Origin of the sequence: Corynebacterium sp. p3-SID1056 (genome assembly GCF_025152525.1) — a bacterium.
Lineage (GTDB): Bacteria > Actinomycetota > Actinomycetes > Mycobacteriales > Mycobacteriaceae > Corynebacterium.
The window spans coordinates 1-54231 of the sequence record NZ_JALXXL010000011.1 but is presented as its reverse complement, the minus strand read 5'-3'; the positions used below and the strand labels follow the sequence as shown (position 1 = coordinate 54231).

General features: G+C 62.2%; 60 protein-coding genes and 6 tRNA genes (1 of these 66 only partly in view). 27 read left to right on the top strand and 39 right to left on the bottom strand.

The features are described from left to right. From ettA to M3G14_RS10020, 3 genes are all read right to left on the bottom strand, one after another. On the bottom strand, nt 1-645 hold the beginning of the coding sequence (gene ettA, locus M3G14_RS10030) for an energy-dependent translational throttle protein EttA (RefSeq protein WP_259926385.1). The gene continues 1026 nt to the left of window position 1, outside the view; 645 of the gene's 1671 nt are visible here — the first part of the coding sequence; its start codon is at nt 643-645; the stop codon falls past the left edge of the window. 137 nt (nt 646-782) lie between these two features. Next, on the bottom strand, nt 783-1418 hold the full coding sequence (locus M3G14_RS10025; RefSeq protein ID WP_259926384.1) for a single-stranded DNA-binding protein: 636 nt from the start codon (nt 1416-1418) through the stop codon (nt 783-785). Nucleotides 1419-1561: 143 nt separating this feature from the next. After that, entirely contained in the window at nt 1562-3556 is a 1995-nt protein-coding gene (locus M3G14_RS10020) for a bifunctional copper resistance protein CopD/cytochrome c oxidase assembly protein (protein ID WP_259926383.1), read from the bottom strand. Between the two features lie 91 nt (nt 3557-3647). Here M3G14_RS10020 and M3G14_RS10015 point away from each other — a divergent pair. Beyond that, nucleotides 3648-3721: transfer RNA gene (locus M3G14_RS10015), tRNA-Arg, on the top strand. A gap of 19 nt (nt 3722-3740) precedes the next feature. Here the strand turns inward: M3G14_RS10015 and M3G14_RS10010 are convergent. Then, nucleotides 3741-4289 (bottom strand): LURP-one-related/scramblase family protein, encoded by a 549-nt coding sequence (locus tag M3G14_RS10010; protein ID WP_259926382.1) that lies wholly within the window; start codon nt 4287-4289, stop codon nt 3741-3743. A 51-nt stretch (nt 4290-4340) separates the two neighbouring features. On the opposite strand from M3G14_RS10010, the gene M3G14_RS10005 reads away from it, so the two are divergent. The 5 genes from M3G14_RS10005 to M3G14_RS09985 all read left to right on the top strand — a co-directional run bounded on the left by M3G14_RS10005 (nt 4341) and on the right by M3G14_RS09985 (nt 6672). Continuing rightward, a complete protein-coding gene (locus M3G14_RS10005) occupies nt 4341-4769 on the top strand; it encodes a hypothetical protein (protein ID WP_259926381.1) in 429 nt (142 codons plus the stop codon). Next, complete coding sequence (locus M3G14_RS10000) at nt 4762-5088, top strand: transcriptional regulator (protein ID WP_259926380.1); 327 nt, start codon at nt 4762-4764, stop codon at nt 5086-5088. Before M3G14_RS10005 ends, M3G14_RS10000 begins: the two co-directional genes overlap by 8 nt. Before the next feature lie 19 nt (nt 5089-5107). After that, nucleotides 5108-5914, top strand: coding sequence for a mycolate reductase (gene cmrA / locus M3G14_RS09995; RefSeq protein WP_259926379.1), 807 nt, complete (start codon nt 5108-5110; stop codon nt 5912-5914). A 2-nt stretch (nt 5915-5916) separates the two neighbouring features. Further along, nucleotides 5917-6546 (top strand): oligoribonuclease, encoded by a 630-nt coding sequence (gene orn / locus M3G14_RS09990; protein ID WP_396122245.1) that lies wholly within the window; start codon nt 5917-5919, stop codon nt 6544-6546. A gap of 50 nt (nt 6547-6596) precedes the next feature. After that, nucleotides 6597-6672 (top strand) — tRNA-His (locus tag M3G14_RS09985). Between the two features lie 748 nt (nt 6673-7420). On the opposite strand, the gene M3G14_RS09980 is transcribed toward M3G14_RS09985, so the two are convergent. From M3G14_RS09980 to M3G14_RS09970, 3 genes are read right to left on the bottom strand one after another with little or no spacing between them, the layout of a single operon-like run. Next, on the bottom strand, nt 7421-8245 hold the full coding sequence (locus tag M3G14_RS09980; protein WP_259926378.1) for an ABC transporter permease: 825 nt from the start codon (nt 8243-8245) through the stop codon (nt 7421-7423). Further along, on the bottom strand, nt 8242-9168 hold the full coding sequence (locus M3G14_RS09975) for an ABC transporter ATP-binding protein (protein WP_253576280.1): 927 nt from the start codon (nt 9166-9168) through the stop codon (nt 8242-8244). Before M3G14_RS09975 ends, M3G14_RS09980 begins: the two co-directional genes overlap by 4 nt. Further along, the gene (locus M3G14_RS09970; protein WP_259926377.1) at nt 9165-9836 is read right to left on the bottom strand and encodes a TetR/AcrR family transcriptional regulator; all 672 of its coding nucleotides are present in this window, start codon (nt 9834-9836) and stop codon (nt 9165-9167) included. Before M3G14_RS09970 ends, M3G14_RS09975 begins: the two co-directional genes overlap by 4 nt. A gap of 111 nt (nt 9837-9947) precedes the next feature. Between M3G14_RS09970 and M3G14_RS09965 the strand changes: the two genes are divergently transcribed. Next, complete coding sequence (locus M3G14_RS09965) at nt 9948-10274, top strand: ATP-binding protein (RefSeq protein WP_396122243.1); 327 nt, start codon at nt 9948-9950, stop codon at nt 10272-10274. A 149-nt stretch (nt 10275-10423) separates the two neighbouring features. On the opposite strand, the gene M3G14_RS09960 is transcribed toward M3G14_RS09965, so the two are convergent. The 3 genes from M3G14_RS09960 to M3G14_RS09950 form a co-directional block, all read right to left on the bottom strand. Then, nucleotides 10424-10762 (bottom strand): P-II family nitrogen regulator, encoded by a 339-nt coding sequence (locus tag M3G14_RS09960; RefSeq protein WP_259926376.1) that lies wholly within the window; start codon nt 10760-10762, stop codon nt 10424-10426. Nucleotides 10763-10768: 6 nt separating this feature from the next. After that, on the bottom strand, nt 10769-12172 hold the full coding sequence (locus M3G14_RS09955; protein ID WP_259926375.1) for an ammonium transporter: 1404 nt from the start codon (nt 12170-12172) through the stop codon (nt 10769-10771). A 176-nt stretch (nt 12173-12348) separates the two neighbouring features. After that, nucleotides 12349-13548 carry an Ig-like domain-containing protein gene (locus M3G14_RS09950; RefSeq protein ID WP_259926374.1) on the bottom strand — a complete coding sequence of 400 codons (1200 nt, stop codon included), beginning with the start codon at nt 13546-13548 and terminating at the stop codon, nt 12349-12351. Between the two features lie 230 nt (nt 13549-13778). Between M3G14_RS09950 and M3G14_RS09945 the strand changes: the two genes are divergently transcribed. Beyond that, a tRNA-Lys gene (locus M3G14_RS09945) sits at nt 13779-13851 on the top strand. Between the two features lie 206 nt (nt 13852-14057). Beyond that, nucleotides 14058-14624, top strand: coding sequence for an isochorismatase family protein (locus M3G14_RS09940; RefSeq protein ID WP_259926373.1), 567 nt, complete (start codon nt 14058-14060; stop codon nt 14622-14624). Between the two features lie 72 nt (nt 14625-14696). Here the strand turns inward: M3G14_RS09940 and M3G14_RS09935 are convergent, their stop codons facing one another. Continuing rightward, entirely contained in the window at nt 14697-14972 is a 276-nt protein-coding gene (locus M3G14_RS09935; RefSeq protein ID WP_259926372.1) for a DUF3618 domain-containing protein, read from the bottom strand. 64 nt (nt 14973-15036) lie between these two features. Here M3G14_RS09935 and bcp point away from each other — a divergent pair, with 64 nt between their 5' ends. The 3 genes from bcp (at nt 15037) to M3G14_RS09920 (ending at nt 17222) form a co-directional block, all read left to right on the top strand. Then, nucleotides 15037-15522, top strand: coding sequence for a thioredoxin-dependent thiol peroxidase (gene bcp / locus M3G14_RS09930; protein WP_259926371.1), 486 nt, complete (start codon nt 15037-15039; stop codon nt 15520-15522). Nucleotides 15523-15623: 101 nt separating this feature from the next. Continuing rightward, nucleotides 15624-16268, top strand: a complete 645-nt coding sequence (locus M3G14_RS09925; protein WP_259926370.1) for an Ltp family lipoprotein — start codon at nt 15624-15626, stop codon at nt 16266-16268. 477 nt (nt 16269-16745) lie between these two features. Beyond that, entirely contained in the window at nt 16746-17222 is a 477-nt protein-coding gene (locus tag M3G14_RS09920) for a hypothetical protein (protein ID WP_259926369.1), read from the top strand. 348 nt (nt 17223-17570) lie between these two features. Here the strand turns inward: M3G14_RS09920 and M3G14_RS09915 are convergent. Continuing rightward, nucleotides 17571-17655, bottom strand: a tRNA-Leu gene (locus tag M3G14_RS09915). A gap of 66 nt (nt 17656-17721) precedes the next feature. Between M3G14_RS09915 and M3G14_RS09910 the strand changes: the two genes are divergently transcribed. Both M3G14_RS09910 and M3G14_RS09905 read left to right on the top strand, forming a co-directional pair. Beyond that, nucleotides 17722-18210 (top strand): hypothetical protein, encoded by a 489-nt coding sequence (locus tag M3G14_RS09910; RefSeq protein ID WP_259926368.1) that lies wholly within the window; start codon nt 17722-17724, stop codon nt 18208-18210. Beyond that, on the top strand, nt 18207-18584 hold the full coding sequence (locus M3G14_RS09905; RefSeq protein WP_259926367.1) for a DUF3817 domain-containing protein: 378 nt from the start codon (nt 18207-18209) through the stop codon (nt 18582-18584). The genes M3G14_RS09910 and M3G14_RS09905 overlap by 4 nt, the downstream gene beginning before the upstream one ends. A gap of 10 nt (nt 18585-18594) precedes the next feature. Here the strand turns inward: M3G14_RS09905 and M3G14_RS09900 are convergent, their stop codons facing one another. From M3G14_RS09900 to clpS, 9 genes are read right to left on the bottom strand one after another with little or no spacing between them, the layout of a single operon-like run. Beyond that, nucleotides 18595-18972: a hypothetical protein gene (locus M3G14_RS09900; protein ID WP_259926366.1), complete on the bottom strand. Its 378-nt coding sequence runs from the start codon at nt 18970-18972 to the stop codon at nt 18595-18597. Nucleotides 18973-18982: 10 nt separating this feature from the next. Beyond that, on the bottom strand, nt 18983-19612 hold the full coding sequence (locus tag M3G14_RS09895) for a non-canonical purine NTP pyrophosphatase (RefSeq protein WP_259926365.1): 630 nt from the start codon (nt 19610-19612) through the stop codon (nt 18983-18985). Beyond that, entirely contained in the window at nt 19606-20334 is a 729-nt protein-coding gene (rph, locus tag M3G14_RS09890) for a ribonuclease PH (protein ID WP_259926364.1), read from the bottom strand. Before rph ends, M3G14_RS09895 begins: the two co-directional genes overlap by 7 nt. Before the next feature lie 51 nt (nt 20335-20385). Beyond that, nucleotides 20386-21150 carry an MBL fold metallo-hydrolase gene (locus M3G14_RS09885; protein ID WP_259926363.1) on the bottom strand — a complete coding sequence of 255 codons (765 nt, stop codon included), beginning with the start codon at nt 21148-21150 and terminating at the stop codon, nt 20386-20388. 54 nt (nt 21151-21204) lie between these two features. Continuing rightward, entirely contained in the window at nt 21205-22023 is an 819-nt protein-coding gene (murI, locus tag M3G14_RS09880; protein ID WP_259926362.1) for a glutamate racemase, read from the bottom strand. A 3-nt stretch (nt 22024-22026) separates the two neighbouring features. After that, nucleotides 22027-22806 carry a rhomboid family intramembrane serine protease gene (locus M3G14_RS09875; RefSeq protein ID WP_259926361.1) on the bottom strand — a complete coding sequence of 260 codons (780 nt, stop codon included), beginning with the start codon at nt 22804-22806 and terminating at the stop codon, nt 22027-22029. Nucleotides 22807-22845: 39 nt separating this feature from the next. Then, nucleotides 22846-23820, bottom strand: coding sequence for a P1 family peptidase (locus tag M3G14_RS09870; RefSeq protein ID WP_259926360.1), 975 nt, complete (start codon nt 23818-23820; stop codon nt 22846-22848). A 4-nt stretch (nt 23821-23824) separates the two neighbouring features. Continuing rightward, on the bottom strand, nt 23825-24364 hold the full coding sequence (locus M3G14_RS09865; protein ID WP_259926359.1) for a DUF2017 domain-containing protein: 540 nt from the start codon (nt 24362-24364) through the stop codon (nt 23825-23827). A gap of 15 nt (nt 24365-24379) precedes the next feature. After that, nucleotides 24380-24712: an ATP-dependent Clp protease adapter ClpS gene (gene clpS, locus M3G14_RS09860; protein ID WP_083316890.1), complete on the bottom strand. Its 333-nt coding sequence runs from the start codon at nt 24710-24712 to the stop codon at nt 24380-24382. A gap of 106 nt (nt 24713-24818) precedes the next feature. On the opposite strand from clpS, the gene M3G14_RS09855 reads away from it, so the two are divergent. Genes M3G14_RS09855 through M3G14_RS09845 form a run of 3 tightly spaced genes read left to right on the top strand, consistent with a single transcriptional unit; the run spans nt 24819 to nt 28737 of the window. Then, complete coding sequence (locus tag M3G14_RS09855; protein ID WP_259926358.1) at nt 24819-25352, top strand: CAP domain-containing protein; 534 nt, start codon at nt 24819-24821, stop codon at nt 25350-25352. 21 nt (nt 25353-25373) lie between these two features. Next, nucleotides 25374-26711, top strand: a complete 1338-nt coding sequence (locus M3G14_RS09850; RefSeq protein ID WP_259926357.1) for a nicotinate phosphoribosyltransferase — start codon at nt 25374-25376, stop codon at nt 26709-26711. 34 nt (nt 26712-26745) lie between these two features. Continuing rightward, nucleotides 26746-28737 (top strand): ATP-dependent DNA helicase, encoded by a 1992-nt coding sequence (locus M3G14_RS09845; protein WP_259926356.1) that lies wholly within the window; start codon nt 26746-26748, stop codon nt 28735-28737. A 5-nt stretch (nt 28738-28742) separates the two neighbouring features. Here the strand turns inward: M3G14_RS09845 and M3G14_RS09840 are convergent, their stop codons facing one another. From M3G14_RS09840 to nrdF, 4 genes are all read right to left on the bottom strand, one after another. Next, the gene (locus tag M3G14_RS09840) at nt 28743-29462 is read right to left on the bottom strand and encodes a peptidyl-tRNA hydrolase (RefSeq protein ID WP_259926355.1); all 720 of its coding nucleotides are present in this window, start codon (nt 29460-29462) and stop codon (nt 28743-28745) included. Further along, entirely contained in the window at nt 29459-30718 is a 1260-nt protein-coding gene (serB, locus tag M3G14_RS09835; RefSeq protein WP_259926354.1) for a phosphoserine phosphatase SerB, read from the bottom strand. The genes M3G14_RS09840 and serB overlap by 4 nt, the downstream gene beginning before the upstream one ends. An 81-nt stretch (nt 30719-30799) precedes the next feature. After that, a complete protein-coding gene (gene ctaD / locus M3G14_RS09830; RefSeq protein WP_259926353.1) occupies nt 30800-32551 on the bottom strand; it encodes a cytochrome c oxidase subunit I in 1752 nt (583 codons plus the stop codon). Nucleotides 32552-32948: 397 nt separating this feature from the next. Continuing rightward, complete coding sequence (gene nrdF / locus M3G14_RS09825; RefSeq protein WP_259926352.1) at nt 32949-33938, bottom strand: class 1b ribonucleoside-diphosphate reductase subunit beta; 990 nt, start codon at nt 33936-33938, stop codon at nt 32949-32951. Between the two features lie 175 nt (nt 33939-34113). On the opposite strand from nrdF, the gene M3G14_RS09820 reads away from it, so the two are divergent. Continuing rightward, on the top strand, nt 34114-34779 hold the full coding sequence (locus M3G14_RS09820) for an FCD domain-containing protein (RefSeq protein ID WP_311201366.1): 666 nt from the start codon (nt 34114-34116) through the stop codon (nt 34777-34779). A gap of 106 nt (nt 34780-34885) precedes the next feature. Here the strand turns inward: M3G14_RS09820 and nrdE are convergent, their stop codons facing one another. From nrdE to M3G14_RS09795, 5 genes are all read right to left on the bottom strand, one after another. Continuing rightward, a complete protein-coding gene (nrdE, locus tag M3G14_RS09815) occupies nt 34886-37069 on the bottom strand; it encodes a class 1b ribonucleoside-diphosphate reductase subunit alpha (protein WP_259926350.1) in 2184 nt (727 codons plus the stop codon). 48 nt (nt 37070-37117) lie between these two features. Continuing rightward, entirely contained in the window at nt 37118-37645 is a 528-nt protein-coding gene (gene nrdI, locus M3G14_RS09810) for a class Ib ribonucleoside-diphosphate reductase assembly flavoprotein NrdI (protein WP_259926349.1), read from the bottom strand. A gap of 98 nt (nt 37646-37743) precedes the next feature. Next, the gene (gene nrdH, locus M3G14_RS09805) at nt 37744-37977 is read right to left on the bottom strand and encodes a glutaredoxin-like protein NrdH (RefSeq protein WP_259926348.1); all 234 of its coding nucleotides are present in this window, start codon (nt 37975-37977) and stop codon (nt 37744-37746) included. Nucleotides 37978-38339: 362 nt separating this feature from the next. Further along, the gene (gene ykgO, locus M3G14_RS09800) at nt 38340-38462 is read right to left on the bottom strand and encodes a type B 50S ribosomal protein L36 (RefSeq protein ID WP_005511141.1); all 123 of its coding nucleotides are present in this window, start codon (nt 38460-38462) and stop codon (nt 38340-38342) included. A gap of 119 nt (nt 38463-38581) precedes the next feature. Then, nucleotides 38582-39985: a sugar porter family MFS transporter gene (locus M3G14_RS09795; RefSeq protein ID WP_259926347.1), complete on the bottom strand. Its 1404-nt coding sequence runs from the start codon at nt 39983-39985 to the stop codon at nt 38582-38584. A gap of 26 nt (nt 39986-40011) precedes the next feature. Here M3G14_RS09795 and nadE point away from each other — a divergent pair, with 26 nt between their 5' ends. Next, nucleotides 40012-40857 carry an ammonia-dependent NAD(+) synthetase gene (gene nadE, locus M3G14_RS09790; protein WP_259926405.1) on the top strand — a complete coding sequence of 282 codons (846 nt, stop codon included), beginning with the start codon at nt 40012-40014 and terminating at the stop codon, nt 40855-40857. A gap of 4 nt (nt 40858-40861) precedes the next feature. On the opposite strand, the gene M3G14_RS09785 is transcribed toward nadE, so the two are convergent. Both M3G14_RS09785 and M3G14_RS09780 read right to left on the bottom strand, forming a co-directional pair. Continuing rightward, nucleotides 40862-41638, bottom strand: coding sequence for a fructosamine kinase family protein (locus M3G14_RS09785; RefSeq protein ID WP_259926346.1), 777 nt, complete (start codon nt 41636-41638; stop codon nt 40862-40864). Further along, nucleotides 41631-42110, bottom strand: coding sequence for a methylated-DNA--[protein]-cysteine S-methyltransferase (locus M3G14_RS09780; protein WP_259926345.1), 480 nt, complete (start codon nt 42108-42110; stop codon nt 41631-41633). The genes M3G14_RS09785 and M3G14_RS09780 overlap by 8 nt, the downstream gene beginning before the upstream one ends. Nucleotides 42111-42332: 222 nt before the next feature. Between M3G14_RS09780 and M3G14_RS09775 the strand changes: the two genes are divergently transcribed. Then, nucleotides 42333-42476 carry a hypothetical protein gene (locus tag M3G14_RS09775; RefSeq protein ID WP_259926344.1) on the top strand — a complete coding sequence of 48 codons (144 nt, stop codon included), beginning with the start codon at nt 42333-42335 and terminating at the stop codon, nt 42474-42476. 60 nt (nt 42477-42536) lie between these two features. Here the strand turns inward: M3G14_RS09775 and M3G14_RS09770 are convergent. From M3G14_RS09770 to M3G14_RS09755, 4 genes are all read right to left on the bottom strand, one after another. Further along, nucleotides 42537-42609 (bottom strand) — tRNA-Ala (locus M3G14_RS09770). A gap of 26 nt (nt 42610-42635) precedes the next feature. Beyond that, nucleotides 42636-42708: transfer RNA gene (locus tag M3G14_RS09765), tRNA-Ala, on the bottom strand. 109 nt (nt 42709-42817) lie between these two features. After that, nucleotides 42818-43561: a DsbA family protein gene (locus tag M3G14_RS09760; protein ID WP_259926343.1), complete on the bottom strand. Its 744-nt coding sequence runs from the start codon at nt 43559-43561 to the stop codon at nt 42818-42820. A 95-nt stretch (nt 43562-43656) separates the two neighbouring features. Next, nucleotides 43657-44154, bottom strand: coding sequence for a MauE/DoxX family redox-associated membrane protein (locus tag M3G14_RS09755; RefSeq protein WP_259926342.1), 498 nt, complete (start codon nt 44152-44154; stop codon nt 43657-43659). A gap of 85 nt (nt 44155-44239) precedes the next feature. Between M3G14_RS09755 and M3G14_RS09750 the strand changes: the two genes are divergently transcribed. Both M3G14_RS09750 and M3G14_RS09745 read left to right on the top strand, forming a co-directional pair. Then, nucleotides 44240-44827, top strand: coding sequence for a bifunctional 2-polyprenyl-6-hydroxyphenol methylase/3-demethylubiquinol 3-O-methyltransferase UbiG (locus M3G14_RS09750; RefSeq protein ID WP_259926341.1), 588 nt, complete (start codon nt 44240-44242; stop codon nt 44825-44827). Nucleotides 44828-44841: 14 nt separating this feature from the next. Beyond that, complete coding sequence (locus M3G14_RS09745; protein WP_259926340.1) at nt 44842-45519, top strand: DUF3800 domain-containing protein; 678 nt, start codon at nt 44842-44844, stop codon at nt 45517-45519. 119 nt (nt 45520-45638) lie between these two features. Here M3G14_RS09745 and pgm read toward each other — a convergent pair whose 3' ends face one another. After that, on the bottom strand, nt 45639-47297 hold the full coding sequence (gene pgm / locus M3G14_RS09740; RefSeq protein WP_259926339.1) for a phosphoglucomutase (alpha-D-glucose-1,6-bisphosphate-dependent): 1659 nt from the start codon (nt 47295-47297) through the stop codon (nt 45639-45641). A gap of 276 nt (nt 47298-47573) precedes the next feature. On the opposite strand from pgm, the gene M3G14_RS09735 reads away from it, so the two are divergent. From M3G14_RS09735 to M3G14_RS09725, 3 genes are read left to right on the top strand one after another with little or no spacing between them, the layout of a single operon-like run. After that, nucleotides 47574-48992 carry a sodium:alanine symporter family protein gene (locus M3G14_RS09735; RefSeq protein WP_259926338.1) on the top strand — a complete coding sequence of 473 codons (1419 nt, stop codon included), beginning with the start codon at nt 47574-47576 and terminating at the stop codon, nt 48990-48992. 23 nt (nt 48993-49015) lie between these two features. Beyond that, nucleotides 49016-49366 (top strand): CrcB family protein, encoded by a 351-nt coding sequence (locus M3G14_RS09730; protein WP_259926337.1) that lies wholly within the window; start codon nt 49016-49018, stop codon nt 49364-49366. 2 nt (nt 49367-49368) lie between these two features. Next, nucleotides 49369-49719, top strand: a complete 351-nt coding sequence (locus M3G14_RS09725; protein WP_259926336.1) for a CrcB family protein — start codon at nt 49369-49371, stop codon at nt 49717-49719. Nucleotides 49720-50215: 496 nt separating this feature from the next. Here the strand turns inward: M3G14_RS09725 and M3G14_RS09720 are convergent, their stop codons facing one another. Beyond that, complete coding sequence (locus tag M3G14_RS09720) at nt 50216-50578, bottom strand: ATP-binding protein (protein WP_259926404.1); 363 nt, start codon at nt 50576-50578, stop codon at nt 50216-50218. Between the two features lie 66 nt (nt 50579-50644). Between M3G14_RS09720 and M3G14_RS09715 the strand changes: the two genes are divergently transcribed. Together M3G14_RS09715 and M3G14_RS09710 are read left to right on the top strand one after the other, a co-directional pair. After that, nucleotides 50645-51301 carry an ABC transporter ATP-binding protein gene (locus tag M3G14_RS09715; RefSeq protein ID WP_049157198.1) on the top strand — a complete coding sequence of 219 codons (657 nt, stop codon included), beginning with the start codon at nt 50645-50647 and terminating at the stop codon, nt 51299-51301. Next, entirely contained in the window at nt 51294-52670 is a 1377-nt protein-coding gene (locus M3G14_RS09710; RefSeq protein WP_259926335.1) for a hypothetical protein, read from the top strand. Before M3G14_RS09715 ends, M3G14_RS09710 begins: the two co-directional genes overlap by 8 nt. Nucleotides 52671-52775: 105 nt before the next feature. Here the strand turns inward: M3G14_RS09710 and istA are convergent, their stop codons facing one another. Continuing rightward, the gene (gene istA, locus M3G14_RS09705) at nt 52776-54047 is read right to left on the bottom strand and encodes an IS21 family transposase (protein WP_259926334.1); all 1272 of its coding nucleotides are present in this window, start codon (nt 54045-54047) and stop codon (nt 52776-52778) included. Between the last annotated feature and the right edge of the window lie 184 nt (nt 54048-54231).

The window sequence follows — 54231 nt, the reverse complement described above, 5'->3', positions numbered from 1 at the left end:
GTCGTGCGTAATCGCGAGCACGGCACCCGGGTAGGTCTGGAGGTGCTTCTCCAGCCAGAGGACGCTCTCGGCGTCGAGGTGGTTCGTCGGCTCGTCGAGAAGCAGTAGGTCTGGCTCGGACAGCAACAGCTTCGCCAGCGCTACTCGACGACGCTCGCCACCGGAGAGGTGCGTGACCGGTGCGTCCGACGGCGGGCAGCGCAACGCTTCCATCGCCTGCTCAATCTTGGAGTCGACCTCCCAGGCGTCAGCGGCGTCAAGCTCTTCCTGGAGCTTGCCCATCTCCTCCATGAGCTCGTCGGAGTAGTTGGTGGCCATCTCCTCGGCGATCTGCTCGAAGCGCGCCTTCTTTTCAAAGATGTCGCCGAGGCCTTCCTCGACGTTTTCACGCACCGTCTTTTCCTCGTTCAGCGGCGGCTCCTGCAGCAGGATGCCCACCGAAGCACCGGGCTGGAGGAAAGCCTCACCGTTGTTCGGCTGATCAATGCCGGCCATAATCTTGAGCAACGACGACTTACCCGCGCCGTTGGGGCCCACGACACCAATCTTGGCGCCGGGGTAGAAGGCCATGGTGACGTTGTCCAAAATGACCTTGTCACCAATGGCCCTGCGAACGTTTTTCATCGTGTAGATGAACTCAGCCACGTGAAGTCCCCTCTTGTGAAATCGACTGTGAGATTTGCGCAAATGCTTTCCACAGAGTACATCATTTCGGCGACTGCACATGGCCAGCCCGCCAGCATCCAGTCGGCACCGGCGGGGCACCATCCCTTCCTCGATGCCTAGAAAGGCGGAGTGTCCGCTTTCTCCTTCCCGGCTGCCTCCTGCTTCCCACCGGCGCTCGCGGCAACCTTCTCCCGTGCTTTCGCCTTTTCCACCTGTTCGAGCGCGTCCTCCGCGCTCACGCGGTGCTCACTTTCATCCCCAATGAGGTCCCACTTCGTCTTCGGCTCAACCGGCTTCTGCCCCTTGAGCGTGTTGCCCATCGGCGCAGAACGCACGCTGCTGACCTGGTAGTGCGAAAGGTCAAAGGCGACATGGCTGGCTTTCAGCACGATCTTGGAGCGCATCTCTTTTTCTTTTTCCGGGTGAGAGGAATCCACCTCCCATGTCTCCGTGACTAGCTTGCCGCACACCGAGACCGGCAATCCCTTCTTCAATGAGGCCGCAACGTTGACCGCAAGCTGCCCCCAGCACTCCACGTCGATATACAGCTGGTCTGTGTCCTCCCAGACCTCCTTGGTATTTGCGCCGGAGGCCCCGTCAGCCTCGTTTCCATTATTGCCCTTCTGGGTAATGAGTCTGCGGCGCGAGGCGGCAAGCCGGAACTTGCACAGTTCGGCCTCCGAGTTTTCAAACGTACGGAATACCGGGTTATCAATCAGGTTGCCGTGTAGGTGCGTGTGCAAATGGCTCATGGTTAAGTTCCCTTTCCTTCAATGCATATTTTTGCTGTGCGGCTATGGGGCGATGGCACTAAACGAAACTACCGCCCGACATGGAGCCTACACGAATTTAAAGAAAAGGGAAGAGCATTTACGAAAAATTCATATCATCCCAGCTAGTTGCCGTTATATTGCGCCAGCATCTCGTTGTACCGGCGCCATTCCTCATCGTCTGTTTCTTCTGCACGCCTATCGGACTCGACAGCTTCACGCTTATCTTCCGACAGCCACCCACGGAACAGCTCCGCGAAGACGATGACGAGCGGGAAGGAACCCGATGCCCAGCCGATGCCACCACCGACCTTCTGGTCGTTGAGCAAATCCGGCACCCATGGCAACAACAGCGAGCGATAGAAATCCTCCGCCAGTACGAAATTCAGCTGCATGAGGTAGACGCCCATGAAGAGGTGCACTGGCATGGAAACCCACAACCAGGCCAGGCGCACCTTCGCCGATTGGCGTGCCGGGATCTCGTCGGGGCCAATCAACTCCCAGAAGTAGAAGTACCCCGAGGCCAAAAACACCACGTTCATGAGCACATGGCCTGCGTGTTCCGAGATCATCAGTGCGTACAGCGAGGGGAAGACATACATGACATAAAAGAGCACAAGGAACTGCACCACCGAGACCGGTGGATATGTCACGACTCGCAGGAACCGCGAATGCTGGAAGCTCTCCGCCCACAGGCGCGGATTAAACTCGCCAGCCGGGTACGCCTCACGCACCAACGTCAGCGGTGCCCCCAACACCAAGAACACGGGCACCCCCATAGACAGGATCATATGGACTGTCATGTGCGTGGAATACGCAGCGGGCATGTACATTCCCAGCCCGGAGCTCATCGTCACCGCCAACGATGCGCACCCCAGCAGCCACCACGCCGTCCGAGTCGTGCGCCACCCGTCGACACGACGCACAAGGTGGAGGTAGTAGGCAGCAAGCCAGATAGCGATCACACTAAAGAGCAGCTCCGGGCGCCACTGTGTGAGCCAATTCGTCCACGTCAACGGCTCCGAAAGGTTATACCCCAGCTTGATCTGCATCGGTGTGAGGTTTGGATCGAGGGGCGGGGGCGGCGGCGTCCGCCCCAGCGTCACAGACAGGCCGGCAATCGCCGCCATCACTGCCACCTCAACCGCGGCGAACCGAGTAAACACACCCGGTCGCTGTTCTAACTGCGGCAGCGTGATCTGGCGGTGCACCAGCCCCATCAGGCCAAGCACAAGAATGCCGGCAAACTTGATAATGAGCACCCACCCGTAGGCATAGTCCAACATGTCGGCCAGGCGCACCCGAATTAGCGCATTGACAATGCCGGAACCAAGCATGACGATGAGCGCGGCGAGCGCAACCATGGAATAACGACGAGCGGCCAACGCAAGGTTGGGTCCCAGCCTGCGACCGTGCGCGACAAGCGCCATCAGCCCACCAACCCAAAGCAGCATGAACACCAAGTGCCAGATCAACGAGTTCGTACCAAAGTCGTGGCTACCACCGGAAGCAGAGTGCCCGGTCAACGCCAGCGGCATGATGGTACACAACGCCCCGAAAAATAGGGCTACCTGGGAGAACCAGCTCCGGGCGAACAGCGCGCTCGCGCCGACCGCCATGGAAAGCCCAGCAGTAATGAGCCACACCTTCGCCTCGGCCACCTGCTCCAGCGCCACCGACCACGCGCTGAGCTGGAAAAAGACATCGACCAAGGGCTGGCCGGAGACGTCGGAAAGCACGAGCGGCATCATCACAAGCGAGATCAGTGCCATGCCAAGCTGCGCCCAGCCACCCGTGCGCGAGGCGATCACACCGTCGACAGTCAGGCGCGCGCCGTTTAAATCCGCATTCGCATCGCCCGGCATGCTTGGTGGCACTAGCCAGGCGGACAACATAAACGACCCAGCGGAGAGCGCCGCAAGCAACCAGACCACACCTCGCAAAGCCGGCAGCCCTGCGGTCGTGAGCGCACCGGGATCTGGGATGCCCAGCGAGGCAAGTGACGCACCAGAAAAGGACTGCGCCACCGCCCCGGCAATCAGGGCGGCGAGAAGAAATGCGGTGACATACACCGGCCAGGCCGACTTCACGGCTCGCTTGCGAACTCCCACTTCAGACATGCCCCCTACCCTACTTTCGATTGATTGGGGTGCCTAACTGGCCATGCGCTACAATGAGCGGGCTGCGAAGCACACAAAGCTTGTGCAGCATGCCCCCATAGCTCAGTGGATTAGAGCATCCGGTTTCTACCCGGCTGGTCGCGGGTTCGAGTCCTGCTGGGGGCGCTCTTTCTCTTAGGGTCACCTAAGAACTGTTGCGCCGCTTGCGCCGCAGCATGTCGAGCGCGACGGCAGAGCCGAGGATCGCGGCGTGCTGACGCTCGTCGAGCCCGGGGGCGAAAGTGATCCGATACGTGGTCTTGCCCATCATCATCCGGCCCATCCCTGAATATTCGGCGGTGATGCGCGCGATCTCGCGGCCCATACTGGTCAGCGTGAAATCGAGAGCCATAAGCTTGCCATCAACTTCCACCTCGGGAAAGCCGGCTATTTCGAGGCTCAGCTTCGTGCGCAGCCAGGCGAAACGGGTGCGCAGGGTGGCGAGCGGCAGGTCGGGATCGGCGAGCCGGACCTCGTAAGAATCGTGCAGCCAGTTGACCGGGTCAGTCACCCCAAGCACAAGATTGCCCTGCGCATCCCGCACTTCGGTTCCCCGCGAACTGGAAAACAGATCACTAAGTTTCAGCGTCTGGCGCGCGGTACCGACGAGCGTGCCTGCAGCGTCGGTGATTTCAAATTCGTCCGTACCTAGCGCTTTGGTCTGACTGAAGATGAGTTCGTCGCGGTCGAGCATGGCACAATTCTACCGCGGCAAAACTATCGCGCAGCCCTTATACTTTCCACTATGGAAAACATGCAGTCCGCCGAGGCACGCGAAGCGCTCGCCGCTGTCCGAGAAACCGAGGCCCGCGCGACCGCCAGATCGCAGCCCGTGCCGTGGCTGCGCATCACCGTGGTCAGCGTCTGCTTCGGCGCGGGAATGCTCCTCGCCTTGCTGGGAAGCGCGTGGGGCCTACTGATCCTACTTGCTGGCGTTGCGGGCATGTTGTGGATCGAGTTCTCTGCAAAACGCAGCGTACGCACCGCCGTGAAGCAGGAAGTGCGCGAGGACCCGAAGCTCAATTGGAAGGCCGCGATCGCCCCGCTCGTCGCCTACCCAGTGATGATGCTCGCGCAATCCGCCGGCACCACAGCGATCATTGTCATGTCCGTGCTCTTCACCGTGGGGCTCATCGCCGCATACGGCCTGACCTGGAACAAGTACCATGACTAACCCCGTAATTCACCCCATCAACCGCCTAAAAATCTGCGCGGCGCTCAACGCTGCCGGCGCCTACGAAGGCGAAGTGCACTACGAGATGCGCTTCAGCACGCTTCGCGACGCCACGCAGCTTTCCGACGCCACGCTCTCCAAACAACTCTCCGCCTTAGAAGAGGCCGGCTACGTCACCCGCTTCCGCGAGTACGGCTCCACACGAGACAAGGACACGGTGTGGGTCACGCTCACCAGGGAGGGGCGGGCAGCATTCTTGGCGCATATCGACGCGCTGGAGACGCTGGCGAGGGGTGAAGTAGGCGTCGAGAAGCAATAGCCCAGGTACCCTGTAAACCATGACTTTTCCAGCCCCCGAAATTGACTCCTATGCCCTGGTGACCGGTGCATCGCAGGGCATTGGCGCGGCGATGGCTCGCGATCTCGCCGCCGCCGGCTACAACCTCATCCTCGTCGCCCGGCGCGAAAACGTACTCATGACGCTGGCCCGCGAGCTGAGCCAAGCCCACGGCGTCAACGTCGAGGTCTTCGCGGCCGACCTGGCCAAACACCGCGACGTCGACGCGCTGCTCGCGCACATCGCGACCCGCAAGATCACACTGTGCATCAACTCCGCGGGCATTGCCAGCTTCGGCCCCTTTATGCGGCAGGACTGGGAGTACGAGACGAACCAGTTCAATCTCAACGCCACCGCGGTCTTCCGCATCACCAAGGCCGTGCTTGATCAGATGGTGCCGCGCGGCGAGGGCGCGCTGTGCAACGTTGGCTCCGCTGCAGGCAACATCCCCATCCCAAACAACGCGACATACGTGTTTACAAAGGCCGGAGTCAACGCTTTTACCGAGGCGCTGCACTTCGAGCTCAAAGACACCGGCGTACACTGCACTCTGCTTGCCCCCGGCCCGGTGCGCGAAGCCTACGTGCCCGAAGAAGAGCAATCCATTGTGGATAAGGTGGTGCCGGACTTCCTCTGGACCACCTACGAGTCTTGCTCGCGCGATACGCTGCGGGCAATGCGGACGAACAAGCGTCGCGTCGTACCCGGCCCGCTGTCGAAGGCCATGGATGTGGTCTCGACCTACGGCCCGCGCGGCGTGATCGCCCCGCTGGTGGGCAGCTTTTACGCAAAGATGGGAGAAGAATAGCTGTGGAAATTCAGGCCAAAGACAACCGCATCGTCTGGATCGATCTGGAGATGACGGGCCTGGACCCCAAGCGCCACGTGATCGTCGAGGTCGCCGCACTCGTCACCGACGCGGAGCTCAACATCCTCGATGAGGGCCTGGACATCGTCGTCGGCGCGAACGAAGAAGAGCTGGCCGAAATGGACGACTTTGTCACCAAGATGCACACCGACAACGGGCTGCTCGACGAGATCAAGGCGTCTGCGATGACCGTGCAGGAGGCCGAGGATGCGGTGCTTGCGCTGCTGAACACACACTGCGACCCGGCGCACCCGGCTCCTTTGGCGGGTAACTCGATCGCCACCGACCGCGCTTTCATTCGCGCGCACATGCCCCGGCTGGATGCTGCGCTGCACTACCGCATGATCGACGTCTCCACCGTCAAGGAACTCACCCGCCGCTGGTTCCCCCGCGCCTATTTCAACCAACCCGACAAGGGTATGGCGCACCGCGCCCTGGCCGATATCGTCGAGTCGATTAGGGAACTGGACTACTACCGCCGCGCCGTGTTCGTGGACGCGCCGGGGCCGGAAACCGCAGCAGCGGAGGAGGCAAAGCGCGACGCCACCGACACCTACCAGCAGTTTTTGTAAAACCTCGATGGCGTACTAAGGTAGATCCCGCTGCTGAAAACGCAGCGATGGTGGCTGTAGTTCAGCTGGTAGAGCACCAGGTTGTGATCCTGGGTGTCGCGGGTTCGAGTCCCGTCAGCCACCCCAAATAATCCCCTGACCTGCACAGACAGGTTGGGGGATTTTTACATTTTCAGCCACCTACGCTTTAACCTACGCTAAAGACTCTTCTGTTTAGGTGTTTTGCCCCGCCCCACGGGCCGCAGCAACGCCGCCGCAGCCACACACGCGCCCCCACGACGCTAAGCCCATTCTACCGCCTGAGGCAGCCCTACAACACCCCGCCACCCTTCCCCCTGTGTGTGTCTGATCTGATGTAGGTGGTCCAGTTCGGCTTGGGTTTTAGGAAGCACGAGCCTCCGCGATACACGTGATCTGCACGGCGCGAGTGACAACAGCCCACGGATTCCCCGCGTTCCGCGTCGAGGGGGCGAGCATGACCCTGAACGCCATCGAAGCGACCTCCCAGGCATCCATCCTGTATCTGCGAGCCAGCCGCCGATACCTCACTGCCGTGTATCGCATCAGTTCCGCCGCCTCACGATCACCCCGCCAGGCCCCAGGCCCGGCTTCATGCAAGCGGATCAACAGGGCACGTAGTCCCTCGGGGCTCTCGAATCCGTGGCTGGCCGGGCCAGCCGGTCCCGCCGTATCGTCGCTGGCAGGGGTGATGTACTCGTCCACGGTGACGCCTCCCAGAAGGGAGGTGCGCCACCAGCACCCACGCCAGGACGCGCGCCAGGACGCCGCTGTACCCGCCGCCCGTCAGCAGATGCACCACGTTGCTAGGGGTCAGGGCGGGCGAGGGGAAAGTTGCTCAGGCGACGGATATGGGTTACCCGAGGATGTCGCGGCGCGACAGCGCCCAGGCGGTGATACCTATGAGGACTGCGGAGAGACCCCAGAGGAGCGCAAGCCCGGCCCAGTCGAAGCCGTCCGCGAGCGGGGTGTTGTCGAATGCCCAGTGGTAGGGCGAGAGGTTCGATAGCCAGGCGAAGTCTTCGCTGGTGCCTCCGACGGCATCGAGTCCGTAGCCGAGGACGGCGATCCCGGCTCCGGCTCCGATCGCCCAGGATCGCCGCCCGGTGAGGGCGCCGAACGCGAGAGCGGCGACACCGGAGAGGAGGCCGAGACTTGTCCAGGCGATCGTTACGGCGAGGAGGTTGGTGGCGGAGAGGTCGAGTTCTGCGGGGGTGTTGATTGCGAGGATCAGCAGGAATGCCACCGCGCCGAGGGCGAGCATCTTGACGATGAGTGCCGCTGCACTTTCGAGCGCGTACTGGGCGCGTCCGACCGCGTGCGCGAGGGTGAGTTCGAGTCGCCCGGTTTCCTCCGTGCCTGCGATGAACGCCGCGCCCCAGGAGACGCTGGCTATTGCGGCGAGCACGAAGCCGAGCAGGCCGAAGAACGTCGCTTGCGCGTAACCTGCTCCGCTGGCGATCTGGTTGAACCCGAGCGTGCTCACCAGTTCAGCGGGCAGGCTGTCGATCAACTGCGCGAGTTCCGGGGATTGCAGCGAGGGAAACAACGGCAGGTACATCCCGATCACGGCCGCGATGCCGAGCGACCAGCCGAGTTGCCCGCGCCAGCCGTCGAGCAGGTGCCGGGAGAAGATCGGGGCGGTGGGTCGGGAAACCGGGGCCAGTGCTGCCGTGGTCATCTGGTGCCGTTCGTTCGCGCGTAGAGGTCGAGGATCGACTCTTCGAGGTCGGGTTCTTCGATGGTCAGGTCGCGCACGGTGAACTGCGCGAGGGCTTTCACGACCGTGTCGGCCTCGCCTCGGATGGTGGCCTTGAGCCTCACGAGATCGCCCGAGGCGGTCGCTTCCGCGTCGAGGTCATCCAGTATCGGCAACGTGGCGAGCGCCGCCCGTGCCGCGTCGGCGGTGGTGTCTGCGAGCACGGCGCTCAGCCGGGCGACGCGGGAGAGTCTCAGCGAGGACACGTCGCCCTGGGCGACGATCCTGCCGCCGGCGAGAACCGCCACATCATCTGCGGAGTGCTGTATCTCGGTCAGGATGTGCGAACTGAGTAGAACCGACTGCCCGGCTTCGCGTGCCTCGCGCACCATCGCCAGGAACTCGCGCTGCACCAACGGATCGAGGCCGCTGGTCGGCTCATCGAGAATTATCAACTCCGGCCGATGCATGAACGCTTGGATCAGGCCCAGCTTCTGCCGGTTCCCTTTCGACAACGCCCTCACAGGACGGTTCAGGTCAAGACCCAGACGCTCTGCCAGGCCCTCGATCGTGCCCGGCTCGACCGGACCGCTGATCTGAGCCAGGTGATGCAAGAGCGTGCCGCCACGGATGCGCTCGGACAGCTTCAGCTCGCCCGGCAGGTAGCCGATACGACGACGCAGCGCCGTACCGGAACGGCGCGGCACGGAACCGAGCACGCTCAACTCCCCAGCGGTCGGGCGGATGATGTCCACCAGCATCCGCAACACCGTCGTCTTGCCCGCACCGTTCGGACCGATCAACCCGAACACCGAACCCCGTTCGACGCGCAGGCCGATCCCATCGACGGCGAGGTGCTTGCCGTACTTCTTCTGCAACTCGCGTGTCTCAATGACGGCGGTCATGCGCCATCCCTTCCGTCGTTCGACTCGGCGTCGCTCTGCCCTGCGAGGGCGCTTCGAGCCGCTTCAAGCAGCCCCGTATCGGCATAGAGGCCCTCGGTGAAGATTTCGAGAGTCGGGAGCGTGAGCCGTGCCGCCCCCTCAGCCGAGAACGGGTCAGCCCCCAAGACCTGCGCGAAGCGATCACGCACCAAGAACTGCGCGACCCCGAACACGGTGACCAGCATCGCGGTCGCCTCGGGATCAGATGCAGGCATGATCGAACCAGACTCGCGCCCCTCGGCCAGGTTCTGCCGGGTGCTCGCCACCAGCCGGGCGAGCAGTTCGTCACCGGCCTTACCCGGTTCGATCAGCAGGCGGGCGAGGTAGTTGAACATCGGGCCCGCGCTCGAGGCTTCGGCCAGAAGCGCTTGCACCAGGTTCGGGGAGGGAGTCTCCGCTGAGGCGAATCGCTCATCGAGCAGTTTGGCGATCACATGCTCATCGCAGACGCGCTTCAACTCGTCCTTCGACCCGTAGTGATGGATCACCAGTCCAGGACTGACCCCGGCAGCCTCCGCGATTGCCTTCACGCTCGTCTTGTCGAACCCCCGTTCCGCGAACAACTCGATCGCCGCATCACGGAGACGGGCACGCCCGGTCAGATCGAAAGACTCAGAAACTGAATGCATGTTTAGCAGACTATATGTTCATTTAGTAACCGTCAAGACCACCCCCCACCCGCCCGCTAACCCGTCCTGAGACATCAGCAGGACAGGCCACCGCGCCATACGCTCCCGACGATGCCCGCGACGGATGCAGCCGCCAAACTCGCTGGCAAACTCGACAAAGAACTCACAGCACTCGGCAAAAACGAACTACTCGTCATCGACGAGCTTGGCTACATCCCCATAGGCACCGACGGAGCACGACTGTTGTTCCAAGCCATCGCCGACGCCTACGAACAACGCAGCCTCATCATCACCACAAACCTGGCGTTTTCCCAATGGGGCCAAGTCTTCGGCAACGACGACATGGCAGCCGCCGCAATCGACCGCATCGTCCACCACGGCCGCATGATCACCTTCACCGGACAGTCCTACCGCATGGCAAACGCCCTCATGAAATAACCCAAAACCCCAGCAACGCTCACACGGCCCAAAACCACGCCGAACTGGCCCAAAAATCCGCACTGAAATGGCCTACACCAACTTGACAAAACACACCCCCGTGCCCCTTCTGAAGGTGGCGGGGCCTCATATTTTGTCAGCCGAAAAGGCTAGAGCGCTTCCTCGCCCCGCTCACCTGTTCGCACCCGGATGACCTCCTCGACGGGGCTTACCCAAATCTTTCCGTCGCCGACGGTTCCGGTTGACGACGCGTGCACAATCGCCTCCACGATCCGGTCCACCTGCCACTCGCTCGTCACGATTTCCAGCTTGAGCTTAGGCACAAATGCAGCCTCAAATTCGGCACCCCTGTAGATTTCCGTGCTGCCGCGCTGCTGTCCGTAGCCTTGCGCCTGGGTTACTGTCATCCCGCGCACTCCCGCGTGCTCCAGTGCTTCCCGGATCGCAGGCATTGCGTGAACTTGGACTACTGCTGTAATGAGCTTCATTTTCCTCTACTCCTTCGCTGCCGCTGCACGCGGCTGCCTGTTCGGGCCAATAGCAGGGCGGGGTGTCTCTTGCAGCGCTCGCATGAGCGGCTGCGATGTGCCCACCGCATCGCCGAGATCGTAGGCAGATTCGCGATGCTGGCCGAGGTCAATGCCTTCGCTTTCCGACGCCTCACTGACCCGCCAGCCGACCGTCGCGCCGAGAAGTACCGCGAGCGCCAGCGTGACCACGCCCGAGAGCACAAGCGCTACGAGCGCAATAATTACCTGCACCACCAGTAGCTTCAGCCCCTCGCCAACGTGGCCGTTGAGTACCCCGCGACCCTCCGCGAACAGCGCAAGGCCGACGGTGCCCCACAGTCCGGCGCACAGGTGCACGCCAACTACGTCAAGCGAGTCGTCGAAGCCGAAGCGGTACTTCAGCCCAATGGCCAGGCACGCGATCACGCCGCCGATAGCACCGAGCGCGAGCGAGGTCAGAGGCGTGAGCACACCTGCAGCCGGGGTGATCGACACCAGGCCCGCAACTGCGCCGGACGCACCGCCGAGCGAGGTCGCCGCCTTGTCGCGCACCGCCTCCACGGCCATCCACCCCAGCATGGCGGCAGCGGTTGCCGCTGTAGTGTTCATCCACGCCAGGCCAGCCATGCCGTCGGCTGCAAAGGCAGAGCCGCCATTAAACCCGTACCAGCCGAACCACAATAACGCCGCCCCCAGCATCACCATTGGGAGGTTATGCGGCTTGTCCACCTTCGTCGGGAAGCCCGTGCGCGGACCAACAAAGCATGCAAGCACGAGCGCCGCTGCACCGGCGGAAATGTGTACCACGGTGCCGCCTGCGAAGTCCACGGGCGCAACCGCTGCTTCCCCACTGCGAGTGCCGAAGAGCCACGCGGCAATCGAATACTCGGATTCGGAAAGCAGCCCGCCATCCCACACCATGTGCGCGATGGGAAAATATGCGAGGCTGACCCAGCCGGCGACAAACGCCAACCACGCTCCGAACTTCACGCGACCCGCCAGCGCACCGGAGATGATTGCCACCGCGATAATGGCGAAAGTGACCTGGAAGCCGATGTCCACTACGCGCGGATAGCCGCCATCCCCGGCGATGAAGTTTCCGGCGGAATCCATGATCTCTCCGCGCAGCCCGAACGTCTGCAGCGGGTTGCCAATGATGCCGCCAAGATCGTCGCCTCCGTAGGATGCCGACCACCCCCACAGCACATAAATCACTGGGACGACCGCCATCGCGGCGAAAGACATCATCATCATGTTCAGTGCGCTGCGACGGCCCGCCATGCCGCCGTAGAACAGCGCGAGCCCCGGAGTCATCAGCAGCACAAGCGAGGCGCTCATGAGCATCCATCCGGTGTCACCCGAGGCGGTGAGTAGTTGATCGTGTGTCATTTCCCTGCCTTTTCTATAGATCGATAGGTACCCCTGTGATTCTATCTATCGCCCGATAGAATTAAAGAGGTGCAGAAAAATGCCCGGCCAGATACGCAAAAATCGTGAATAAAAAAGAGGCCCCAAGTGCGACCATCGCACCTGGAGCCTTTCGCTTCTCGACGCCTACGCGCCCCTTAAGCGTTCGGGTCCGCACTCCCGCCAGAGCGGGTCTCCCAGTCCATATTCCAGTAGCCCAGCCCGTCCGCGCCGTTGAGCGTGCCGCCGCCAGTGTTTTCCACCGTGACGACGTCACCGCGCTTCACGTTTTGCTGGAACCACTGCGCATCAGCAATGGTGGCGTTAATACACCCGTGAGACTGGTTCGTGTTCCCCAGCGCCCACACGGCCCACGGAGCGCCATGCAAGTAAATGCCGGAGTAAGACAACTGCGTCGCATACGAGACAGGGGTGACGTAGCCGCCCTGCCCCAGGCCCAGACCGAAGGTGCGCGAGTCCATCACCAGCGACTCATGCATGTCCCCCACCACGTACGTACCATTCGGCGTGTCGAAGGAACCGTCAGTGCCCAGCGAAATCGGGAACTCTCGCTCCAGCACATCGTTGCGGTAAAAGCGCAAGATCTTGTCGTTGTTATCTACCACAGCTTCGACCTTGTCACCGACCGTAAAGCTGTGCTCAACATCTTCCTCACCATAGATGCCACCGCCCATATCCTTGCCGTAGACATCCGCAGTGACAGTCACCTCGGTACCGGGCTCCCACAGCTCCTTCGGCCGCCAACGCAGCTCAGTGCTGTCGAGCCAGAAGAATCCGCCCTCCGTGTCATTCGAGGTCTCGACGCTAATAAGCTCCTCGACGGCTTTCGTATCCTGGATCGGCACGTCAAATTGGAAGGTAATCGCCTGCCCGACGCCGACGGTAGCGCCATCGAGCGGGCCCATATACACATTAGTCTGCGCGGAAGGCACGACAGTGGAGAATGTTTGCGTCTTCTCCTGACCCGCAGCGTCAGTCGCCTTCACCGTATAGGTACGCCCGTAGCCCAGCGGCTCCGTGGTGTGCCACTCGGTCTTTTCCTCGTTCATCAGGGCCTTGACGAGCTTGCCCTCTTCGTTCGTCATGACCACTGACCGCAGGCCCGCCCCCGAGCTCACGGTTACCGGGTCGCCGGGAGCAACCTCCTCGTCACCGTCAGTGAAAGAAAATTCCGGCGGCTCCGGCAGCTGTTCAGTTTCCTGGTCCTCGGTATGCGCGACGCTCTCCAACGCCTCGCCTTTACCCGTCTCACCAATCGTGCAGGATGCCAACCCTGCCGCCATGACGCCTACCGCCAATACGCTGGCGATTCGGCGCGCCACCGCAGTTTTCCGCATGAGCAATTCGCTGCCTCCACAATCTTTGCGCGCCTCCATGCGCTGCCCTGCACAACTCCGTCTTACACACCCTATCGGCACACACCCCCAAAACGCTACTCCAGCGCAGTAATAAAACCCCACGCTTCACACATCACGAAAACAAAGTGTGACCAGGCGATTTCACGGTATGCGTGTGATGGTGTTATTGTTTTCAACGTCGCCGAGAGCGGCACAGCAAAACAAAATACGCGCCATTAGCTCAATTGGCAGAGCAACTGACTCTTAATCAGTGGGTTCGGGGTTCGATTCCCTGATGGCGCACCGCTTCACCCCCTTGCCGGCAAGGTACACACCGCCAGCAAGGGGGTTTTCCCATGTACAGGCACCCCACGTTCCTGAGAGCAGCACTCAGCATTGAGCACACCTTCATCTGCACGAGCGTACAAAACGGCACATTGTTCAACAATTTATAAGAAAACACACCCGCATGTTTGCGCATTTATTGAGACTTTATTAAGGTTAGGGCCATGAAGACCGCACTCCTGCTCGTAGACGTGCAGAACGACTTTTGCCCCGGTGGACCACTCGCTACTGCCCGCGGGGATGAGGTGGCGTCGAAAATCGCCCAGTATCTCGAGTCCGAGGACAACCGCACGCGCGAATACGCCGCTGTGCTTGCGAGCCAGGATTGGCACATCGACCCCGGCGAGCACTTCTCCGAGACTCCGGATTTCACGGATACGTGGCCGCCGCACTGCGTCGCAGATAGCTACGGCGCCGAGATTCGCGGCCCCATTGATACCTCCGCCATCGACGTGTTCTTCCGCAAGGGCGAATACTCCGCGTCCTACTCCGCCTTTGAAGGCAAGGACGCGAACGGCACTTCACTCGCCGAGTGGCTGCACGCGCAAGAAATCGCAGCGCTCGACGTGTGCGGCATCGCCACAGATCACTGCGTACGCGCCACGGTTCTCGACGCATTGCGGGAGGGCTTGAAGGTTCGCGTGCTGCGCGGCATGGTCTCCCCCGTCGACGACGCTACCGGAGCCCGGGCGCTGCAGGAGATGTTTGACGCCGGCGCAGAGCTGGTCTAGCAACTCCAGGCACACCAAAGGCCGTCCACCCCGCGATGAGAGTCGGGGCGGACGGCCTTGTGCCGTGCTTACTTAGTCGCGCGAGAGCAGCTTCTGCAGCTCCTTCAGCTCCTTCTTCCGCTTCCGGCCGTTGAGCACCTTGATGCCCACAAGCGCGACGACTGCAGCGCCGATACCGGCGAGCACCTTCTGCACCGTCTCGTCCTTCAACCACTCAGCGGCACCATCTTTTGCGCCACCGGCCAGGGTAGCGGGGCTGGTGCGGTCGGCCAGCTCGTCGAGGGTAGCCGCCAGCTGGCTGCGGGTACGGGAGATGTCGCGCTCAATGTCGTGAATGTCTCGTGCCACGTTGTACTCCTACATTTCGTTGTTCAGCAGTTCTTTCAACAACAGTAGTGTAAAACGGGGAAGTATGAACGATCAGATCAGACTTGAAAAGGGCGACACCGCCCCCGCGTTTACCTTGCCTAACGACAAGGGCGAGCAAGTTTCGCTGGCAGACTTCGCCGGACAGCGCGTCATCGTGTATTTCTACCCGCGCGCTAACACCCCCGGCTGCACAACCGAGGCGTGCGATTTCACGGAAAAGCTCGACGAATTCACCAACGCCTCCGTCACGGTGCTCGGCATTAGCCCGGATCCGACAGAGAAGCTGGCCGACTTCCGCGCCAAGCACAACTTGGGTATCGAGCTGCTCGGGGACGAGTCGAAGGAAACGCTGACCGCCTACGGCGCGTTCGGCGAAAAGAAGATGTACGGCAAGGTCACCCAGGGCGTCATTCGTTCCACATTCCTGGTGGACGTCGACGCAGACGGTGCTGGCAAGATCGTGCAGTGCCAGTACAATGTGCGCGCCTCTGGCCACGTCGGGCGCATCCTACGCGACTGGGATCTCTAAGGGCTTTTTGCTTATCGACGGCACGCCGCCCCATAATGGTCGTATCAGTGATACCGAGGGCGGCTTCCAGCCCGCCGAGACCCAGACGCAAGTGAGGCGATATGACTAGCCCGAACGAACCGCACACGAACGTAAACGCCGTGCCCAGCCCTGGCTCCCAAGAGGGCGCGGCGCACCCCTACGAAACGCGGCCGCAGGTCGGTACGGAGCGTCCGCGTTCGACCGCCGCACAGTGGGTGACCGTCGGGCTACTCGCAGCGATCGGCTTCGGTTTTCTCGGTTGGCTCCTGCTCAGCAGCAACGACAACGAGTCCGCAGCACCGCAGGCCGCGCAGAGCACTCACGCGAGCGAGGCGGTCGCAACGTCCGAGCACGACACCGCGGAAGACGGCGTCGTGGGCCTGCCCGGCACCGAGGACAGCACGCCGGAGGCCGAAGCTGCTAGCGACGTTCCCGCCGAATCGCAGGATGCACTGCAGGCAGCGCAGGAGTACCTCGCGGCCCAACCGATCTCCCAGTCCAACCTATACAACCAGCTGCGCGATGAGGAAGACTTTTCCGCGGAAGCTGCCTCGTACGCCGTAGAGACGGTGGAGGCGGACTGGAACGCACTCGCGCTGCAGGTTGCGCAGCGGCTGCAGGCCGACGGCACACCGGAAGACGAATTGCTCAAGGCGCTCACCGAGGGGCCGGAGCACTTCACCCGTGCGCAGGCCGAGCATGCACTCGGTCAGCTGCAGGGCTAAATAGTGGGAAACTCGCTGCCCGCGCTTTTTACCACACCCTGCGACCGGTATAGATCCTGGTGGCGGGTGTGTGTACTGTCGTGACGCGCAACTGTTTTCGCGCGATTCCACAACTTTTACAGCATGAAGCCCAGCGGATGGCTCACCACCACGAACCCTCGCCAACCAGCGAGAAAAAGAGCGCATCCCCCCGAAAGCGTCATCAAAAGATCGCCAGCACACCCGCCGGGCACTGGCCGCCAGATGGGCGGAGGAGTGGCCTCGAAGATGGCTGTCCGCGGCGTCCGTGGCAACCACGATGCCTTTCCACCGAGCTCGGCGTCACCGTCCACACGATCAAAGCGTGGCGGGGGCATACACGAGCCTAATCACAGCATCACCCCACAGGTCGTGCGACAATTAACCGCCAGCCCCCAGGGCTGAACGTCAGTGTTTCCCTACCCCGCCCCGCGGGGAGAACCACAAGAAAGAATCAACATGAGCACCATGCGAACCTCGTTAGCTATCGCTGCCATCATTGCCGCCGCCGGAACCCTGGGGGCGTGCTCCACTCCTTCAGCAACCGACGACGCCGACTCCAGTTCCTCTGCAAACAACGACCCCGGCAAAACGGGCATTGTCGTATCCGCCGAGGGCCAAGACTGGGAGTGCCTGACAGTCCCTGAGGACGTCATGGGGCGCATTCTCGATGGAAAGATCGTCGCCAACGGTGAAGATGTCGAAGTTGAGAAGGCAACGATGGTGGAAGGTGCTGACGATGATTTCATCGCTGCCGAGATGATCTTCCCTGACGAGGCGGATCCGGTCTTGACAAGCTTCACATACCCGAAGGACGGGACCGGACCGATCTACGCCTCGGATTCAGACACCGCGCAGCTGTTCAACTACCCGAGGATCCCGCAGGGCAAGTTGGACGGTTCGTACGCGGCTGAGGAGTGCGTGAGCAAGATGTAGCGCACAAGGGGGGTGTGCCCCGCGGGAGCGCTTGTAAGGGGTGCTCAACCTTGGGGCGACTTGGGGGGTAGGCCCACCCCGCCGCCAAGGATTGCTCCTCACGCGGCTTCACTCGCACAACCGCGGCCAAATCTGGGCCGACAAAACGCCGACAAAAACGCCGTAGCGGTGCTGGAGCCGTTTTTTAAAAGCCAGGTCGAGCCAGCATGGGGGACACGCCAGGTCAGTTCGATCCACAAGTCCGAAGTACAGCTCTGGCTGGGTGCGCTCATAGCTCGCGCCGACCGCGGGGTGAAGCTGCTGCACAAACCGGGACCAAGGAAGGCGTACTCCACGCCGGAACAGGTGTGGTGCGCCCGGAGAGACTTGAACTCTCACGTCCTAGGACACTGGAACCTAAATCCAGCGCGTCTGCCAATTCCGCCACGGGCGCGCAATGGGAGACATACTACATGCCTTTGCGCTCCATCTCGAAACCGACTCCAACTTTAGTTTGGCCATGGGGGCAGTGTTGGTAGACTCTTCAGGTGTGAATGAGCCTCGCGATCCCCAGGAAACCGCACCGGAGCAGCGCCCCCGTGTGAAGGTTCGTGCTTGGCACATCCTGTTACTTATCGCCGCGGTGATCACCACTTGCCTGCTCGCATGGTGGCAGTGGACCCGCTACCAGTCGGGTACCGGCACGTTCCAAAACTTGGGCTACGCCTTGCAGTGGCCTTTCTTTGGCGCATTCTTCGTCTACGCCTACCGCGCCGGCATTCGGATGGAAAACGAAAAAATTGACGCCATCAACGCCGGCGAGCAAATGGACGATCTCTACGAGGCCGACCTCGCGCGCTATGGCAAAGACGCAAACGCACCGACGCAGATCGACGAGGACTTTCTTCCCACGCGCCCGCAGATCGACGTCGAGGAATACAACGATCTGCTCACTCCGCGTCGGCGCGGGGTGAGCGACGAACGCACTGAAAAGAAGGACGGTCAATGACCCAGCCCCAGCCCCAGTCAACCGAGCAGCACGCCCAGCCCCGCATTCACCCGGAGCGCCAGCGCCGCGTCAAGCAGGCGCTGACCCTGTTTTCCATCGCCGCCTGGGTCACCGGCGTGCTCCTCTTGCTGCTGGTGCTCCGGATGATCCTGGAATACGGCTTCAACATGGACGTCGCCTACCTCGCATGGGTCGCCCGCGTCCACGGGATTGCCTACATGCTCTTCCTCGTCAGCTCCCTGAACCTGGGGCTGAAGGCGCGCTGGCCTGCGACTACCTGGGTCGTCACGGCGATCTCCGGTGTGGTGCCCTTCCTCTCCTTCGTGGTGGAGGCCAAGCGCCGCAAAGAAGTCACCGCAACGTTCCAGCTCTAAGAAAGGGCGCTCAGCCCTCGTCGCTGGTGCGGGTCAGCACCATTACGCCGATCTTTTCCGCGCGATCATTATCCGGCGTCATGGTCAGCGTATCCCCGTTGACCTGGCCTTTGTACTCTAGATCCCGGCCGCTGAGCGGGTCAGCGAGCTTGAATTCTTCGTCATCTTGCTCACAGCGTGCGTCATTGGTTTCCCCACTCGGCTCGGTTAGTTCCCAGGAGCAATCGCCCCCGTCGATGGTCAGGGTCGCCGACCCCTGGGGCTGACCCGACTCCGTCGGGGTGACGTCCCCGGACCAGGCACCGTCCCATTCAGATGAGGAACCGCACCCGACGAGGGTCGCGCTTGCGAGCAGGACACTAGTGCAAAGGGCAATTGTCTTCTTCATGCACCCCACCCTAGCTCAGCAGCTTCTTGATGTCCGGTGCCAGCGCCCGCAGCGCCTGGCCGCGGTGCGAGCGCGCGTTCTTCTCCTCCGGCGTGAGCTCGGCCGAGGAATACACAGCGCCGCCATCGCGCGACGGGGCATCGTCCGGAGCAAATAGCGGATCGTAGCCGAACCCGCCCTCACCCTGCGGCGCCTGCAGTAGCTGCCCGGTCCAGCGCCCCTCTGCTGTGAACTCGTCGCCGGCCGGAGTCACCAGCGCGCAGCAAGAGACGAATGCGCAGTCGCGCACGGCGATGTCACGCATCTGCGCGAGCAGCAGGCGGTTGTTCGCCTCGTCTACATCCGGGGCGTCGTGGTCGCCCGACCAGCGCGCCGAAAGCACACCCGGCATCCCATTAAGTGCGACAACTGCAAGCCCGGAATCGTCCGCCACGCACGGCAGTCCCGTGTGTGCCGCCCCGGCGCGCGCTTTGATCAGCGCGTTGTCCTCGAAGGTCAGCCCGTCCTCTTTGGGCTCCGGGTACGTTTTGACGTCACGCAAGGAGACGAGCTCGATGCCGTCGATCGACAGTTCGCGCAACACTTGCTCAAGCTCGCGGAGCTTGCCGGGATTGTTCGAGGCGACGAGGACCTTTACCATCCCAGGGCCGCCTTCTGTGCGTCGATAAGCGAGTTCAAGCCCTGCTCCGCCACGTCAAGCATCTCGTTGAGCTCGCGTCGGCCGAAGAGCCCCTGCTCACCGGTGCCCTGGATCTCCACGAAGTTGCCGCCTTCCTGCATCACGACGTTCAGGTCCACCTCGGCACGGGAGTCCTCCTCGTACGGCAGGTCGAGGCTCACGCGGCCGTCGACGATGCCGACGGACACCGCCGCAACCGGCTTGAGCAGTGGTGCTCCGGGGACGACTCCGCGCTCTTTGAGCACCTCGATCGCATCCGCAAGCGCAACATAGGCACCGGTAATCGACGCCGTGCGAGTTCCGCCATCTGCTTGCAGAACGTCGCAATCCAGTTGGATGGTGTTCTCGCCCAGCTCGGAAAGATCCACCGCAGCGCGCAGCGAACGCCCCACCAGGCGCGAAATCTCGTGCGTGCGGCCCTTGACCTTGCCGCGCATCGATTCTCGCGGCATGCGGTCGTGTGTGGCCGAAGGCAGCATTGCGTACTCGGCGGTCAGCCACCCCTCGCCGGAATCCTTCTTGAACCGGGGTACGCCCTCCTCCACGGAGGCCGTACACATGACGCGCGTGTTGCCGAACTCGACGAGCACGCTACCAGCAGGGTTGGAAGTAAAACCGCGGGTAATGCGCACCGGGCGCATCTCTGTAAGTCCACGGCCATCTGCGCGTGTGAAATCAGTCATGGCACCCAGCGTAACGCACCCCGGCACCCGCAGGAGCCGCCGCGGGCGTATCTAGAGCTCGAAGACGTCACCGGCCGCGCCGATGACAATCTCTCCGGAAAATTCCGTACGCGCTGCGGCAAGCGTCTCCTGCACACTCGACCAGGGCTGGATATGCACGATCACGAGCGTGCGCACACCAGCCTCACGCGCGATGCTGCCAGCTTCCTGGCCAGACATGTGCATCCCCTCCGGGTTGCCCTCCGGGGAGGCGCCCCAGGCCGCCTCACAGAGGAACAGATCGGCCCCGCGGGCCGCATCCACGAGCGAGGGGGTGTACGCACTGTCGCCCGAATACGTGAGCACCCGCCCGTCGTGTTCAAGGCGCAGGGCGTGCGACTCAGCTGCTGGGTGCACCACGTCGAAGGGGGTCAGCCGCACCTCCCCGAGCGTCTCGGTCTGCCCGGCGCGCAACGGGGAAAAATCAAAGGTGTCGGCGATATCGTCGACCTGCCCGGGACCGTCAGCGCTCAGCCTGCCGACGTGCTCCGGCGTGTAGCTGGGCCCCAGCATCCGGTGGCGACCGCGGGCCGGCTTCGTGGGGTGGTAGCGGCGCCACACCAGCAGCGAAGCGATGTCGGAGCAGTGGTCGGCGTGCAGATGGCTAAAGCACACATGCGCGTCCGCTGGGTCGAAGTGCTCCTGCATCGCGGCCAGTGCGCCCGGGCCGAAGTCCAGGACGATGTCGCTGTTGCCAGGAACACTGACAACGTAGGAGGAACCGGGATTCCCGGGGGCAGCGAGGCTCCCGGAACAACCGAGGATGGTCAACTTCATGAAATCACTGTGCCACGGATCGAGGGGGATTTCTAAACTTCGGGGTATTTTGGCTCATCCGCGCCCCTTTGCACCCACCGCATGTATTTGTGGTCCGAGGAAACGCTCCGCAAGGCGATCGAAGACCGCAGGGTCGCCGGTCGAGGCGAACACTCGCTGCGGCGCACGGCCGCCTTCCTCCGGTGCGGGAGCGAGCATGTCGCGCTCCGTGAGCACGCGCAGCACATCCTTCGAAGTCTCCTCCGCTGATGAGACCAACGTGACCTGCTCGCCGATTGCAAGCTGAATCACTCCCGACAACAGCGGGTAATGCGTGCAGCCGAGCACAAGCGTGTCCACGCCTGCGGCCTGAAGAGGCTCTAGGTAGCCTTGCGCCACGCCGAGGATCTGCCTGCCCGAGGTAATGCCGCGCTCTACAAACTCGACAAAGGCAGGGCACGCTGCGGCGCTGACCTCCAAGTCGGACTTGAGCGAAAACAGGTCCTGGTACGCACCGGAGGTAATCGTGCCCTGGGTGCCGATCACGCCGACCTTGTTGTTGCGCGTGGCGGAGATCGCGCGGCGCACCGCCGGCTGGATCACCTCCAACACCGGCACGTCGTAACGCTCACGCGCATCATGGAGGAAGGCGGCGGTCGCGGTGTTGCAGGCGATCACCAGCATCTTGCACCCTTGCTCGACCAGCTCGTCGCCGATGCGCTGGGCGTGCCGACGAACATCAGCGATGGGTTGCGGGCCGTAGGGTGCGTTCGCGGTATCACCGATGTAGCTGATGGACTCGTTGGGCAACTGGTCCATCACCGCGCGCGCCACAGTCAGGCCGCCCACCCCGGAGTCAAAAATGCCGATTGGCGCCGAATTGTCCGGGCTCATGTCCTACCTCCCCGCCTGCTTGCGCGCCAGCTTCGCCTCTCGCTTGGCCACCAACTCCGGTGGATCGTCGGAGGTGATAAACATACCGGCGAGCAAGCCGCCAATTGCGCCGCACAGGTGCGCCTGCCAGCTCACCCCTGGTGTGCCGGGCAACACGCCCCAGATCAGACTGGAGTAGAAAAACGCCAGCACAAGCCCCAGGAGGATCTGCGGCAGAGAGCGGTTAAAGATACCGCGCAGCAGCAGGTACGTCAGCCACCCGTAGATCACGCCGGAGGCACCGATGTGGTTCGTGCCGATCCCTCCGATCAACCACGTTCCCAGCCCGCTCACCAGCATGCAGAAGGTAGTGACCTCCCAGAACACGCGCTTGCCCGAGTATCCGATCAGGAACGCGAAGACCGCGCCCGGAATCGAGTTACCCACGATGTGCTCCAAATTCGCGTGCAAGAGCGGGGAGGTGAAGATGTGCCAGATCGTTGTCAGGTCGAGGGGCTGGATGCCGAAAACCCATAAGGCACCGTCGAACACCAGGGCGTTCAATACGTACACAAACCAGATCACCGCCAGGTACGTCAACGCGAAACGCCACCCCGTGCGCCGCTGCCGCTTCCGCTTGGTGCTCTTATCTAACGGCTGCTGGTGGTAGGAGAAGGCCGGAGGCTGGTTCTCCGGGTGGGAGAAGGGGCGGTTGAACGGCTTGCCGTAGCCCGGTTGGCCGGTTTGTCCGTAGCCCCAGCCGTCGGGGTGGTAAGGACTGGATCCGTAAGGGTTGTGAGTCATCGTTGCTTAGTGTAGCCGCGCGTATGACCCCCGGTCGTCTCAGTCGCGCGCAAGGTCACGCCATGCGGTCAACCCGAAGCCGCTCGTGGCCGAGCGCACCGCGTCGACAATCGCCGCTTCCACAGCGTCTGCAGCCGCAGCGCCCAACTCTGCGAGCGCCTCCGGGGCACACGGCACCGCCTCTTCGGCACCTGACTTCGGCGCCGAGACAGCAAAAAGCGTATCCCCGTCCAGTGGCGAATGCGCGGGCCGAATCGCGCGGGCGATCCCGTCGTGGCCAGCGATAGCAAGCCGTTTGAGCTGTGCGGGCGGCAGCGGCGCATCGGTGGCGATCACGCCAATGGTGGTGTTGAGCTGCGGAGCCGGGCGCTCCAGCGCGGCAAAACGCTGCGTCTCCACCGCGGGCGCGCTCGGGTCGCCGAACAGCAGCCCGGTGCGCTGGTCAATCACCGCACCGACTGGGTTAGCCACCACCGCCGCGGTCACGCTACCGGCGGCCGCGCCGCGCGAGGCGGTACCGAACCCGCCGCGCAACACGCCCGCCGTCGCCCCGCAGCCCGCACCGACACTGCCGGATTCCAGCTGCGTTGGGCGCGTCGCCTCCCCGTCCAGCGCGGCGGCGACCACTGCCGCGCCGTCCTGAGACGTCGGACGGTGCGTGGGATCCCCCACCACCAGATCAAAAATCACGGCTGCGGGCACAATCGGCACACGCGGGCCCGGGGATGCTTCGCCGAAGACCGGGAAACCCACCCCGCGGGACTCCAGTTCGCGCATTGCCCCGTCTGCCGCCGCGAGCCCGAAGGCGGAGCCGCCGCACAAAAGAATTGCGTGCACCCGCTCGACCGTATTGTGCAGGTCCAACAGATCCGTTTCGCGGGTGCCCGGCCCGCCGCCGCGCACGTCGACGGCCGCGAGCATTCCCCGCGGGTCCGCGGAGACAAACGCCGTGACCCCCGTATCGCCGAGGGAAAGGTGGGCTGAAGGGAGGTGCAGCCCTTCGTCGACAAGCACGAGCTCACTCGCTTAACGCATCGAGCAGCGAATCCTGGCAAAAAGCGAGCCACTCCATGAGGCGCTCGCGGTCCTGTGCCTGGCCCTCGCCCCCGCGATCATCTGCGGAAATGTAGAGACGCATGTCGTTGAGCGCGGCGACGAACTGGTGCGCTTCCTCCTCATCGATGGTGACCTCCACGCCGCCATCGGGCCCAAGCGCGTCGTTGACCACACGGATATTCATCAGCTTCGCGCGGATGATGTCGTTCTCGTGCAGGCTGCGCAAAAGCCCGTTGTCGCCGTCGAACTCTTCATCGCCCTCCCGCTCAAAATCGGGCAGCAGGCGCGCCAGCTTCGGGTCCTGCGGGGCCTCGGTGTGCCCGGTGGACAGGCCCATCATCTCCGCGAACTCGTCCTTTGGCGCGGATTGGGCGCGCGCGATGAGCGCCTCGGACACGGTGGCGGTGAGATCCCCGATCACTTCCCGCTCCAACGGATCGAACTTGGTGGTGAACTTCGCGCCCGAGCGCATCAGGGCTTTCTTTCGCCTCCACGGCTGCATGCTTGTTGTCCCCTTCTACCCTGCCTGCTGCATCGTCGCCCACAGGCCGGCAGTGTGCAGCTTCTTAACGTCGCCCTCGACCTTGTCCTTCTCGCCCGAGGAGACCACGGCCTTGCCCTCTGTGTGGACCTGCATCATCAGCTCGTTCGCGCGCTTGCGGTCATAGCCCAGGACGGTTTGGAACACGTAGGTGACATAGCTCATCAGGTTGACCGGGTCGTCCCACACAATGCACATCCATGGCAGGTTCTCGCCGGTCGCAACCTCAAACTTCAGGTCTTCTTCCAAGTCCGGCGTTGCCATCGGCGAGCTCAGCTGCGGGACCTGGCTCGTGGATTCGCAATTCATGCGCCCCAGCCTACCGGTTGCTCGCCGGGCACGTTGCGCGGGCGGTTGCTAGGCTGCATTGCAACCTCAGCCACAGACACGTGCCATAGATCGAAAGGCCGCACCCGTGCAGAAACTTCCAATCAGCAACGAGCAGCTACTACGCGCCATCCTCGGGGTGCTCGGCCTCATCGCTGCAGTCGCGCTCACCGTCAGCGCCGCACAGCACCCTTCCTCCGGCTCCTCCAACCCCGCCGCGGAGGAGCGGCGCGCGGGATACGTCGATCCCGATTTCGAGACGACCCAGAAGCTCGAGGAAATCCGCCAGGACTTCTTCATCGCGGTGCGCCAGCTGCGTATCGACGACGCGCTGCCGCCAGTCAGCCCGGACCCCGAGCTGCAGCGTCTTGCCCAGCAGCACGCAGAGGGCAACGCTGTGACGAAAGAGCAGCCGTCCTTGGATCCAGGCGATGGCGGCGACATCGGGCAGGTCTCGGCAAGCATGCCGGTCGCAGAGGCGAGCGGGCACGCCTTCCTCGAGCTGATCATTCACTCCCAGGAGCACATGGACGTGCTCCTCAACCCGGAACATCGCAGCATTGGCGTCGGTGTGGCCTACGGCGACGGCCAGGTATGGGTGGTCGTCGCCTTCTCCCCCTAGCAGAGCGTATTCTGTATCACTATGACTGACTCTGCGTATTCCACCGCATTCCTCACCGACATGTACGAGCTGACCATGCTCGACGCCGCGCTGCAGGACGGCACCGCACACCGCCAGTGCGCTTTCGAGGTGTTTACCCGCCGGCTGCCCAGCGAGCGCCGCTACGGCGTGGTCGCCGGCACGGCGCGTGTGCTGGATGCGATTTCCAAGTTTCGCTTCACCGAGGAGCAGATCGAGGCGGCCGATTTCCTCTCCGAAGAGGCGAAGCGCTACCTGGCGAATTACCGTTTCTCGGGCCAGATCGACGGCTACCGGGAGGGCGATATTTACTTCCCCTACTCCCCCATCATGACGGTGCGCGGCACGTTCGCCGAGTGCGTCATCTTAGAGACCGTCATATTGTCCATCCTCAACGCGGACTCCGCCGTCGCCTCGGCAGCCTCGCGCATGGTCTCCGCCGCGGACGGTCGGCCGATCATCGAGATGGGTTCGCGCCGCACCCACGAGCAGGCCGCCGTCAGCGCCGCCCGCGCCACCTACATCGCAGGCTTCGACGCAACCTCCAACATGGAAGCCGCACTGCGCCACGGCATTCCGCCTTCAGGCACCGCCGCTCACTCGTGGACGCTGCTGCACGTCGACGACAACGGTGCACCGGATGAAAAGGCCGCATTCCGCGCGCAGATTGAGCGCCTGGGCGTGGACACCACTTTGCTGGTGGACACCTTCGACATTACGAAGGGCGTGGAGCACGCCCTCGAGGTCGCCGGCACCGACCTGGGCGCGGTCCGCATCGACTCCGGCGACCTGGGCATTGTGTCGCGGCGGGTGCGCCAGCAGCTGGATAAGGCCGGGGCGTTTAACACCCGCATCATCGTCTCCTCCGACTTGGACGAGTTCACCATCGCCGGGCTGCGCGGCGACCCCGTCGACGGTTTCGGCGTTGGCACCTCGGTGGTGACTGGTTCCGGCGCACCGACCGCCGGGCTGGTGTACAAGCTCGTCGAGGTCGACGGCCACCCGGTGGCAAAGCGCTCCTCAGGCAAGCGAACCTACGGTGGGGCGAAGACCGCGCTGCGCGGCTACCGTGCCTCCGGCGTCGCGGTTGCCGAGATCATCTGCCCACTCGACGGCGAGATCACCCGCAAACCCAACCTGGACTACCAGGAGCTTGTCGTACCGATGATGCGCGACGGCAAGCTCATCGACGAGTACGAGGGTCAGCACGGCGGTCTGGAAACGGCCCGCGCCCTGCACGCAACCGCGCGCGAAACGCTGCCCTGGGAGGGCCTGGCATTGTCGCGGGGCGATGCGGCAATCCCGACCCGCTTCGTCGGCTTCCCCGACCCCGGCGAGTAATCCCCTACCCCGCTTGCCGCTACACTTGCACGATGTGAGCGAACGCGACAAAGCACCCACCAGCACCAGCGGGGATGTCCCCTTAAGCCAGGCGACCACTGAGTTGCTGGATGCCGCGGTGGCAGCGCTTGGCGGCGCGCGCCGCGAGGGCCAGCACTGCATGGCGGAGTCAGTGGCAAAGGCACTGGATTCGCAGCGCCACCTCGCCGTCCAGGCCGGCACCGGCACGGGCAAGTCGCTCGCCTACCTCGTGCCCGCCGTGCGCTACGCGCAGGCCAACGGCACCACTGTGGTGGTCTCGACGGCCACGCTCGCGCTCCAGCGCCAGCTGGTGCAGCGCGACCTGCCACGGCTGGCGGATGCCCTGGAGCCGCACCTCGCGCAGCGCCCCACATTCGCGATTCAGAAAGGCCGCAACAACTACCTCTGCTTAAACAAGCTCGCCCAGGACGAGGGCGAGGAGTCGCTTATCGACGATGCCGAGCTGTCCTGGACCGGCCGCCACGTCAAACGCGTCGCCGAGTGGGCTCAGGACACTGAGACGGGTGACCGCGACGACTTAACCCCCGGCGTGCCCGACCTGGCCTGGCGGCAGGTGTCGGTGACCTCCAACGAGTGCCTCGGCGCCACGCGCTGCCCGCACGGCGAGGAATGTTTCGCCGAACTTGCCCGCGAAAAGACCCGCGACGTGGACATCGTGGTGACCAACCACGCCCTGCTGGCTATCGACGCACTGTCGGATACCAACGTGTTGCCCGAACACGACGCGGTGATCATCGACGAGGCGCACGAGCTGGATCAACGCATCACCTCGGTCGCCACCAACGAGATCTCCGCCCGCGCGCTGACGCTGGCGGCCCGCCGTGCCACCAAGATCGGCGGCGACGGCGAGGAACTCGAGAACGTCAAGGACGACCTTGCCGCAGTGCTGGATCTCGAGCAGCCCGGGCGCTGGGAGCACATCTCGGAGCCGGCCCGCGGCGCGTTCGCCGCGCTGCGCGACGCACTGTGGAAAACACGGCTGAGCATCGCGGATAGCCCCGAGGGTGAGTCAGAGCACAACCCGGAGAAGTTCGCCGAGCGCACAAACCTCAAAAACCACCTCGGGGACCTCCACGACGCGATCGTGCGCATCCTCGGCGTATTCGACGAAGAGGACCCAGCCAAACACACGGATGTGGTGTGGCTGACGCGCAGCGAGCGCTTCGGCGACTCCGTCGCGGTCGCGCCGCTGTCTGTCGCCGCACTCCTGCGGGAAAACCTCTTCGGCGAGCAAACGGTCGTGCTCACCTCCGCAACCCTGAACGTCGGTGGCAACTTCGACGCAATGGCGGCAGCCTGGGGCCTACCCGACGACTCCTGGGACAGCCTTGACGCCGGGACCCCGTTCGACCCGGCGAAGTCCGGCATCCTCTACACCGCACGCCACCTGCCGGCACCAGGCCGCGACGGATTACACAGCGACACCTTGGACGAGATTGCCACGCTGATCACCGCCGCGGGTGGGCGCACGCTCGGCCTGTTTTCTTCGCGCCGCGCCGCCGAACAGGCCGCCGAGGCGATGCGCACGCGCCTCCCCTTCGACATCTTCCTGCAAGGAGAGGACTCGACGGGCGCGCTGGTGACGGAATTCAGCAACGCGGAAAACTCCTGCCTCTTCGGCACGCTTTCGCTGTGGCAGGGCGTCGACGTCCCGGGCAGCTCGCTCTCGCTGGTCATCATCGACCGCATCCCTTTCCCCCGCCCCGACGACCCGCTCCTGCAAGCCCGCGCGAACGCCGCCGACGCCGCCGGCCGCTCCGGCTTCATGGAGGTCTCCGCCACCCACGCTGCACTGCTGATGGCGCAGGGCGTCGGCAGGCTGTTGCGCTCGGTGGACGACCGAGGGGTCGTCGCAGTGCTAGATAACCGCCTGGTCACGAAGCGCTACGGCGCGTTTCTCCGCCGTTCGCTGCCGCCGTTTTGGCAGACCGACAGGCTCGACGTGGTCACCGGCGCGCTCGAGCGCCTGGTCAGGCAAGGCTAAAGCGGTCACACTTCTGCGAATACGCCCGGCGGCAGCGTAAGCACCGTCGTGGAGCCCGGCGCCACCTCGGTAAACCCGGCATCGCGCACCGGCACCGCGCGCGGATCGGCGACCCGGGCGGCAAACTCGCCTGCGCTCACCTCGCGCACGTTCAGCGGGCAACCGGCAGCCACCCACTCGCGGACTTCTGCCTCAGGCTGCGCCGCCGCGTACAGCATGGAGGCGTGTCCCACCTGTGCCGCGGCCTTGCCTGCGGTCATCTCGAGCGAGGAGTCGATAAGGATTGTGGGGGCGGCGTCGTTGAGTGGCAGCGGATGTTCGTCGGCAGGCAAATCGGTGCCGCGAATCTGCAGTTTTGCCACCTCGTGGGGAACCTCTGAGACAGCGCATGGCACAAACGCGCGCACGCACCCGACGGTGATGCCGGGAAGCGCCTGGACGTCCTCCCATGCCTTGTTCCGCGCGCGCCGCGCCACCTTCCGGATCCTGCGCGAGTACCAAGCTTCGAGCCGCTCGCGCCAGAAGCCTTCGCGCGCCGCTCGCTCGTCGAGGCACACGAGCACCGCGGCCTGCGCCGCGCACACCAGCATCGCGTTTCGCGCAGGCGGTTGCTGTTTCGGCAGGTTGATCACCATCTGCATCGCCTGCACCGCTGCCGGGTCTTCAGGGTCGCCGGTGCCTTTGTGTATCGACGCCGCGAGCAACCCATGTGCCGATTCCCTCACAACGGGCGCCGGTCGTCGATGCCCGCCGCCTCGTCGGAGGAGTCGATCTCCTCCCGAGGAATGCCCAGAATGTAGAGCACCTCGTCCAAGAACGGGAAGTTCACCGAGGCATCCGCAATCTCTTTCAGCGCAGGCTTCGCGTTGAACGCAATCCCAAGACCGGCGCGCGAGAGCATATCGATGTCGTTGGCGCCGTCGCCCACGGCAACGGTCTGCGACATTGCGAGCCCGGAATCCTCCGCAAACTCGGCGAGGAAGTCGGCCTTCGCCCTGCGGTCGACCACCTTACCGATGACCCGGCCGGTGAGCTTGCCGTCTTCGATTTCCAGCGTATTCGCGCGAACGTAGTCAAGCTCAAGGTCCTCGGCCAGATCCTCGAGCACCTGGATGAACCCGCCTGAGACCACAGCCGTGCGGTAGCCCAGAGAGTTCAGCGTGCGGATCGTCGTCCGGGCGCCCGGAGTCAGTTCGATATCTGCGGCGACCTGCTGGATTACCGAGGCATCCAACCCGGCGAGCGCCTTGACACGCTCCCGCAGGGACTCCTCAAAGTCCAGCTCGCCGCGCATCGCTCGTGCCGTGACCTCGGCGACCTCATCCTCGCGGCCCGCGTGCGCGGCGAGCATCTCGATGACCTCGCCGGTAATGAGCGTGGAATCACAATCGAAGCACACCAGACGTTTCGCGCGCCGGTGGAGGCCAGCGTGCTCCATCGCGAGGTCGATGCCGAGCTCCGCGGACAGCTCGGCGAGCCGCTTGCGCAGTTCCTGCCCGTCGCCCGGGGTGTAATCGGGCATAGTGATCCGGAACTCCAGGCCGGTGACCGGATACTGGGTGATGCCACCGATGGCGTCGATGTTTGCGCCCACCTTCGCCATTTCGGCGCCGACCTTCGAGATCGCCTCGGCGTTGACCGGGTTGCCCAGCGCAACGAGCACGTGCGTGGAGCGGGGGCGGGAGACGCCGCGGGCAGCGGCATCCGTTTCAATGTTGACGCGCTGGCCGTACTCCCACAGTCCGGCGCGTAGCTCGCGTTCAATGTCGGTCAGCGCAAGCGGATCCATGCCGACGAGTGCCGCGAGCATCATGCGGCCGCGGAAGTCGGTCTGCGACACGTCGAGAAGCTGCACACCGTGGCGTGAGAGCACTGTGAAGAATTCGGCGGACACGCCGGGGCGGTCCGGGCCGGAGGTGGAAATGACTGCGGCCTTCAAACCGGGCTGCAGTTCTACTTCAAACGCTGGCTGATCAGTCACAAAAGGTGACCATAGCACAGCAAAACCCCTCACCAAGCGGTGAGGGGTCTTCTGTCAGGGGGTTCGCGCGTTACGCGACGACTACTTGGTCACCGCGGTGGAACCGGCGGTCTCGCCCTTCCACGTTGCCGGGCCCTCGGTGCTGTGACCGGTGTGGGCCTCGCGGCGCAGGGTCTCCACCATGTGCGGGTAGTGCAGCTCGAACGCCGGGCGCTCGGAGCGGATACGCGGCAGGGAGGTGAAGTTATGGCGCGGCGGCGGGCAGGAGGTTGCCCACTCGAGGGAGTTGCCGTAGCCCCACGGGTCGTCGACGGTGACGACCTCGCCGTAGCGCCAGGACTTGAACACGTTCCAGATGAACGGCAGCATACCGATACCCAGGATCAGGGCACCAACGGTGGAGACCTGGTTCAGGAAGGTGAAGCCGTCGGTGTCCAGGTAGTCGGCGTAGCGGCGCGGCATGCCCATGTTACCCAGCCAGTGCTGGACCAGGAAGGTCATGTTGAAGCCGATGAAGACCAGCCAGAAGGAGATCTTTGCCAGGCGCTCATCCAGCATACGGCCCGTCATCTTCGGGAACCAGAAGTGGACGCCAGCAATAGCGGAGAACACCACGGTGCCGAACAGGGTGTAGTGGAAGTGCGCCACCACGAAGTAGGAGTCGTGCAGGTGGAAGTCCAGCGGCGGGGATGCCAGCATGATGCCGGTCAGGCCACCGAAGAGGAAGGTGAACAGGAAGCCCATCGACCACAGCATCGGAGACTCGAAGGTGAGGTGACCGTTCCACATGGTGCCGACCCAGTTGAAGAACTTCACGCCGGTCGGCACGGCGATCAGGAAGGTCATGAAGGAGAAGAACGGGAGCAGGACTGCGCCGGTGGCGAACATGTGGTGTGCCCACACAGCCATGGACAGGCCAGCAATAGCCAGCGTTGCGAAGACCAGGCCGATGTAGCCGAAGATCGGCTTACGGGAGAAGACCGGGACGATCTCCGAGATGATGCCGAAGAACGGCAGGGCCAGGACGTAGACCTCCGGGTGGCCGAAGAACCAGAACAGGTGCTGCCAGAGGATGGAGCCACCGTTAGCGGTGTCGTAGATGTGTGCACCGAGCAGACGGTCGTACAGGACACCGAGTGCAGCTGCGAGCAACAGCGGGAAGATCATCAGGGCGATGATCGAGGTCACGAACACGGTCCAGGTAAATACCGGGAGACGGAACATGGTCATGCCCGGCGCGCGCATTGTCAGCACCGTGGTGAGCATGTTGATTGCCGAAGCAACGGTACCGACACCGGTTGCGCCGACGCCGACGATCCACAGGTTCGCGGAGACAGACGGCGTGTGCACCGCGTCAGCCAGCGGCATGTACATGGTCCAGCCGAAGTCTGCTGCACCACCTGGGGTGAGGAAGCCTGCCAGCATAGCGACAACGCCGACGCTGGTGAGCCAGAAACCAAACGCGTTCAGACGCGGGAAGGCCACATCCGGCGCACCGATCTGCAGCGGCAGGATATAGTTAGCGAAGCCCCACACAATCGGAGTACCGAATGCCAAAAGCATCACCGTGCCGTGCATGGTGAACAGCTGGTTGAACTGCTCGTTGGACAGGAACTGCATACCCGGGCTGAAAAGCTCCGCGCGGATAAGCAGCGCCATAAGTCCGCCGAGGAAGAACCACACGAAGGACATGATGATGTACATGATGCCCAGTTCTTTGTGGTCGGTCGTGGTTAACTGCAAGTAGATCTTGGAGCCACGACGTGCATTGCCCGTCGGCTCCGGACGTGTCGGCGGGACGTGATTGTCCAGCCTTGGCGCCACAGCGGTCATTCGATCCTCCTGACTACGGCTCGCCCATGTTTTTCAAGCGAGTCCTTTGCGATACCGGTTCATCATAGGTGATCGCCTTATGGAATTGCCAGCCCTTCCAGGCCGGCTACAGGTTTAACAATAGGCCCTTGCGTCTCGCGGCGCGAGTAGTTGGCGAATGCAGTACACAGCCAAATGGCAGGTGAGCCGCTAAGCGCCCCGTTTCGCCCACAACGCAAGCCGTTTTCCAGCTCAGACACAGTGGGCGAAGCCTTACGGGCCGGAATTGCGCACGGTTCACCCCGAAAGTGGTAAACCGGCGCGGACCAACGCCACGCTCACCCCGTTGGGGATCAAACTTTAGGCTGATCGCGTGTCGGGTAAAGCGCGGCGTCGATACGCATGCTTGAGAGGCGCTCTAGAAATCCCAGTCCTCGTCGGCAGTATCTTCTGCCTTGCCGATGACGTAGGACGAGCCCGAACCCGAGAAGAAGTCGTGGTTCTCGTCCGCATTCGGGGACAGGGAGGCGAGGATAGCCGGGGATACCTTCGTCTCATCGGCCGGGAACAGGCCCTCGTAGCCGAGGTTGTTCAGCGCCTTGTTGGCGTTGTAGCGCAGGAAGCGCTTGACATCCTCGGTCCAGCCCAGCGGGTCGTAGATGTCCTCGGTGTACTGCTGCTCGTTCTCGTAGAGGTCGTAGAGCAGGTCGAAGGCGTACTCCTTAAGCTCCTCCTGCCGCTCCGGCGACTCCTCGCGCACACCGACCTGGTACTTGTAGCCGATGTAGTAGCCGTGCACGGCTTCGTCTCGGATGATCAGGCGGATAATGTCTGCAGTATTGGTCAGCTTGGAGTGCACCGACCAGTTCAACGGCAGGTAGAAGCCCGAGTAGAAGAGGAAGGACTCCAGCATGACCGAGGCAATCTTCTTCTTCAGCGGATCGTCGCCCCGGTAGAAGGACTTAATAATCTTCGCCTTGCGCTGCACCTGCAGGTTCTCCTCGGTCCAGCGGAAGGCGTCGTTAATCTGCGGAGTGGACGCCAGCGTCATATAGATATTGCTGTATGACTTCGCGTGCACCGACTCCATGAAAGCGATGTTGGTGTAGACCGCCTCCTCGTGCAGCGTGCGCGCATCCGGGATCAGCGACACCGCCCCTACTGTGCCCTGGATCGTGTCCAAGAGCGTCAGGTTGGCAAATACTCGCATCGTTGCAAGCTGTTCCGCGTCGTTGAGCGTGTTCCAGCTCGGAATGTCATTCGACACGGGGATCTTTTCCGGCAGCCAGAAGTTACCGGTCAGGCGATCCCAAACCTCTTGGTCCTTCTCGTCCGGGATCTCGTTCCAGTTGATGGCCTTAATCGGATTGGGGTGGCTGTCAAGGTACTCCTGATATTCCTCACTCATGGCTCATATACTATCGAATTCAGCGTGTGTCGATTTATGATAGGCCTTTGTTTGGATTACGGCCGTACTGGTTTAAGATAATGGTAGTCCTATTTCCCGTTCTCCCACTATACGAGGTCGAAACACAATGGCGGCACCCCAATCACCTTCCACTGAGCCTCTGCTCACGTCAATTTTGGATACCCTTGGCGAGCAAATCATCTCCGGTGCGCTCGAACCCGGTTACACATTTACGCTCCAGGACCTTTCCACCCGCTTCGGCATCTCGCGCACCGTCGCGCGAGAAGTGATGCGCGCGCTCGAGCAGCTCGGACTGGTCTCTTCCTCCCGGCGCGTCGGTATTAAGGTGCTGCCCGCGGAGCACTGGTCGGTATTTAACCGCTCGGTGATCAACTGGCGCCTCTCCTGCGCCGAGCAACGCCCGGCGCAGATCACCTCGCTCAACGAGCTGCGTACCGCCGTCGAACCGGTCGCTGCCTCGCTTGCCGCGACGCACGCCACCCCGGCACAGGCGCAGCGCTTGCTGGAACTCGCCCACCTGCTGGTGGAGCTCTCCGGAGCGGGTGCCGGCAACACCCCCGAATTCCTCGATGCGGACAAGGAATTCCACACGCTCATCCTCCACGCCTCCGGCAACGAGATGTTCTCTACCCTGGCAGACCCGATCATGCACGTGCTCGAGGGCCGAACCCGCTACGGCATCATGCCGGACGAGCCTTCCCTGCCCGCGATGCGTATCCACATCGACCTGGCTCAGGCTATTGCCGACGGCGACGCGTCGGCCTCCGAACTCGCCTCCCGAAACCTGCTCACCGGTGTCAAGGAATTCTTGGCAATCTAGCGGATGTCGTAGCAGCGTGTAGGCTGCCGCAAATAGCCCCGCGCACCATATTCGTGCACTACTCGTGCACTCGGTGCGCGGGGCTCAACTGTCGGACTAGGACCGCTTAGAGCATGCAGGACACGCAGCCCTCAACCTCGGTACCTTCCAGCGCCATCTGGCGCAGGCGGATGTAGTACAGGGACTTGATGCCCTTGGTCCACGCGTAAATCTGGGCGCGGTTGAGGTCACGGGTGGTGACAGTGTCCTTGAAGAACATGGTCAGCGACAGCCCCTGGTCCACGTAGCGGGTGGCCACCGCGTAGGTGTCCACGATCGCCTTGTAGCCAATCTCGTAGGCGTCCTCGAAGTACTCCAGGTTCTCGTTATCCATGTGCGGCGCCGGGTAGTAGACGCGGCCGATCTTGCCTTCCTTGCGGATCTCAATCTTCGAGGCGATCGGGTGGATCGACGAGGTGGAGTTGTTGATGTAGGAAATCGAGCCGGTCGGCGGCACGGCCTGCAGGTAGCGGTTATAGATGCCGTCGCGGGCAACATCCTGCTTGAGCTGCTCCCACTCCTCGGCGGTCGGGGCAGCGATATCGGAGGCGTCGAAAAGCGCCTTGACCTTGTCAGTCTTCGGCTGGAACTCCGCCGGATCGTAGCGGTCGAAGAATTCGCCGGTGGCGTACTCGGACTTCTCAAAGTCGGCGAAGCGCTCCCCCTTCTCCACCGCAATTGCGTGCGAGGCGCGGATGGCCTGGTACATCACCGCGGCGAAGTATGCGTTGGTGAAGTCGAGGGCCTCCTCGGAGCCGTAGTGGATGTGTTCGCGGCCGAGGTAGCCGTGCAGGTTCATCTGCCCAAGGCCGATCGCGTGCGACGCGTCGTTGCCCTCACGCACGGATGGCACGGAGTGGATGGCGGTCTTATCAGCGACAGCGGTCAGGCCCCGGATGGCGGTTTCCACGGTGCGGGCGAAGTTGTCCGAGTCCATCGTCATCGCGATGTTCAGCGAACCAAGGTTGCAGGAAATGTCGTGGCCGACCTCGGCGTAGGTGAGGTCCTCGTTCAGCTCGGATGGCGAGTTGACCTGCAGGATCTCGGAGCAGAGGTTAGACATGTTGATCCGGCCCGTCTTGACCGGGTTGGCGCGGTTCGCGGTGTCCTCGAACATGATGTACGGGTAACCGGACTCGAACTGGATCTCCGCGAGGGTCTGGAAGAACTGGCGGGCGTTGATCTTGGACTTGCGGATGCGCGGATCCTCGACCATCTCCTCGTACTTCTCCGTCACGGAGATATCGGCGAAAGGCTTGCCGTAGACGCGCTCGACGTCGTACGGGCTGAACAGGTACATGTCGTCGTTGCGCTTGGCCAGCTCGAAGGTGATGTCCGGGATGACCACACCGAGCGAGAGCGTCTTGATGCGGATCTTCTCGTCCGCGTTCTCGCGCTTGGTGTCCAAGAACTTCATGATGTCCGGGTGGTGGGCGTTCAGGTACACCGCGCCTGCACCCTGGCGAGCACCGAGCTGGTTGGCATACGAGAAGGAGTCCTCCAGAAGCTTCATCACCGGAATCACACCGGAGGACTGGTTCTCGATGTGCTTAATCGGCGCGCCGGACTCGCGGATGTTCGAAAGCAGCAGTGCCACACCGCCGCCGCGCTTGGACAGCTGCAGCGAGGAGTTGATCGCGCGCCCGATGGATTCCATGTTGTCCTCGATGCGCAGCAGGAAGCAGGACACCAGCTCGCCACGCTGGGCCTTGCCAGCGTTGAGGAAGGTCGGGGTGGCGGGCTGGAAGCGACCGGTCATGATCTCATCCACCAGCGCGGAAGCGAGCTTCTCGTTGCCGTCGGCGAGGAAGAGCGCAGTCATTGCGACGCGATCCTCGAAGCGCTCGAGGTAGCGACGCCCGTCGAAGGTCTTCAGTGTGTAGGAGGTGTAGTACTTGTACGCGCCGAGGAAGGACTTAAAGCGGAACTTGAAACCGTAGGCGCGCTTGAAGGTGTCTTTGACAAACTCCCAGTCGTAGGCCTCGATGACCTCCGGCTCGTAGTACTTGTTGTCCACCAGGTACTTCATCTTCTCTTCCAGGTCGTGGAAGTAGACGGTGTTCTGGTTTACGTGCTGAAGGAAGAACTGGTTGGCGGCCTCGCGGTCCTTATCAAACTGGATCTTGCCGTCCTCGTCGTACAGATTCAGCAGCGCGTTGAGCGCGTGAAAATCCAGCTGGTCGGCGGCATTGACCGGCTCAGGGACGACTTTTCCGTGCAGTTCAGAGGTAGACACAGCGGGGCCTTTCATGTTCCAAGTATGTCGGTTGTCTAGGTTACAAGTTCGTGGTTTTCCGCGTCAGGCGGTCCTGTATTTGCCCTGGTATTTGGCTCGCAGGGCGGCCAGCCGGTCACTGTTGTCCGCCGGCAGCGGGGCGAGCGCCTCGCGCGCTTCCGCGCTCAGCGGGTTGAGACCGAGTGCGTGCGCGCCGTCGAGAAGCGAGGTGCGCACGCGCGCGACATCTTCGGCAGACCCCATCAACTCGACCCGGTAGAGGTAGGGCACGCCGCATTTCTCGGAGATGATGTCGCCGGCGACGCAGTAGTCCGGGCCGAAGTTGGAGTTCCCCGTGGCGATCACCCCGCGGATGAGCCCGCGGTTGTGCGGGTTGTTGAGGAAGTGGATCACCTGCTTCGGCACCGGGCGGGAGTAGGCATTGCTTATCGACGCCCCGCCCCCGTACGTCGGGCACACCAGCACATAGGGCTCGTCCACCTCGAGCGGGGCGTCGCCGCGGCGCAGCGGAATCCGTGCGCTGGGCAATCCCACCTTGTCAACGAAGCGCTTCGTGTTTTCGGTGGTGGAGGAAAAGTACACAACGAGCATGGATGCCTACTTCATTCATTCCTTCGGGCGGGTGCAGACAAAGTTGAAGCCGCCAACCACAGGAATTGACGGCTTTGGGCGGAAAAACGCGCGGCGCTTTACGCTGCGGAGTGGATGCCGCGGATGCGGTCCGGGCGGAAACCGGACCAGTGCTCCCCGTCGACCTCGACGATCGGGGCCTGCAGGTAGCCCAGTGCCATCACGTAGTCACGCGCCTCCTCGTCCACGGAGATGTCAACGAGGGAGTACTCCAGGCCAGCCTTATCGAGGGCCTTGGTGGTTGCCTTGCACTGCATGCAAGCGGGCTTCGTGTACACGGTGATAGAAGACATAACCTGTGGGCTCTTTCTGTAGCGTTTGCGGGAAGCTGACTGAAAAATATTGGGCACCGAGCCTTGCCGGCGCAACACCAACAAACACTATACCTTGGGGGGATTTCTGGCAACTGACACTACATGTAGTAGTTACAGGGGTGGTATTCCCAGGTTGGCACCTCCGGCTTACCTACATGTAGTTCGCTATAACCACTTCCATGTGATTTCTCGGTGAAAAATGGCTTACACGGGTGCTATTTAATTTCATCAAACGACAACTGCCCCGCCACCGCCGGAGCACATCCGGTCGGTGACGGGGCAGCAAAACGGCGCACGGTATCGCACGCACAAGGTGCGACGCCGTGCGCCGAGCGAGGGATCTAGCCCTGGCGAGCCTTGAAGCGCGGCTCCTTCTTGTTGATCACGTAGACCTTGCCGCGGCGACGCACGACCTGGGCGCCCGGCTTGTTCTTCAGCGACCGAAGCGACTTGCGGACCTTCATCGGGCGCTCCTTTCTTCTCGAAGTTGCATTGCTCTTACGACCTGCGGGCCAACCACCACACACTCACAGCGTGTTGTGCGAGTGTCGGGGCGTGCCGGGTCGCGACACGTCGAATAAGGTTACACGCTCTTTGCCTGGTTACCAAACCCGGGATCAAAGCGCTCGTGCATTTCATCCGCGACCTCATCCAGGCTTCGGCCCATCGTCTCCGGGACCTGGCGCCGCACGAAGACTGCGGCCACCACGCCAAAGACGGCGAAGAGCAGGAAGCTAAACGTCGCGGACGTGGCGTCGACAAGCGGGAGGAAGAACTGGGCCACAACCCAGTTCATGACCCACAGCGCCAGGCCAGCCAGGCCCATGCCGACGCCGCGCACCTGCGGGGGTACGAGCTCGGAAATAAGCAGCCACGTCGTCGGCGACACCGCCGCCTGCTGAGAGGCAATGAAGCCCGCCATGCACGCAAGCGCCACCAACGCCAAACCCGCGTTGTTCTCGGCTGCACGGTACATCACGGCCAACGCGACGAGGAAGACCACGTTGCCAATTAGGCCGATGAGCAACAGACGCGTGCGGCCGATCTTGTCCACCACCTGCAGGCCCACCCAGCAGGCCACCACAGACACCAGCCCGATGACGATCGAGGTGTACACGGCGTTCTCGGTGGACAGACCCACGGCGTTCATCATCGTCGGCGCGAAGTAGACGATCGCGTTGACGCCCGTGACCTGCTGGGTAATACCGAGCAGCGCGGCGACGATCACGGTCGAGCGCAGCCACTTCGTTTTCCGCAGCGTGCGCCACTCACCGCGAGAGGCGGCCTGGCGCGTGCGGGCGTCGTTAGCCAAAAGCTCCTCGAGCTCCGACGCGCTCATCCCGATCCGCGCCGCAGTGGCCTCTGCCTTCGCGCGCGCGCCGCGACGGGCCTGCCACAGCGGCGTCTCCGGCAGCAGGAACATGCCAATGGCCAGCGCCGCGCCCGGCACCGCGGCCAGGCCGAGCATCCACTCCCAGCTGCCCGTGCGCGCGAGCAGCGAGTTAACCAGGTAGGCAACCAGCTGACCCACGACAATCATCAGGGTGTTGAGCGACACGAGCTTGCCGCGAACCTTCGCCGGCGACATCTCCGCGATATACATGGGGGTAACAATGGACACCCCGCCGACGCCCACGCCGAGGAAGGTGCGCGCTGCCGCAAGTGCACCGATGCCGCCGGCGAGCGCGCACCAGATCGACCCAAGGATGAACAGCACGCCGCCGACAATCAGCGTGCGGCGCCTGCCCAACGCGTCGGCGATCGCCCCGCCGCCGAGCGCGCCGATCGCCGCGCCCACGAGCAGCATGGAGGTCACCAGGCCCTCCTGGCTGGGCGTCATGCCGAACTCAGGGGTGATGTAGAGCAGCGCACCACTCATCACACCGGTGTCATAACCAAATAACAGACCGCCAAGCGCGGCGGTCGCGGCAACAGTGCGCACGTAACGCTGCGTGTCGCCGGCACGGGAACGTGTGTTTTGAACCATGAACACTCATCTTGGTGGCCGCTACGATGAATGTCATGTCTTACCAGCAAGAAAACCTGCAGTCAGAGATCATAAAAGCCCTGGGTACCCGCCCCTTGATCGATACAGACACGGAAGTGCGCACTCGCGTCGACTTCCTCGCCGATTACCTCGCCGCCACCGGAGCAAAGGGGTTCGTGCTCGGCATTTCTGGCGGGCAGGACTCCACGCTCGCAGGCCGGCTCGCGCAACTCGCCGTGGAACAGCGTCGCGCAAGCGGCGCGGAGGCGACATTTATCGCTGTCCGCCTGCCCTACGGGGTGCAGGCGGACGAAGACGACGCGCAGCTCGCGCTCGAGTTCATCCAGCCGGACGAGACAGTCACTGTAGACATCAAGCCCGCTACCGACGCCCTCGACGCTCAGGCCGCCGGCGCGCTTGGGCTGGCCGGTCTCGGCGACTTCAACAAGGGCAACGTGAAGGCGCGTGTGCGCATGGTCGCCCAGTACGCGATCGCCGGGGAGCGAGGCTGCCTGGTCATTGGCACCGACCACGCTGCGGAGAACGTCACCGGGTTCTTCACCAAGTTCGGCGACGGCGCAGCCGACCTCGTCCCGCTCGCCGGATTGAACAAGCGCCAAGGCGCCGCGCTGCTCAAACACCTCGGCGCGACCCCGCGGCTGTGGGAAAAGGTCCCCACCGCAGACCTCGAGGAAGATCGCCCGGCGCTGCCCGACGAGGAAGCACTCGGCATCAGCTATGCGCTTATCGACGACTACCTGGAAGACAAGCCCGTCCCGCCCGAAGCAGCGAAGCGCCTGGCCCACCTCTGGCGCGTCGGCCAGCACAAGCGCCACCTGCCGCCGGGGCCGCGGGATGGCTGGTGGCGCTGACGCCCTATCTCACCACGTCAAGGGTGTCGTGCGCGGCGCGGACCAACGCGGACGCGTAGCTAGGACCGTGCGTGGTCGCATGCACCGCAAGCGGGTGGAGCTGGTGGATCGGGATACGAGCGCGCCAGGCGTCCGCGGTTGCGACGCTGCCGAGCACCCCACCGGCGCGCGCGTAGCCGTCCACGATCGCATCGAGATAGGGGGCACCGAACAGCTCCAACATTGCGATGTCGGTGAGCGGGTGACCACCGTGCGCGGCAGGGTCGATAAAACGGGGGCCATCAGGGCTAAACAACAGGTTGCCTGCCCACAGGTCGCCGTGGATGCGTGCGAGCGGAGCATCCTCGTCTTCTGCTAGCAACGCATCGCACGCACGGGTAACCACTTCGAGCCCGCGCGCGTCCAGGTTTCCGACCTCGTATGCGGAGCGGGCAAACGGCAGCACCCGCTGGTGCACGTAGAAGTCGGCCCAGCGCTTCGTCGGGGTGCACTCCTGCTCGAGCCGGCCGATGAAGTTCGGCCCATCCCACCCCGTCGGCGGGGCCCCAAAAGCCCTTGTGCCAGCGGCGTGGATCGCCGCCAGCTCGCGGCCAGCGCGTGCCGCCGCCTCTGCAGTGGGGCGTGCGGATTGCACCGTTTCGATGGTGAGGGTATTCGCGGCGTCGTCAAGCGAAAGCACCTCGACCACCGCCGACGATCCCTCGCGCAGCCAACGGAGCCCCGCGGCTTCGGCCGCCGCCGACCCCGGCGCGCTGCCCCGTTTGAGAAATGCCTCAGACATCGGTGCCCTCCAAAGCAAGTAGGAATCGCTTGGCTTGCTCGCCGCCACGATAGCCGCCGAGCGACCCGTCGGCGCGCAGCACCCGGTGACAGGGAACGAGCAGTGGCAAGGGGTTGCGCGCGCACGCGCTCCCGACTGCGCGCACCGCTTTCGGATTGCCAACCTGCTCGGCAAGCTCCTTGTACGTGGTGGTGCGACCGAAAGGCACGCGGGCGAGCGCTTCGAGGACCTGGCGGTGGAAATCCGTGGCGAAACGGAAGTCGAGCGGCACCGTGAAGCGCTGCCGCCTGCCCGCAAAGTACTCCGTGAGCTGGTGCGCGGCGAGCGGTACTTCAGCTGGCTCGGCGATACGCTCCCGCTCAGCCTCAATGCCGTCGGCCTCGAACATGACTTTCGCCACTCCCCTGTTCGAAATAACAAGGCCCAGCTTTCCGATCGGCGAATCAATCTCGTGGAACTGCAAACCGTCCATGGGCCCCACCGTAGTGGGCAAACACCGCGCCCGCTGGGTGAGCATTGAGTAAACTCCACGCTATGCCCAACAAAATTACAAGCTTCCCCATTGCCCTCGCCACCGTCGCATGCGCTCTGGTCGGGTGCGGGGACTCATCCTCCTGCTGAACAGGCCGCAGCGGAACAAGCTGCCGCGGAACAGGCTGCTCAGCAGCAACAACAGCAGCAGGCAGGCCCGCAGATGGAATACGCGACCATGGGCCCCTACGGCTCGCTCAACACCTGCGAGCAAACCCGTGGTATGTGGCCCGTGCAGTCCAGCCCCTGCTACATCGGCGGCGACGGCAACGCCTATTTCGACGGCATGCGCCAAGCCGCACGCTAGCTCACCCCTGAGCAAGAAAACGCTGCCTGACAGTTTCGGCCGGGCAGCGTTTTCACGAAGTGGAGCTAACGGGATTCGAACCCGTGACCCCCACACTGCCAGTGTGGTGCGCTACCAACTGCGCCATAGCCCCGTCAAGACGGTATGAAGTTGTAGAAGTGGAGCTAACGGGATTCGAACCCGTGACCCCCACACTGCCAGTGTGGTGCGCTACCAACTGCGCCATAGCCCCAAATCGGGTCTGCTTGCCCCGGGAAGACCGGCGCGAAGCACTTCGCTAAATATACACGCGCGCCCGCAAGCGAACCAAATCGCCTGCGGGCGCGTACGCGCACTACAGCCTACTTGCTGGCCTTGAGGGTCTCGACCCACTGGCCGACATCGCCGTCGATATCCTTTTCGTCGAGCATGACGCGCGGGGTCCATGCTTCACCGGCACGCTCTTCCTGAAGCTTCAGGTTGGCATCCGACATCTCCTTAGCTGCCTCCGCGTACTTCTCGTCGCGAATATCCTGCAGCGCCGCATCGGAAGCGCCGTAGTCTGCCGCCAGGTCAGCCAGGTCAGCCGTCTCGAGCTTCTTGTACACGTCCTCCTGGTTCTCGAACAGGTAGTAACGCAGGTTCAGCGCAGGTGCAGTCTCACCGTGTGCGAACAAGGCGAGCATCGCCGAGGCCGAAGCCGTGGAGTGGCCTGGGGTGTACGCCTGCTGCTGCCCGTCCAAGAACACCATCGGGCGCAAGTCAACCGCGATCTCCCCGGCCTTCAGCGCCTCCAGCATCGGCTCACCGGTTTCAACCTCGAGTTCCGCACAGTAGGAGCACGAAAAGTCCTCGAAGAGGTCCGCCTTCGGCGCGTCCGTGGCACCTTCGCCGGACAGAGTGATGAAGTCCTCACCCTCGTTCCAGGTGGCGGTGATTCCCTCGGTGTCGAGCATCTCCTCGGCGATCGCGTCTTTCCGGTCGCTCTTACCGTTGTAGACGATGATGCCAATCACCAACAGCGCGATCGCGATAACGGCCACGATGGCCCAGACGAAGCCGGCGCCGCCCTTCGAGTTCGGGTTTTGCACCTTACGGGTGGTCAATGTGGATTCTCCTCAATCTTTGAAAATGCGGGTGATGCGCGAAGTGCGCCCGCGCGCACGGAGGTACGCAGCGGATTATACGGCACGCACCACAGCTACGGGTAGATGGCAAATCGCTTGAACGGGCGGTACACCATGAACGCGGTGATTGCGATAAAGACCACGTCACGCGCGGCTACAAGTAGCAAGCTCGGCCCTTCGGTGGCGTCGGCGCTCGGATCGAAGCACCCGCAATCAATTTCGAGACCGCGCTGCCACGCCGACAGCAGCCCGACAATAAATAGGACGAGCACCACGATCGAAATCCAGCCGGCCGGCCGCAACTTAATCCCCAGCAGAAGCAAGAGTCCGCCCGCCAGCTCCAGCGGCCCGATCAACTGCGCGAGCAAGTAGGACCAATCGTGCGTGAAGATTTCGTAGGCGGCGATGGCCTGCGTCATCTCCATCACATTGCCAATTTTGGGTATTGCAGCCTTGATCCACACGAATGCCATAAAGAACCGTGCTGCGGCCGAGAGCACGTCAAGCACAAGCGTGCGCGTGCTGCGCGCCTGCTGATCACCGGACGCGGCGGCGGAAAGTTGTGTCGTCACATTAAGCAGCGTAGCGCAGCAGAGCCCCGGGGTCTGCATTTTTATCTGCAAAGGTGTGATCTATTTTCGTTCTATACTCGGACCCATGGCTACCTGGAAAGACATCACCACCGCAGACCCCGCCCACTCCGAGCGATACGCCCAGCGCTGGAAGACCTTCGTCGCGCAGGGCAAAGACATCGACGGGGAAGCCAGGCTTATCGACGCTGTCGCGCCGCGCCACGCCCGCATCCTCGACGCCGGCTGCGGCACCGGCCGCGTGGGCGGCTACCTTGCAAAGCGCGGGCACGAAGTGATCGGCACCGACGTCGATCCGATCCTGATCACTCACGCCAAGCAGGACTTCCCCGACGCCACCTGGGTTGTCGGCGACCTGTCCGAGGATGAAATACCGGCGCATGACGTCGACGTCGCCGTTTGCGCCGGCAATGTTATGGGGTTCCTCGACCCGGCTGGCCGCGCGCCAGCACTCGCGAACATTTTCCGTACGCTGCGTCCTGGCGGCCGCCTCTTCGCAGGTTTCGGTGCAGGCCGCGGCTGGACGTTCGACGACTTTCTCGCCACTGCCGAAGAGGTCGGGTTCAACGTCCAGAACTGCTACGAGAGCTGGGAGCTTGCACCTTTTACCGCAGACTCCAGCTTTCTTGTCGCCCAGCTCGCGCGGCCTGCGTAGACGAATGGTCAACGATGGCTAAGCGGGTTTGCCTGTACGCGGATGAGACTGGAAACCTAGATTACGAGGGCACCCCCAACCCACGAGGAGGCGGCGCCTCGACATATTTCGGTTTCGGGACCGCAGCTTTTGACACACAGCACCACGGTGATGATCTACTCCAAGGTCTGCATTTGCGAGCAAGTTGCGCAAAGGAAGGAATTTCGCTTGCGAAGGGATTTCATGCAGTCGACGATTCTTCCAGGACACGAAATGAAATGTTTCACTTAATCCAGGAACAAGCACCGCGATTCGACACAACGTTCCTGATGAAAGCGAATGCGTATGCGGGCGTCAGAGCAGATGGCCCAATGCGCCTCTATAAACTCGCGTGGTTTCTTCATCTCAAGCAAGTTGCGCTGCAGGTTTCCCGGCCAGAGGACGAACTCTACGTTGTCGTCGCCGAGTTCGGCACAAAAAGCACTCGGAGAGCTGCATCTGAAGCAGTAGCCGATGTGTGCGCCCAAATCAACAGAAATATCACCCTGTGCGTGTGGACAGCGCAATCCTCATGGGGGCTACAGGTGGCAGACTATGGTCTTTGGGCCGTGCAACGCCACCTCGAAGGCAAGAAGTGCTCCTGGTTTGAGCCGTGTATCAAACCGACGTTGAACTCATTGTTTACCCCATGGGGTCGCGCTGAAGCACATTGAGAACAATGAAACCGGCTATCCCACCTGTGAGGGCAGGAAGTCCTCCCCTGGAGGACTTGTCGCCGGTTTCGCCTTTATTGTAGCTGCTCCCCCAGGCCGAAACAATAGCCTGGCGATACCTACTCCCCGAGCACTTCGGCCACCACGGACTTCGCCGCCTCCTGCACTTCCTTCAGGTGCGCTTCACCCTTGAAGGACTCCGCGTAGATCTTGTACTTGTCCTCGGTGCCGGATGGCCGTGCCGCAAACCAGGCGTTCTCCGTCGTTACCTTCAGACCGCCGATAGCGGCGCCGTTACCGGGAGCCTCGGTAAGCTTCGCCGTGATCGGCTCGCCAGCCAGCTCGGTGGCGCTCACCTGCTCCGGCGACAGAGCCTTGAGGGTAGCCTTCTGCTCGCGGTTGGCCGGGGCGTCGATGCGCGCGTACGCGGGTGCACCGAATTGTTCGGCCAGCTCTGCGTAGCGCTGCGACGGGGTCTTGCCCGTCACGGCAGTGATTTCGGCGGCGAGCAGGTCCATGATCAGCCCGTCCTTATCCGTTGACCAGACGGTACCGTCCTTGCGCAGGAAGGAGGCACCTGCGGACTCTTCACCGCCGAAGCCGATCTGCCCGTCGATAAGCCCAGGCACGAACCACTTGAAACCGACCGGGACCTCCACGAGGGTGCGGCCGAGCGAAGCGACCACGCGGTCGATCATTGAAGAGGACACGAGCGTCTTGCCCACGGCGGTACCCTCGTCCCAGCCATCGCGGTGGCTAAACAGGTACTCGATGGCCACCGCCAGGTAGTGGTTCGGGTTCATCAGCCCGGCGTCCGGGGTGACAATGCCGTGGCGGTCCGCGTCCGCGTCATTGCCGGTAGCGATGCCGTACTTGTCGCGGTTGTGCACGAGCGACGCCATGGAGTTCGGGCTAGAGCAGTCCATGCGGATCTTGCCGTCGGTGTCCAGCGTCATGAACCGCCAGGTGGCGTCCACGTTCGGGTTGACAACCTCCATGTTCAGACCGTGACGCTCGGCAATCGCACCCCAGTAGTCCACAGAGGCCCCACCCATCGGGTCCGCGCCGATGCTCAGCCCGGAGGCACGGATCGCCTCGATATCCACGACGTTCGGCAGGTCGTCCACGTACGTTCCAAGGAAGTCGAAGCGCTCGGCCCGCTCGTCCAAGACACCGGTCACACTCACGCGGCGCACGCCCTCCAAGCCCCGACCGAGGTAGTCGTTGGCCTGATTGGCAATCCAGTCAGTCGCGTCTGCACCGGCCGGACCGCCGCTCGGCGGGTTGTACTTAAAGCCGCCATCGCGCGGCGGGTTATGCGAAGGAGTAATCACAATGCCGTCGGCCCGCTGCGGGTCCGTGCCCGTGACTCCACCGGCGAGCTTCGCGTTGTGCGACAGAATCGCATGCGACACGGCTGGGGTTGGGGTGTAGCGCCCCGCAGCGTCGACAAGCACTGGCACCTCGTTTGCAATGAGCACCTCTAGCGCGGTCACCATCGCCGGCTCGGAGAGCGCGTGCGTGTCGCGCCCAATGTAGACCGGGCCACTGATGTTATTCGCGCGCCGGTAATCCACGATGGCCTGCGTGGTCGCCAGAATGTGCTGCTCATTGAACGCATTGTCCAGCGCCGAGCCACGGTGCCCCGAGGTACCGAAGCTCACCTGCTGGTCCGGATCCTGCGCATCAATCTCGCGGGTGTAATAGGCCGTGACAAGCGCAGCAATGTCGATCAGGTCGGCAGGTTGGGCGAGTTGACCGGCGCGTTCGTGTGCCATGGAGTACTCCTTCGTTTGCGGGCTGCAGGGCGCGCCGCTTTTCGACGCCCCCTTCCACGCCCCATCTTCCCCGCTAACTCCAGTTTCTGCCAGGGCAATCCCCTCACTCCCCCACCAATTGTGGGGAAGCTTAGAAAAAGTTGGTAAATATTGGCGAAATGCATGACTTTTTATAGCTCGACAGGTTACCATTACGAACAACTTCTGTGGCACCAGTCACATACGATGCCGCGGGAGGGAGTGTTGTCCCCTAACCCGAGCCCGAAACGTGGAGATATGACCTCATCGTTGAATGATTTTCTGGGCGGGATTGCCAGCGTCGTCTGGGGCCCGTTCATCCTCATGCCGCTGCTGCTTGGCACCGGCCTGTACCTGACAATTCGCCTCGGCGGCCTGCAGTTCCGCACGCTCGGCCGCGCAATACGCCACGCCTTCATTGACAAAAGCGGTGAAGGCGCCGGAGACATTTCCAACTACCAGGCGCTTACGACCGCCCTCGCCGCGACCGTCGGTACCGGCAATATCGTTGGCGTGGCCACCGCGCTTTCCATCGGTGGCCCGGGTGCACTGTTCTGGATTTGGGTCACCGGCCTCGTCGGTATGGCTACCAAGTACACCGAGGCCTACCTGGGCGTCCGCTACCGCACGACCGATAAGTACGGCAAGCAGCAGGGCGGGCCGCACACGTACCTACGTCGCGGTATCCCTGGTGGTCTAGGCAAGTTCCTCGCCATCGCGTTTACGCTGTTCACTATCTTCGCGTCTTTCGGTATCGGCAACCTTACCCAGGGCAACTCCATCGCCGCGGGCATGGAGGATACCTTCGGCATGGATCCGCTGGTCTCCGGCGTCATCATCTTCTTCGGTGTGGGCGCTGCCGTCCTCGGCGGCATTGAGGGCATCGGCAAGATCACTTCGGCGTTCGTTCCGCTCATGATCGTGATCTACGTCTTCGGAGGCATCACAGTGCTTGCGCTGATGGCAGACCAGATCCCCGCAGCGCTTAGCCTCATTTTCACGGACGCATTCACTGGCACCGCCGCAACCGGTGGCTTCGTCGGCTCCGGTATCATGCTGGCAATTCAGTTCGGTGTCGCCCGCGGCATCTTCTCTAACGAGTCCGGTCTCGGTTCCGCCGCAATCGCCGCGGCAGCCGCGAAGACCGAGCACCCGGTTCGCCAGGCACTGGTGTCCATGACCCAGACCTTCATCGACACCATCATCGTCGTCACCATCACCGGCCTCGTTATCGTCACGTCCGGCACGTGGGAGATGGGCCGCGAGGAGGCCGCGGTCATGACCGCGGCCGGCTTCGCAGAAGGCCTTCCCGGCCACTGGGGCGGCACCATCGTGTCGGTCTCGTTGATCTTCTTCGCGTTCTCCACCATCCTCGGCTGGTCCTACTACGGCGAGCGCTCCGTGGTCTCCTTGCTCGGTCAGTGGGCGAGCGTGCCGTACCGCATGATCTTCACCGTCGTCGCGTTCCTCGGCGCAACCACCGAACTGGAGCTTGTTTGGACATTCTCCGACCTGGCCAACGGCCTGATGGCGCTGCCGAACCTCGTCGGCCTGCTAATCCTCTCCGGCTTGGTTGCTCGAGAGACCCGCGAGTACCTCAAGTTCGACCCGCATCTCAAGAAGGACCCGGACGAGGTCGCTCGTTTCGTCCAGAGCCAAGGGATGAATTGGCAGTAGTTTCCCCTGCTACCCTGTAGTACATGCAGGCCAACACCTTCCGCGAAGCGCTCCTCGTCGGCCTCGGTGCCGCACTAGGAGCGCTTTTGCGTGCCGGTTTGCTCGCCATTGCGCCTGGCCCAGCTGTGGTTGCCACGCTCGTCATCAATGCGCTCGGTGCCTTTGCCATGGGCTACTTCAAGCCGGGGCCGTTCCTTGGCACCGGCTTTCTTGGGGGCTTTACCACCTTTTCTGCAATGGCCGTCGCCGCCGTACACTCGAGCGCCATCTGGGCCCTCGCCCTAGTTGCCGCAAGCTTTGTTGTTTGCGTCGGTGCCTGGCTGCTTGCCGACGCCACGTCACCCCACCCCTACCGCCCACACCAAAGGACCTAAGGATGGAGCTTTTACTCGTAGGCAGCATCTTCACCGGCGGGTTCCTCGGTGGAATGGCCCGTTGGGCGCTTTCCCACATCCCGGCACCCCGAGTCGGTACCTGGGCTGCGAACATGGTGGCCTGCTCGGTTCTGGGATTTGTGTACGGCCAAAGTCTGCTCATTGTCATGGCCTTCGGGACCGGATTCGCAGGTGCACTCTCCACCTGGTCAACGCTGGCTAAAGAGCTCGGCCAGTTAATCAGGGACAAGGACTATGGCGAAGCTCTGAAGTACCTTGTCGCCACCGCGATCCTTGGGTTGGTGGCCGCTGGTTTTGGTTTGCGTTGGGGTGCACGGGCGTTTGGGGTGTGACGATGTCGGCACCGGGTGTTTCTTTTCCTGGGGGTTGTCGCACGCGTGTTGCATGGGTCGTATTCGCGGTGTGGTTGGAATGATGTTGTATCCGGTTTTCGGCGACCAGGCATAACACTGGTGTGATGCTGTCTCGTTACATGATGATTCCAGTGCCTCCGGGGGCGGGGTGCCGGCCACGCCCACACACCCCGATATTGCCAACGCATCCCGTGCGCCACGATCCTGCGGTGTGATGGGAATGATGCTGTATTGAAGCGTCCTGGGTTTAGTTCCTACCTCTGCTAAGGAAGGATTGGCACTATGCCCAGAAAATGTTCCGCCGAATTCAAGGAGAAGGCGGTCCATCAGATCATCGAAATGGTCCGCCTGGAGTCTTGCTCACTGCAACGCGCCTACACTGTTCAGAAGACTGAAATGGTAGCGGTGTGGTGAGTATCTGGTAGCGCCTGAGTGAGTATCCGGTAGCGGTGTCTCACTCAGGCGTTGTTGTTGGTTATGCGTTGGTGGTCAGGCGCATGTTTGGTCCTTCGAGTGTGATGATCTCGGCGCCGGAGACGAGTCGGTTGAGGATTGACTCGGAGATCACGGCGTCGGGGATGGACTTGTACCACTCCTGCGGGGTGAATTGTGAGGTCACAATCGTTGAGACTTTGCCTTCTCGCCCGGCGAGGATGTTGAGAAGTTGATGCGCGGTCGCGGCATCAATAGGTGTGGTCAGGAAGTCATCTAAGACCAGGACGTCGACGTCGTGGAGGTGCTGGATGAACTTCAGCCGTATGGGGTCATCGGGTTGCAGGACTGCCAGTTCGGCGGCGAGCATGTCGGTGCGGTAGAACCGTGCGGAGTAGTCGTTGATCGGCTAAAGAGAATCATTGGCATGGCATTCTTGATAAATTTTATTCCTACAATGAAGGACCGGTAGATGTTTGAGGTTATTGACGCTGGATTTCAATTCACGGTGCAGAACAGGAAGGATTGGCTATTCCGGAATGTGAACTTCTCGATTGCGAATGGCGAAGTGGTAGCCCTCATGGGGCCGTCTGGGTCAGGCAAGACCACTCTGCTTAATGGACTCGCTGGTATTGGGCGGCTATCCGAAGGTAAGAGCGTGCTTGATGGAATCCAGATATCGGGCCTGCCAAAACGAAAGGTGCGCAAACATCTAAGGGATTCTGTATCAATAGTTTTCCAAGACCACCTATTGATTCCGGGATTAAACCTGCTTGAGAACGCGGAGTTGTCTTGGGCCTTGTCGGGTAAGCCGAAGGGGATCTCCCCCAAAACAGTTTTAGACAGCTTGGCTATTGGAACAGAAAGGAACTCTCTGCCTGAAGAAGTCTCAGGTGGACAAGCACAGCGGGCAGCAATCGCGCGGGCCTTGGCTAGTGGCCCAAAGTTGTTATTCGCCGATGAGCCGACAGGGAGCTTGGACGAAAAGAACGCACATCGGGCTTTTGGTGAAATCAAAAATTGGTGCGGTTCACAGGGGGGACACGGTCTAATCGTTACCCATGATCCGGTCATTGCAAAGCTATGTGATCGTATTGTTCGTTTGGACGGCGGGACAATCAATGGATAATCCCAATCGCGATCAAGCAATCTCGCTTAAAGTTACAAAACCGTATTTTCGAGCGTCGTTAGGTCCCAATGTTGCAGCTGCGGTAGCTATCGGTTTTTCAATCGGCGTACTTGCAGCTGTTCTTAATACCCGAGCCGCGACTGAAGGTACGGCAGTGGGTGTGGCTGTCACGGTGAATGTGGCGACAAATGTTGCTATCTCCTGGACGATTGCTTCGATTTTCTGCATTCCGCAGATAGTGAGTCGAGCGTTTACCAAACTTGACTATTTCATCGGTTGTCTACAAATTGTGGGATGGCCGGCTCGACGGTACCTTGTCATGCTCATCGCACAGCTCCTATTCATCGAAGTCTTGGCCATCTTACTTTCTTATCCTGTAGCTGTACTCTTTCAGCGGTTAGTGATGCTGATTTCCCGTCGGGACTCTGACGATTTGTTGTACCCTGGTCAGCTTTTTGAGCCGATATCGCTGAATTCAATTTTGATGGCTACGCTCATAATCACTGTTAGCGTTATCATTGTCGGCATTATCACGTTCATTGGTTACGCCTTGAAGCAGAAGACTCAGGCATCGGGAGCGAAGCCTGTACGTGTTTCAATTGACGGGCTCAATAGGCTGCGATGGGGAGACTTGGCCGCCACGCTGCCCGTCGTCTTTCTTGTAATAGCGGTCCAGGCTGGTGCTCAAGCAGGACTTTTTGTCATTCTAGCTATGGTATCTGCCTTGTTTTGGCTATGTAACCGTTTTATTCTGCACATCGTCAGAGCGATAGAGAAAGCTACAACCCGATTGGCTGGTGTCATTCCCGGGATAGCTGTACTGGGCGCATTCTCTGCAGAGCTTCATAATATGACGAAGTCTATCGTCTTGCCGTTGTCCTACGTACTGGGCATTCCAGCTATTGTCCTTTCAGTTTCACACACAGAGGCTGACGCATTGAATCAAGTGGGTGGGGGAATCCAGAACTGGGATTTTCTTGTCATGCTTGGTTTGCCCCTGTTCTTTGTAGGAATACTGTCGATCGCATCATTTCTAATGGCTGTAGATCAGGTCACGATTACAACTGACCGACTTAATAAAGTTGGGTTTCCTGTCTCGGTGATCTATCTTGTCAGATTCGCAGGTCTACCTTTTCTGTTTATGTGTGTCAGCCTCGGAATTGCAGCTATATTCGCACTGGTCAGCTCGATCATTCATGTGATAGTTCTTGGTTCGTCGATAAAATTTGCAATCGCCGGGCTGTCAATGATGGTCTCGCTATTATTAGCCGGGGCACTCTATTTATCTTTCATCCTGTTCGGGCTCTTTTACTCCCTTTGGAAGTACCTTCACCACAAGTACATCGCTGACCACCGTTCGAGGAACTAAGTGAAGCATGTTTCTCTTCGGCTGGTCGTCTGCGAGTGGCTAGAGAATGCAACCACTTCTTCAGCCGCTGCATCAGACACTCTCTTCTTCCGATGACTTTGCGTGTTACCGGACCAACTTTCCTGGCTTCGCGATAAAAGTAGTCGCTTGTCCACAGTCCACGGGTGGAGTCCATTCCAGATGGAATGTGCTCGCAGTCGGTGACATAGGCCCCACGCTTATGCGAAACCTGGTGGGTTGCCACAGTTTTCCCTGGTCAAAGACGGTCAAGACCTGGCCCGTGATGCGCACATCGACAGTGCGGCCAACAAGCTGGTGCGGGACGGAGTAGCGCACGGTTGCAACCGTGATATGGAAATCTGGGGCCACTTTCGCACGCTTCCACTCGGTGTGTTGCCACGGGGTTGGAGGCAGATCGGCAAGGAGATGCTGTTCGTGTTGTTCAAAGAGGTCCCTGCGGCTTGACTGCTGACTGCGAAACGGCACGGAGGTGTTGATCGCGTCGACTACGCCCACAATCTTTCCGTTGAGCTCGTCTAAGTCGACGCACTGGTGACCATCGAGGGCGTGGATGACTTTGTGCGTGACGATTTTTACCGCAGCTTCCACATTCGCTTTATCCTTTGGTCGACGCGCGCGTGTGGGAAGTGCTGCTGTGTTGTAGTGCTCCAAGAACTGCTGGTAGGTGTCGTTGACCTTCCGGTTCCTATCGGCAGTGCTGATCGCGTTCGACGCCGTCGACGCGTTATCGGGGACAACAACCTGGCGGACCCCGCCGAAGTAGTCAAACGCTTGGCGGTGAGCATTAAGCCAGGACTGTTGCCGCTGGTCAACACACGCACAGGCAAACAGCATCCCTGAATACGGCAGCGAGGCGACGAAAATGCTGACTTTCGCACCGTGTGTGCCCGCAGGGTCGTACAGGCGCATCTTGGTCCCTGCCCAATCCACCTGCATCGTATGCCCTGGCGCATGGGTGATCCGGGCGGTAAGCCCGGCCGCGTCGACATGGGAGGCAACCAGCTGGCGGAACCGGTCGTAGCTGTAGTGCCGCTGGCCCGGCTGGGCGGGGGTGGTGGTGTAGCGAGCCCACAATACTTGCAGTGTGTGCTTCGTACGCCCTGTGCGGGCTTTGACGACCGTTTCAAAGTCAATCGGGACGAACTCGCCTTGCCCGCTGGTGCGTTTATCAACGAATATCTCGTCCAGCTCGTCATTCGTCAGCGCCGCGACCTGCTGGGCAGTGGTCAGGCCAAGGTTTCGCAGTGCTTGGTTCGCTCGGGAAATCGCGCGGTGCGAGCACCCGAGCTGGTCTTCAATCTGGCGGTAAGAACGCTTCCCTATAAGCAGCGTCATCACCGCACGGTAATCCGTCATCAGCGGACTCCTTCCAGTACGCGCCGCACCCGAGTGGTGCGGCTACCGGAAGTATCATCCCGAGCGCACTGAGCTGCGACCGGATACTCACTGAAGCGCTACCGGATAGTCACGACACTGCTACCAAATAGCCGGTCGCAACATACACGGAGGTCGGTGAGCTGCTTGGAGTATCCCACCACAC

Coding starts and splice junctions, on each gene's coding strand:
- M3G14_RS10025 (WP_259926384.1), bottom strand. CDS start 1,418: ATGAGCCATTTGCACACGCACCTACACGGCAACCTGATTGATAACCCG.
- nrdF (WP_259926352.1), bottom strand. CDS start 33,938: ATGAGTGAGGAATATCAGGAGTACCTTGACAGCCACCCCAATCCGATT.
- M3G14_RS09965 (WP_396122243.1), top strand. CDS start 9,948: ATGCCCGCGACGGATGCAGCCGCCAAACTCGCTGGCAAACTCGACAAA.
- M3G14_RS09975 (WP_253576280.1), bottom strand. CDS start 9,168: ATGACCGCCGTCATTGAGACACGCGAGTTGCAGAAGAAGTACGGCAAG.
- nrdH (WP_259926348.1), bottom strand. CDS start 37,977: ATGTCTTCTATCACCGTGTACACGAAGCCCGCTTGCATGCAGTGCAAG.
- M3G14_RS09785 (WP_259926346.1), bottom strand. CDS start 41,638: ATGTCTGAGGCATTTCTCAAACGGGGCAGCGCGCCGGGGTCGGCGGCG.
- M3G14_RS09710 (WP_259926335.1), top strand. CDS start 51,294: ATGGATAATCCCAATCGCGATCAAGCAATCTCGCTTAAAGTTACAAAA.
- M3G14_RS09920 (WP_259926369.1), top strand. CDS start 16,746: ATGAGCACCATGCGAACCTCGTTAGCTATCGCTGCCATCATTGCCGCC.
- M3G14_RS10000 (WP_259926380.1), top strand. CDS start 4,762: ATGACTAACCCCGTAATTCACCCCATCAACCGCCTAAAAATCTGCGCG.
- istA (WP_259926334.1), bottom strand. CDS start 54,047: ATGACGGATTACCGTGCGGTGATGACGCTGCTTATAGGGAAGCGTTCT.
- M3G14_RS09950 (WP_259926374.1), bottom strand. CDS start 13,548: ATGCGGAAAACTGCGGTGGCGCGCCGAATCGCCAGCGTATTGGCGGTA.
- nrdI (WP_259926349.1), bottom strand. CDS start 37,645: ATGCTCGTTGTGTACTTTTCCTCCACCACCGAAAACACGAAGCGCTTC.
- M3G14_RS09955 (WP_259926375.1), bottom strand. CDS start 12,172: ATGACACACGATCAACTACTCACCGCCTCGGGTGACACCGGATGGATG.
- M3G14_RS09875 (WP_259926361.1), bottom strand. CDS start 22,806: ATGACTCACAACCCTTACGGATCCAGTCCTTACCACCCCGACGGCTGG.
- M3G14_RS10020 (WP_259926383.1), bottom strand. CDS start 3,556: ATGTCTGAAGTGGGAGTTCGCAAGCGAGCCGTGAAGTCGGCCTGGCCG.
- cmrA (WP_259926379.1), top strand. CDS start 5,108: ATGACTTTTCCAGCCCCCGAAATTGACTCCTATGCCCTGGTGACCGGT.
- nadE (WP_259926405.1), top strand. CDS start 40,012: ATGAATGTCATGTCTTACCAGCAAGAAAACCTGCAGTCAGAGATCATA.
- M3G14_RS09780 (WP_259926345.1), bottom strand. CDS start 42,110: ATGGACGGTTTGCAGTTCCACGAGATTGATTCGCCGATCGGAAAGCTG.
- M3G14_RS09910 (WP_259926368.1), top strand. CDS start 17,722: ATGGGGGCAGTGTTGGTAGACTCTTCAGGTGTGAATGAGCCTCGCGAT.
- M3G14_RS09745 (WP_259926340.1), top strand. CDS start 44,842: ATGGCTAAGCGGGTTTGCCTGTACGCGGATGAGACTGGAAACCTAGAT.
- M3G14_RS09980 (WP_259926378.1), bottom strand. CDS start 8,245: ATGACCACGGCAGCACTGGCCCCGGTTTCCCGACCCACCGCCCCGATC.
- M3G14_RS09940 (WP_259926373.1), top strand. CDS start 14,058: ATGAAGACCGCACTCCTGCTCGTAGACGTGCAGAACGACTTTTGCCCC.
- M3G14_RS09895 (WP_259926365.1), bottom strand. CDS start 19,612: ATGGTAAAGGTCCTCGTCGCCTCGAACAATCCCGGCAAGCTCCGCGAG.
- M3G14_RS09775 (WP_259926344.1), top strand. CDS start 42,333: ATGGAATACGCGACCATGGGCCCCTACGGCTCGCTCAACACCTGCGAG.
- nrdE (WP_259926350.1), bottom strand. CDS start 37,069: ATGAAAGGCCCCGCTGTGTCTACCTCTGAACTGCACGGAAAAGTCGTC.
- M3G14_RS09925 (WP_259926370.1), top strand. CDS start 15,624: ATGACTAGCCCGAACGAACCGCACACGAACGTAAACGCCGTGCCCAGC.
- bcp (WP_259926371.1), top strand. CDS start 15,037: ATGAACGATCAGATCAGACTTGAAAAGGGCGACACCGCCCCCGCGTTT.
- M3G14_RS09735 (WP_259926338.1), top strand. CDS start 47,574: ATGACCTCATCGTTGAATGATTTTCTGGGCGGGATTGCCAGCGTCGTC.
- M3G14_RS09750 (WP_259926341.1), top strand. CDS start 44,240: ATGGCTACCTGGAAAGACATCACCACCGCAGACCCCGCCCACTCCGAG.
- M3G14_RS09960 (WP_259926376.1), bottom strand. CDS start 10,762: ATGAAGCTCATTACAGCAGTAGTCCAAGTTCACGCAATGCCTGCGATC.
- clpS (WP_083316890.1), bottom strand. CDS start 24,712: ATGAATTGCGAATCCACGAGCCAGGTCCCGCAGCTGAGCTCGCCGATG.
- M3G14_RS10010 (WP_259926382.1), bottom strand. CDS start 4,289: ATGCTCGACCGCGACGAACTCATCTTCAGTCAGACCAAAGCGCTAGGT.
- M3G14_RS09865 (WP_259926359.1), bottom strand. CDS start 24,364: ATGCAGCCGTGGAGGCGAAAGAAAGCCCTGATGCGCTCGGGCGCGAAG.
- M3G14_RS09715 (WP_049157198.1), top strand. CDS start 50,645: ATGTTTGAGGTTATTGACGCTGGATTTCAATTCACGGTGCAGAACAGG.
- rph (WP_259926364.1), bottom strand. CDS start 20,334: ATGACTGATTTCACACGCGCAGATGGCCGTGGACTTACAGAGATGCGC.
- M3G14_RS10005 (WP_259926381.1), top strand. CDS start 4,341: ATGGAAAACATGCAGTCCGCCGAGGCACGCGAAGCGCTCGCCGCTGTC.
- M3G14_RS09970 (WP_259926377.1), bottom strand. CDS start 9,836: ATGCATTCAGTTTCTGAGTCTTTCGATCTGACCGGGCGTGCCCGTCTC.
- M3G14_RS09905 (WP_259926367.1), top strand. CDS start 18,207: ATGACCCAGCCCCAGCCCCAGTCAACCGAGCAGCACGCCCAGCCCCGC.
- M3G14_RS09900 (WP_259926366.1), bottom strand. CDS start 18,972: ATGAAGAAGACAATTGCCCTTTGCACTAGTGTCCTGCTCGCAAGCGCG.
- ykgO (WP_005511141.1), bottom strand. CDS start 38,462: ATGAAGGTCCGCAAGTCGCTTCGGTCGCTGAAGAACAAGCCGGGCGCC.
- M3G14_RS09730 (WP_259926337.1), top strand. CDS start 49,016: ATGCAGGCCAACACCTTCCGCGAAGCGCTCCTCGTCGGCCTCGGTGCC.
- ctaD (WP_259926353.1), bottom strand. CDS start 32,551: ATGACCGCTGTGGCGCCAAGGCTGGACAATCACGTCCCGCCGACACGT.
- M3G14_RS09795 (WP_259926347.1), bottom strand. CDS start 39,985: ATGGTTCAAAACACACGTTCCCGTGCCGGCGACACGCAGCGTTACGTG.
- M3G14_RS09850 (WP_259926357.1), top strand. CDS start 25,374: ATGACTGACTCTGCGTATTCCACCGCATTCCTCACCGACATGTACGAG.
- pgm (WP_259926339.1), bottom strand. CDS start 47,297: ATGGCACACGAACGCGCCGGTCAACTCGCCCAACCTGCCGACCTGATC.
- murI (WP_259926362.1), bottom strand. CDS start 22,023: ATGAGCCCGGACAATTCGGCGCCAATCGGCATTTTTGACTCCGGGGTG.
- M3G14_RS09725 (WP_259926336.1), top strand. CDS start 49,369: ATGGAGCTTTTACTCGTAGGCAGCATCTTCACCGGCGGGTTCCTCGGT.
- M3G14_RS09885 (WP_259926363.1), bottom strand. CDS start 21,150: ATGAAGTTGACCATCCTCGGTTGTTCCGGGAGCCTCGCTGCCCCCGGG.